The 57,671-nt window shown below is 30.2% G+C and carries 55 protein-coding genes (1 of these 55 running past the window's edge); 29 read left to right on the top strand and 26 right to left on the bottom strand.

All coding sequences use genetic code 11. The features are described from left to right. From porD to LCI24_RS11175, 5 genes are all read left to right on the top strand, one after another. On the top strand, positions 1 to 692 hold the 3' portion of the coding sequence (porD, locus tag LCI24_RS11195; RefSeq protein WP_274640444.1) for a type IX secretion system protein PorD. The gene continues 199 nt to the left of window position 1, outside the view; 692 of the gene's 891 nt are visible here — the last part of the coding sequence; the start codon falls outside the window, past its left edge; the stop codon is at positions 690 to 692. Positions 693 to 821: 129 nt separating this feature from the next. Then, complete coding sequence (recN, locus tag LCI24_RS11190; RefSeq protein WP_274640443.1) at positions 822 to 2,474, top strand: DNA repair protein RecN; 1,653 nt, start codon at positions 822 to 824, stop codon at positions 2,472 to 2,474. 50 nt (positions 2,475 to 2,524) lie between these two features. Then, positions 2,525 to 3,337, top strand: coding sequence for an enoyl-ACP reductase FabI (locus LCI24_RS11185; RefSeq protein ID WP_099216418.1), 813 nt, complete (start codon positions 2,525 to 2,527; stop codon positions 3,335 to 3,337). A 72-nt stretch (positions 3,338 to 3,409) separates the two neighbouring features. Then, a complete protein-coding gene (locus LCI24_RS11180) occupies positions 3,410 to 4,183 on the top strand; it encodes a DUF3050 domain-containing protein (RefSeq protein ID WP_274640442.1) in 774 nt (257 codons plus the stop codon). A 6-nt stretch (positions 4,184 to 4,189) separates the two neighbouring features. Beyond that, entirely contained in the window at positions 4,190 to 5,143 is a 954-nt protein-coding gene (locus tag LCI24_RS11175; RefSeq protein WP_274640441.1) for a glycosyltransferase family 2 protein, read from the top strand. 50 nt (positions 5,144 to 5,193) lie between these two features. On the opposite strand, the gene LCI24_RS11170 is transcribed toward LCI24_RS11175, so the two are convergent. The 3 genes from LCI24_RS11170 to prfB all read right to left on the bottom strand — a co-directional run bounded on the left by LCI24_RS11170 (position 5,194) and on the right by prfB (position 9,595). Then, complete coding sequence (locus LCI24_RS11170; protein WP_274640440.1) at positions 5,194 to 8,022, bottom strand: M16 family metallopeptidase; 2,829 nt, start codon at positions 8,020 to 8,022, stop codon at positions 5,194 to 5,196. 118 nt (positions 8,023 to 8,140) lie between these two features. Beyond that, entirely contained in the window at positions 8,141 to 8,482 is a 342-nt protein-coding gene (gene arsC / locus LCI24_RS11165) for an arsenate reductase (glutaredoxin) (protein ID WP_274640439.1), read from the bottom strand. An 18-nt stretch (positions 8,483 to 8,500) separates the two neighbouring features. Beyond that, positions 8,501 to 9,595, bottom strand: coding sequence for a peptide chain release factor 2 (prfB, locus tag LCI24_RS11160; protein WP_273694608.1), 1,095 nt, complete (start codon positions 9,593 to 9,595; stop codon positions 8,501 to 8,503). Positions 9,596 to 9,631: 36 nt separating this feature from the next. Here prfB and LCI24_RS11155 point away from each other — a divergent pair, with 36 nt between their 5' ends. Continuing rightward, the gene (locus tag LCI24_RS11155) at positions 9,632 to 10,654 is read left to right on the top strand and encodes a threonine aldolase family protein (protein ID WP_274640438.1); all 1,023 of its coding nucleotides are present in this window, start codon (positions 9,632 to 9,634) and stop codon (positions 10,652 to 10,654) included. Here LCI24_RS11155 and LCI24_RS11150 read toward each other — a convergent pair. The 3 genes from LCI24_RS11150 to LCI24_RS11140 all read right to left on the bottom strand — a co-directional run bounded on the left by LCI24_RS11150 (position 10,651) and on the right by LCI24_RS11140 (position 12,336). Further along, entirely contained in the window at positions 10,651 to 11,133 is a 483-nt protein-coding gene (locus LCI24_RS11150) for a hypothetical protein (RefSeq protein WP_274640437.1), read from the bottom strand. The genes LCI24_RS11155 and LCI24_RS11150 overlap by 4 nt on opposite strands. A gap of 81 nt (positions 11,134 to 11,214) precedes the next feature. Further along, positions 11,215 to 11,835: a hypothetical protein gene (locus LCI24_RS11145; RefSeq protein ID WP_274640436.1), complete on the bottom strand. Its 621-nt coding sequence runs from the start codon at positions 11,833 to 11,835 to the stop codon at positions 11,215 to 11,217. Between the two features lie 6 nt (positions 11,836 to 11,841). After that, positions 11,842 to 12,336 (bottom strand): RNA polymerase sigma factor, encoded by a 495-nt coding sequence (locus tag LCI24_RS11140; RefSeq protein ID WP_099216427.1) that lies wholly within the window; start codon positions 12,334 to 12,336, stop codon positions 11,842 to 11,844. Between the two features lie 151 nt (positions 12,337 to 12,487). On the opposite strand from LCI24_RS11140, the gene LCI24_RS11135 reads away from it, so the two are divergent. The 7 genes from LCI24_RS11135 to LCI24_RS11105 are packed head-to-tail and all read left to right on the top strand — an operon-like array spanning position 12,488 to position 16,290. Continuing rightward, positions 12,488 to 12,904: a DUF2141 domain-containing protein gene (locus LCI24_RS11135; protein WP_274640435.1), complete on the top strand. Its 417-nt coding sequence runs from the start codon at positions 12,488 to 12,490 to the stop codon at positions 12,902 to 12,904. Between the two features lie 43 nt (positions 12,905 to 12,947). Next, positions 12,948 to 14,303: a 2TM domain-containing protein gene (locus tag LCI24_RS11130; RefSeq protein WP_274640434.1), complete on the top strand. Its 1,356-nt coding sequence runs from the start codon at positions 12,948 to 12,950 to the stop codon at positions 14,301 to 14,303. 1 nt (position 14,304) lies between these two features. Then, positions 14,305 to 14,601 (top strand): 2TM domain-containing protein, encoded by a 297-nt coding sequence (locus tag LCI24_RS11125; RefSeq protein ID WP_274640433.1) that lies wholly within the window; start codon positions 14,305 to 14,307, stop codon positions 14,599 to 14,601. Then, positions 14,591 to 14,878, top strand: a complete 288-nt coding sequence (locus LCI24_RS11120) for a 2TM domain-containing protein (RefSeq protein WP_274640432.1) — start codon at positions 14,591 to 14,593, stop codon at positions 14,876 to 14,878. The genes LCI24_RS11125 and LCI24_RS11120 overlap by 11 nt, the downstream gene beginning before the upstream one ends. A gap of 1 nt (position 14,879) precedes the next feature. Continuing rightward, complete coding sequence (locus LCI24_RS11115) at positions 14,880 to 15,221, top strand: 2TM domain-containing protein (RefSeq protein ID WP_274640431.1); 342 nt, start codon at positions 14,880 to 14,882, stop codon at positions 15,219 to 15,221. Then, on the top strand, positions 15,205 to 15,513 hold the full coding sequence (locus LCI24_RS11110; protein WP_274640430.1) for a 2TM domain-containing protein: 309 nt from the start codon (positions 15,205 to 15,207) through the stop codon (positions 15,511 to 15,513). Before LCI24_RS11115 ends, LCI24_RS11110 begins: the two co-directional genes overlap by 17 nt. Positions 15,514 to 15,534: 21 nt before the next feature. After that, the gene (locus LCI24_RS11105; RefSeq protein ID WP_274640429.1) at positions 15,535 to 16,290 is read left to right on the top strand and encodes a LytR/AlgR family response regulator transcription factor; all 756 of its coding nucleotides are present in this window, start codon (positions 15,535 to 15,537) and stop codon (positions 16,288 to 16,290) included. Here LCI24_RS11105 and LCI24_RS11100 read toward each other — a convergent pair. Further along, the gene (locus tag LCI24_RS11100; protein ID WP_274640428.1) at positions 16,280 to 16,795 is read right to left on the bottom strand and encodes a flavodoxin family protein; all 516 of its coding nucleotides are present in this window, start codon (positions 16,793 to 16,795) and stop codon (positions 16,280 to 16,282) included. The genes LCI24_RS11105 and LCI24_RS11100 overlap by 11 nt on opposite strands. A gap of 139 nt (positions 16,796 to 16,934) precedes the next feature. Here LCI24_RS11100 and LCI24_RS11095 point away from each other — a divergent pair, with 139 nt between their 5' ends. From LCI24_RS11095 to LCI24_RS11080, 4 genes are all read left to right on the top strand, one after another. Beyond that, positions 16,935 to 17,789 carry a PPK2 family polyphosphate kinase gene (locus tag LCI24_RS11095; RefSeq protein ID WP_274640427.1) on the top strand — a complete coding sequence of 285 codons (855 nt, stop codon included), beginning with the start codon at positions 16,935 to 16,937 and terminating at the stop codon, positions 17,787 to 17,789. 90 nt (positions 17,790 to 17,879) lie between these two features. Further along, positions 17,880 to 18,707, top strand: coding sequence for a 3'-5' exonuclease (locus LCI24_RS11090; RefSeq protein ID WP_274640426.1), 828 nt, complete (start codon positions 17,880 to 17,882; stop codon positions 18,705 to 18,707). 74 nt (positions 18,708 to 18,781) lie between these two features. Continuing rightward, positions 18,782 to 19,267: an ABC transporter ATPase gene (locus LCI24_RS11085; RefSeq protein ID WP_274640425.1), complete on the top strand. Its 486-nt coding sequence runs from the start codon at positions 18,782 to 18,784 to the stop codon at positions 19,265 to 19,267. A gap of 71 nt (positions 19,268 to 19,338) precedes the next feature. Continuing rightward, complete coding sequence (locus tag LCI24_RS11080) at positions 19,339 to 22,263, top strand: serine hydrolase domain-containing protein (protein WP_274640424.1); 2,925 nt, start codon at positions 19,339 to 19,341, stop codon at positions 22,261 to 22,263. Here the strand turns inward: LCI24_RS11080 and LCI24_RS11075 are convergent. From LCI24_RS11075 to LCI24_RS11045, 7 genes are all read right to left on the bottom strand, one after another. Next, positions 22,244 to 23,290, bottom strand: coding sequence for a lysophospholipid acyltransferase family protein (locus LCI24_RS11075; RefSeq protein WP_274640423.1), 1,047 nt, complete (start codon positions 23,288 to 23,290; stop codon positions 22,244 to 22,246). The two genes, LCI24_RS11080 and LCI24_RS11075, sit on opposite strands and share 20 nt — an antisense overlap. A 3-nt stretch (positions 23,291 to 23,293) precedes the next feature. After that, positions 23,294 to 24,205: a bile acid:sodium symporter family protein gene (locus LCI24_RS11070; protein ID WP_274640422.1), complete on the bottom strand. Its 912-nt coding sequence runs from the start codon at positions 24,203 to 24,205 to the stop codon at positions 23,294 to 23,296. After that, the gene (locus LCI24_RS11065; RefSeq protein WP_274640421.1) at positions 24,189 to 24,830 is read right to left on the bottom strand and encodes a DUF4159 domain-containing protein; all 642 of its coding nucleotides are present in this window, start codon (positions 24,828 to 24,830) and stop codon (positions 24,189 to 24,191) included. Before LCI24_RS11065 ends, LCI24_RS11070 begins: the two co-directional genes overlap by 17 nt. 518 nt (positions 24,831 to 25,348) lie before the next feature. Then, entirely contained in the window at positions 25,349 to 26,419 is a 1,071-nt protein-coding gene (locus tag LCI24_RS11060; RefSeq protein ID WP_274640420.1) for a helix-turn-helix domain-containing protein, read from the bottom strand. Positions 26,420 to 26,566: 147 nt separating this feature from the next. Next, on the bottom strand, positions 26,567 to 27,277 hold the full coding sequence (locus LCI24_RS11055; protein ID WP_274640419.1) for a 16S rRNA (uracil(1498)-N(3))-methyltransferase: 711 nt from the start codon (positions 27,275 to 27,277) through the stop codon (positions 26,567 to 26,569). Further along, positions 27,277 to 28,395 (bottom strand): GTP cyclohydrolase, encoded by a 1,119-nt coding sequence (locus LCI24_RS11050; RefSeq protein WP_274640418.1) that lies wholly within the window; start codon positions 28,393 to 28,395, stop codon positions 27,277 to 27,279. Before LCI24_RS11050 ends, LCI24_RS11055 begins: the two co-directional genes overlap by 1 nt. Before the next feature lie 18 nt (positions 28,396 to 28,413). Beyond that, entirely contained in the window at positions 28,414 to 29,757 is a 1,344-nt protein-coding gene (locus tag LCI24_RS11045) for a transporter (RefSeq protein ID WP_274640417.1), read from the bottom strand. Between the two features lie 140 nt (positions 29,758 to 29,897). Between LCI24_RS11045 and LCI24_RS11040 the strand changes: the two genes are divergently transcribed. Both LCI24_RS11040 and LCI24_RS11035 read left to right on the top strand, forming a co-directional pair. Then, positions 29,898 to 30,179: a DUF4834 family protein gene (locus LCI24_RS11040; protein WP_274640416.1), complete on the top strand. Its 282-nt coding sequence runs from the start codon at positions 29,898 to 29,900 to the stop codon at positions 30,177 to 30,179. Between the two features lie 2 nt (positions 30,180 to 30,181). Beyond that, positions 30,182 to 32,575 carry a YfhO family protein gene (locus LCI24_RS11035; protein ID WP_274640415.1) on the top strand — a complete coding sequence of 798 codons (2,394 nt, stop codon included), beginning with the start codon at positions 30,182 to 30,184 and terminating at the stop codon, positions 32,573 to 32,575. Here the strand turns inward: LCI24_RS11035 and LCI24_RS11030 are convergent. Next, the gene (locus tag LCI24_RS11030) at positions 32,572 to 34,293 is read right to left on the bottom strand and encodes a helix-turn-helix domain-containing protein (protein ID WP_274640414.1); all 1,722 of its coding nucleotides are present in this window, start codon (positions 34,291 to 34,293) and stop codon (positions 32,572 to 32,574) included. The genes LCI24_RS11035 and LCI24_RS11030 overlap by 4 nt on opposite strands. Before the next feature lie 651 nt (positions 34,294 to 34,944). Here LCI24_RS11030 and LCI24_RS11025 point away from each other — a divergent pair. The 4 genes from LCI24_RS11025 to LCI24_RS11010 are packed head-to-tail and all read left to right on the top strand — an operon-like array spanning position 34,945 to position 39,988. Next, positions 34,945 to 36,117 carry a glycosyltransferase family 4 protein gene (locus tag LCI24_RS11025; protein ID WP_274640413.1) on the top strand — a complete coding sequence of 391 codons (1,173 nt, stop codon included), beginning with the start codon at positions 34,945 to 34,947 and terminating at the stop codon, positions 36,115 to 36,117. A 1-nt stretch (position 36,118) separates the two neighbouring features. Further along, complete coding sequence (locus LCI24_RS11020; protein WP_274640412.1) at positions 36,119 to 37,399, top strand: glycosyltransferase family 4 protein; 1,281 nt, start codon at positions 36,119 to 36,121, stop codon at positions 37,397 to 37,399. Beyond that, a complete protein-coding gene (gene wecB / locus LCI24_RS11015) occupies positions 37,396 to 38,481 on the top strand; it encodes a non-hydrolyzing UDP-N-acetylglucosamine 2-epimerase (RefSeq protein WP_274640411.1) in 1,086 nt (361 codons plus the stop codon). The genes LCI24_RS11020 and wecB overlap by 4 nt, the downstream gene beginning before the upstream one ends. Position 38,482: 1 nt before the next feature. Then, positions 38,483 to 39,988, top strand: coding sequence for a lipopolysaccharide biosynthesis protein (locus LCI24_RS11010; protein WP_274640410.1), 1,506 nt, complete (start codon positions 38,483 to 38,485; stop codon positions 39,986 to 39,988). Positions 39,989 to 40,119: 131 nt separating this feature from the next. Here the strand turns inward: LCI24_RS11010 and LCI24_RS11005 are convergent, their stop codons facing one another. The 8 genes from LCI24_RS11005 to LCI24_RS10970 form a co-directional block, all read right to left on the bottom strand. Beyond that, complete coding sequence (locus tag LCI24_RS11005; protein WP_274640409.1) at positions 40,120 to 40,698, bottom strand: Crp/Fnr family transcriptional regulator; 579 nt, start codon at positions 40,696 to 40,698, stop codon at positions 40,120 to 40,122. Positions 40,699 to 40,884: 186 nt separating this feature from the next. Further along, on the bottom strand, positions 40,885 to 41,457 hold the full coding sequence (locus tag LCI24_RS11000; RefSeq protein WP_274640408.1) for a Crp/Fnr family transcriptional regulator: 573 nt from the start codon (positions 41,455 to 41,457) through the stop codon (positions 40,885 to 40,887). A gap of 37 nt (positions 41,458 to 41,494) precedes the next feature. After that, positions 41,495 to 42,115: a WbqC family protein gene (locus LCI24_RS10995; RefSeq protein WP_274640407.1), complete on the bottom strand. Its 621-nt coding sequence runs from the start codon at positions 42,113 to 42,115 to the stop codon at positions 41,495 to 41,497. Then, a complete protein-coding gene (gene lepB / locus LCI24_RS10990; protein WP_274640406.1) occupies positions 42,115 to 43,695 on the bottom strand; it encodes a signal peptidase I in 1,581 nt (526 codons plus the stop codon). The genes LCI24_RS10995 and lepB overlap by 1 nt, the downstream gene beginning before the upstream one ends. 78 nt (positions 43,696 to 43,773) lie before the next feature. After that, positions 43,774 to 44,475 carry a 4-hydroxy-tetrahydrodipicolinate reductase gene (gene dapB, locus LCI24_RS10985; protein WP_274640405.1) on the bottom strand — a complete coding sequence of 234 codons (702 nt, stop codon included), beginning with the start codon at positions 44,473 to 44,475 and terminating at the stop codon, positions 43,774 to 43,776. Position 44,476: 1 nt separating this feature from the next. Next, positions 44,477 to 45,055, bottom strand: coding sequence for a DUF5683 domain-containing protein (locus tag LCI24_RS10980; RefSeq protein WP_274640404.1), 579 nt, complete (start codon positions 45,053 to 45,055; stop codon positions 44,477 to 44,479). Next, complete coding sequence (locus LCI24_RS10975) at positions 45,056 to 45,943, bottom strand: ParB/RepB/Spo0J family partition protein (RefSeq protein ID WP_047789667.1); 888 nt, start codon at positions 45,941 to 45,943, stop codon at positions 45,056 to 45,058. A gap of 9 nt (positions 45,944 to 45,952) precedes the next feature. Next, positions 45,953 to 46,717: a ParA family protein gene (locus LCI24_RS10970; protein ID WP_274640403.1), complete on the bottom strand. Its 765-nt coding sequence runs from the start codon at positions 46,715 to 46,717 to the stop codon at positions 45,953 to 45,955. 344 nt (positions 46,718 to 47,061) lie between these two features. Here LCI24_RS10970 and LCI24_RS10965 point away from each other — a divergent pair, with 344 nt between their 5' ends. Beyond that, positions 47,062 to 48,027 carry a hypothetical protein gene (locus LCI24_RS10965; protein ID WP_274640402.1) on the top strand — a complete coding sequence of 322 codons (966 nt, stop codon included), beginning with the start codon at positions 47,062 to 47,064 and terminating at the stop codon, positions 48,025 to 48,027. 85 nt (positions 48,028 to 48,112) lie between these two features. Here LCI24_RS10965 and dnaN read toward each other — a convergent pair whose 3' ends face one another. Further along, positions 48,113 to 49,231 (bottom strand): DNA polymerase III subunit beta, encoded by a 1,119-nt coding sequence (gene dnaN, locus LCI24_RS10960; RefSeq protein ID WP_115900742.1) that lies wholly within the window; start codon positions 49,229 to 49,231, stop codon positions 48,113 to 48,115. 86 nt (positions 49,232 to 49,317) lie between these two features. Further along, positions 49,318 to 50,262 carry a lipid A deacylase LpxR family protein gene (locus LCI24_RS10955; RefSeq protein WP_274640401.1) on the bottom strand — a complete coding sequence of 315 codons (945 nt, stop codon included), beginning with the start codon at positions 50,260 to 50,262 and terminating at the stop codon, positions 49,318 to 49,320. 68 nt (positions 50,263 to 50,330) lie between these two features. Here LCI24_RS10955 and ppk2 (LCI24_RS10950) point away from each other — a divergent pair, with 68 nt between their 5' ends. After that, entirely contained in the window at positions 50,331 to 51,188 is an 858-nt protein-coding gene (ppk2, locus tag LCI24_RS10950) for a polyphosphate kinase 2 (RefSeq protein ID WP_274640400.1), read from the top strand. 2 nt (positions 51,189 to 51,190) lie between these two features. After that, positions 51,191 to 51,970, top strand: a complete 780-nt coding sequence (gene ppk2, locus LCI24_RS10945; protein WP_274640399.1) for a polyphosphate kinase 2 — start codon at positions 51,191 to 51,193, stop codon at positions 51,968 to 51,970. A 3-nt stretch (positions 51,971 to 51,973) separates the two neighbouring features. On the opposite strand, the gene LCI24_RS10940 is transcribed toward ppk2 (LCI24_RS10945), so the two are convergent. Then, positions 51,974 to 52,609, bottom strand: coding sequence for a low molecular weight phosphatase family protein (locus LCI24_RS10940; RefSeq protein WP_273694578.1), 636 nt, complete (start codon positions 52,607 to 52,609; stop codon positions 51,974 to 51,976). An 83-nt stretch (positions 52,610 to 52,692) separates the two neighbouring features. Here LCI24_RS10940 and LCI24_RS10935 point away from each other — a divergent pair, with 83 nt between their 5' ends. The 3 genes from LCI24_RS10935 to LCI24_RS10925 form a co-directional block, all read left to right on the top strand. Further along, on the top strand, positions 52,693 to 53,238 hold the full coding sequence (locus tag LCI24_RS10935) for a Smr/MutS family protein (RefSeq protein WP_273694577.1): 546 nt from the start codon (positions 52,693 to 52,695) through the stop codon (positions 53,236 to 53,238). Positions 53,239 to 53,284: 46 nt separating this feature from the next. Then, positions 53,285 to 54,418 (top strand): cysteine desulfurase family protein, encoded by a 1,134-nt coding sequence (locus tag LCI24_RS10930; protein WP_274640398.1) that lies wholly within the window; start codon positions 53,285 to 53,287, stop codon positions 54,416 to 54,418. A gap of 381 nt (positions 54,419 to 54,799) precedes the next feature. Further along, positions 54,800 to 57,671: hypothetical protein (locus tag LCI24_RS10925; protein ID WP_274640397.1), on the top strand; the 2,872-nt coding region annotated here is incomplete at its 3' end.

Here is a 57,671-nt window from a genome sequence, read left to right as displayed (position 1 = left end):
GTATTAATTGTGCATTTAATATCATTATAAATGAGCAAAACGGGAGTAATTTTTCAGGGACTTTGCAAGTACAGTCAACCAGACCTGTATATAATTCAACCTATGCTACACCTGTTTTAAACATTAATGATACAAACTTTAACTTTCGTTATAATGAGTTTGATCCGTTAATTTACAACCCAACTATTTACGAATCTAATTTAATCTCAACAATTGCTTTTTATGTATATACAATATTAGGAGTTGATGCAGATACTTTTGCTTTAAAAGGAGGAGAGAATTACTTGAAACAAGCAGAAAATATTATGTTGTTAGCACAGTCTAACGGAGAGTCTGGTTGGCAAAATCAAGTAGGGAAACAAAATCGCTTTGCTTTAATAGATAATTTACTGTCTTCTAAATTTAGTGTTTTACGAAGTATCTACTACAATTACCACCGTAACGGTTTCGATAATTTTGCAGACAATAAAAATTCAGCTAAAGAAGCAATTGAAAAAAGTGTTTTAGATTTAGATAAACTACATAATATTACTATTGGTAATTATATGATTCGCGTTTTCTTAGATGCCAAAGGAGATGAAATAGTAAATGTTTTTTCTGATGGAGTTACTTCAAGAAATCAATCACAAATGATTACAGTTTTAAATAAAATTGCTCCAACTTATAAAGATAAGTGGAAAAATCTTCAGTAAAAGTGCTTCGTTATTAAATCGTTAAATACAACGTTTATAAGCTGTTGAAAAATCAATAGACTTCCTTTGTTTTAGCTTGATTTAATTCATTCAAAATCCTTACTTTTATTTTTTACAAAAGAATAGAATTTGCTTACACATTTATCTATACATAATTATGCATTAATCAATCAGTTAACGATTGATTTTACAAAAGGTTTATCTATCATTACTGGTGAAACTGGAGCAGGAAAATCCATTTTATTAGGAGCTTTAGGTTTGGTAATGGGTAATCGTGCCGATTTATCTTCTTTAAAGGATACTGAGAAAAAGTGCATTATTGAAGCACAATTTTCGGTAGAAGGATATACTTTGCAAGAGTTATTTGAAGAGTTAGACCTCGATTATGAAAAAGAATCCATAATTCGAAGAGAAATTTTACCATCTGGTAAATCAAGAGCTTTTGTTAACGATACGCCGGTTACATTATCGGTGTTAAATGCTTTGAAAACAAAGCTTATTGATATTCATTCGCAACATCAAACTATGCAGTTGTCAGATGTATCTTTTCAATTCTCTGTTATTGATGCCTTGGCAAAAAATCAAGCTAAAATAGCATCTTATAAGAGAGGTTTGCGTACGTATAACAAATTACGAAAAGAGCTGAAAGCACTTCAGGAGGAAACTGAAAAATCAAAAGAACAATACGAGTACAACTTACACTTGTTTAATGAGCTTGAAGAAGCGAACTTAAAAGAAGGAGAGCAAGAAGTTTTAGAAGAAAAGTTAGATAAATTAAATAATATTGAAGAAATAAAGTTGAATTTATCAGAAGCTTTAGGTGTTTCTATTAATGAAGAAATAGGTATTCAAACGTTACTAAATTCTTTAGAAGGGAAACTACAAAAAATCAGTTCTTTTTCTAAACAATATGAAGAGTTAGCGAATCGCGTAACGAGTGTGAAAATTGAATTAGATGATGTAGTTACCGAGTTAGAAAGCGCAAATGAAGAGGTAGAGTTTAATCCTAACGAAATTGAAGAGCTCAATGATAGGTTACAATTAATTTATAACCTTCAAAAGAAACATTCAGTATCAACAATAATAGAATTGCAAGAAATTCATGCATCATTATCAGAAAAGGTTGCACAAGTTGAAGATGCTGGAGGAATAGTGGCTCAAAAAGAAGGAGAAATTAAAGATGTAGCTAAAAAGTTAGATGAAGTAGCGAAGATGATTACTACTTCGAGAAATAAAGTAATTCCAAAGTTGAAAAAAGAATTAGAATATCTTTTATCAGAATTAGGAATGCCAAATGCTCGTTTTGCTATAGAATTACTATCTTCAGAAGAATACTTATCAAACGGAAAAGACAACTTACAATTTTTATTCTCAGCAAATAAAGGAGGTAACTTTGGAGAGTTAAAGAAGGTAGCATCAGGAGGGGAATTGTCTCGAATTATGTTATCTATCAAAAAAATACTATCAGAAAACATACAATTGCCTACGATTATTTTTGATGAGATTGATACTGGAGTTTCAGGAGAGGTATCTAATAAAATTGCAAAAATAATGCAAGATATGAGTGCTCATATGCAGGTAATAACCATTACACATTTACCTCAAATAGCTTCAAAAGGAGTGCAGCACTATAAAGTATTTAAAGGAGAAGAGAAAGGAGTAACCACCTCTAATTTAAAGTTATTGTCAGAAGACGAACGTATTAGAGAAATAGCTGAGATGTTAAGTGGAAAAGACGTTTCTGAAAGTGCATTGACCCATGCAAAGGAATTATTAAATTAAGAGTATATTTGCTTTCAGAACAAACAACGATAGACTAAAATATTTTAAATATGTATAATTTATTAAAAGGAAAAAAGGGAATTATTTTTGGAGCATTAGATGAAAATTCTATTGCATGGAAAGTAGCTGAACGTGCTCACGAAGAAGGAGCAGAGTTTGTATTAACCAACGCACCTATTGCAATGCGTATGGGAGGTATTAAAGATTTAGCAGCGAAGACAGGATCTGAAATTATTCCAGCTGACGCAACTTCTATGGATGATTTAAACAACTTGGTTGAAAAGTCTATGGAAATTTTAGGAGGTAAAATAGATTTCGTTTTACACTCAATCGGTATGTCAGTTAATGTACGTAAAGGACGTCATTATACAGATTCTAAATACGATTTTACAACTAAAGGATGGGACGTTTCAGCGGTATCTTTTCATAAAGTAATGAACGTTTTATATAACAAACAAGCCATGAATGAGTGGGGAAGTATTGTTGCATTAACTTATATGGCAGCACAACGTGTATTCCCAGATTACAATGATATGGCTGATAACAAAGCGTATTTAGAAAGTATCGCACGTAGTTTTGGATATTTCTTCGGAAGAGATCATAAAGTACGTGTAAACACAATATCTCAATCACCTACGCCTACAACTGCAGGACAAGGAGTAAAAGGATTTGACGGATTTATTTCATATGCTGAAAAAATGTCTCCATTAGGAAATGCAACAGCATTAGAATGTGCGGATTATACAATCTCATTATTCTCAGATTTAACTAAGAAAGTAACATTACAAAACTTATTCCACGATGGAGGTTTCTCTAACATGGGAGTGAGTGATGCGGTAATGGAAAGGTTTACTGAAGAATAAGATCTTTATATAAATAGAATCAAAGATAAAAAGCAAATCGTTAGATTTGCTTTTTTTATTGATAGTTATCATATGAGCAATATTTTACACATAGAAAAAGAGTTAGCACCGTTAAGGAAGCAACTAAAGGAACATGAACTATATAACTCGTTAGAGCATATTGACGATGTAAAATTATTTATGGAATCGCATGTATTTGCTGTGTGGGATTTCATGTCACTATTAAAAGCGTTACAACGAGAACTTACTTGTGTGAATTTACCTTGGTTACCTGCTGTAAATACCAAAACGGCACGTTTTATCAATGAAATTGTTTTAGGTGAAGAAACTGATATTAATGAATTAGGAGAACCAAAGAGTCATTTTGAAATGTATATTGATGCGATGCGTCAAGCAGGGGCTAGTATCGATGAAATTTCGAGCTTTATTTCAGGTGTTATTGACGGAAAACCAGTTGAGGAAGTAATGCAGAATAGTTCTATTATTGAAGAAGTAAAAGACTTTGTAAACTTTTCTTTTGAAGTAATTAAAACAGGTGAGCCACATATTATAGCATCTAGTTTTACTTTTGGTAGAGAAGATGTAATACCAGATATGTTTTTAGAAATTGTAAAAAACACTGAAGAAAAAGAAGGAAGTTCTTACAGTAAACTTACATATTACTTAAATAGACATATTGAATTAGATGGAGATGAACACGGACCGTTATCGTTACAAATGATAGAGGAGTTGTGTGGTCAAGATCAACAAAAGTGGGATGATGTGTTGTTTTATGCCAAGGAATCTTTACAGAAAAGAATACAGCTTTGGAATGGAATAGCTCAACAAATTAAACAAAGAGCTTAGGTTATAATGGACTTAAAGTTTTCAGTAATAGTACCTGTTTATAATCGACCACAAGAGGTTGATGAGTTGTTAGAAAGCTTAACCAGACAAGGTTTTCAAGATGATTTTGAGGTATTAATTGTTGAAGATGGTTCTGAAAATTCATCTGAAGAAATTGTAAAAAAGTATACTTCACAACTCAATCTAAACTATTTTTATAAAGAGAATAGTGGGGCAGGAGCAAGTCGTAATTATGGAATGCAAAGAGCATCAGGAAACTACTTTATTATTTTAGACTCCGATGTTATTGTTCCCCCTCAATACCTTTCTGAAGTAAAAAAAGCATTAGAAGAGAATTATACAGATGCTTTTGGAGGTCCAGACGCAGCACATCCTAATTTCACTGCTTTACAAAAAGCTATTAATTATTCGATGACTTCGGTGTTAACAACTGGAGGAATTAGAGGAAAGAAAAAATCCGTAGGAAAATTTCAACCCAGAAGCTTTAATTTAGGTTTATCAAGAACTGCTTTTGAAAAAACAAATGGTTTTTCAAAGATGAAAGCTGGTGAAGACATAGATTTAACCTTCCGCCTTTGGGAGAATGGTTTTGAAACACAATTAATAGAAAAGGCTTTTGTGTACCATAAACGTAGAAGTACCGTTAAACAGTTTTTTAAACAAACATTTGCTTTTGGTACTGCAAGACCTGTATTGAATAAAAAGTATCCAGAAACGGCAAAATTAACGTATTGGTTTCCGAGTTTATTTATTATTGGAATTGATATTGCGATTATAGCAGTATTTTTTGGATATTGGCAGTTGTTAGCTTTTTACGGAGTTTACTTTACTTGTGTCTTTTTAGATTCCTTATTTCAAAATAAAAATTTACAGGTAGCATTGTTGAGTATTGTTACAACCATCACTCAGTTTTATGGTTACGGGCTTGGTTTTTTTGAATCTAAGTTTCTAAAAAAATAAAAAGCTCCCAATTTCTTGAGAGCTTTTAAGTAGTTATAATTTATTTAAAATTATTTTTCAGGGTTTAAAACACCTAAAATATATCCGTTAGTTAAATATTTCTTAGCAACCTTTTGAATATCTTTTATAGTTAAAGAATTTACTCTGTCTTCAAAAGAAGCTATGTCTGAGACATCGTTATTTTGATAGTCTACATTTTTAATAGTGTTTAACCAAAAATGATTCTTTTTAAGGTCTTCTTTGTAGTCAGCAATCATTCCCTTTTGAGCTTTCATTAAGTCTTCTTTAGTAGGTCCATTTTTAACAACAGAAGCAACTTCAGCTACAGAAATGTTTTTTAGTTTTTCAACATTTTCAGGAGCGCAAGGGTATGAAATGGTAAAGTTATACCATCCGTAAGGCATTTTAGATATATTACCACGAGTTCTTGAAGAATATACACCACCTTCTTGCTCACGTAACTTTTCAGTTAATTTAATTCCAACAACTTCACCTAATATTTTAAAAGCTAAAGCATCTTTTTTGTTGTATTTAGCTTTTCCTTGATAGGTAATACGAACATTACTTTTAGGGTCTTTACCTTTAGTAACTGTTTTAGAATGAGAACCAGATAAAGGTCTAAAGTCTGACACTTTGTATGTCTCATTAGAATTTTTTCCTGGTAAACCTGCAATATATTTAGTTGCGTACTCAGCAAGTTTCTTTTCGTCAACATTACCAACAAAATAGAAGTTGAAATCACCAGCATCAGCAAAACGCTCTTGATACTTTTTATATGCTAAGTTGTAATCAGCTTTTTCATATTTTTCTGGAGAAGGGAAGCCTGTATAGCGAGGGTCTTTTCCGTAAACAAACTCACTCATTTCTTTTTGGAAGAAGAAATTAGGACTAGCTAATAGATTTCCTAAGAAGCTTTTTTGCTTATTTACATAAGAGTTAAATGCTTTTTCATCTTTATTTAAAGAAGTAAAGTATAAATGTACCATTTGGAATAGCTCTTCTAGATCTTTAGGAGTTGCAGAACCTCTAAAACCTTCACTTAATCCAGAAATATAAGGAGAAACACGAACAATTTTACCTGACATCATTTTAGATAAATCTGTTTTAGAAAAACCATTAATTCCAGCTTCAGAAAGTCCTCTGTTAGCGAAAGAAGTAGCTTTTAATTCTTCATCAGAGTATAAAGAAGTTCCTCCAAAGCTAAAAGCTTCAAATAATACTTCATCATTTTTAAAATCGGTTTTTTTGTAGGTAACTTTTGCTCCGTTACTTAAGGTCATGGTTTTTGTACCTAAATCTTTATTTTCAGTAACGTTTACTATAGATCCAGGTGTTGGTTGTTTTGTGATTAATGAAGCCGCAACAGCTTTGTCTTCATAAGGTTTTAACTCTTTTGTTTTAACATCATTTAAAGCATCAATAACTTGTTGTTCAGTAACAACTTTTTTAGGACCTGTAATAACAACTACACGATTGTCATCATGTAAGTAACTTTCAATAAGTTTATTTACTTCTTCTAATTTTACTGAAGGCAATAGCATTTGATGAGCTTTGTACTCCCATTCAATACTTGGAATAGGTTCTTGCTCTAAGAAGTTGTTTACATATTCACCAACTATTCTTCTAGATTCTCTTTTATCTTTGTCTTTAAATGCTTTTTCCATTCGAGCAGATATGTTCATTTTTGCTCGATCTAATTCACCTTGTTGAAAACCATATCTTTTAACACGCTCACTCTCATCTAATAAAGCTTGTAAACCTTTTAATTGTCCGTCAGCACTTACACCAGCTCTTGATTGGTAAGCTTCTTTACCACGAGCCCAAGTTCCTCCGTGGTAACTAAATCCGTAGACAAAAGGTGGGTTTTCGCTATTACGTAACTCATCTAAACGATTGTTAATCATCTGAGTAAATAAAGATTTTACAATTGAATTTCTGTAATCAGTAATGGTAACATCTGGTGTCGCTTCACCATAATCTTTATACATTAATTGAACACTAGAAAATGGAGCTTCTTTATCAGCTTCAATTGCTATGAAAGTTTCTTTGTGATTTTTTAAAGGAGCAACTTCTCTTTTACGTGGGTTTTTAATAGTAGGTATTTTATTAAAGTGTGACTTGATTTTTTCTTCTAACACATCGACACTAACATCACCTACAGCTACTACAGCCATTAAATCTGGACGATACCAATCTTTGTGAAAACGACGAATACTTTCGTGTTTAAAGTTTTCTAAATTTTCTTTAGTACCAATAGGTAGTCTTTCAGCATATTTAGAACCATGCATTACTTTTGGTAAGTATTTTTCTAACATGCGGCTATCAGCTCCTCTACGAGAACGGTATTCTTCTAGAACAACACCACGCTCTTCATCAATGTCTTTTCCTTCTAACAAAGCACCATGTGCCCAGTCTTCAAGAATTTGAAACCCCTTTTCAAGTTTTTCTTTGTCATCACTAGGAATGGGTAAGATGTATACAGTTTCATCAAAACCAGTATAAGCATTCAAGTGAGCACCAAATTTAACCCCGATAGATTGTAGATAATCTACTAGTTCGTTCTTTTTAAAGTTTTTGGTACCATTAAAGTTCATGTGTTCCATGAAGTGAGCTAATCCTAATTGATCATCATCTTCTAAAATTGAACCTGCATTTACAACTAATCTTAATTCTACTTTGTTAGCTGGTTTTGGGTTTTGTTTGATGTAGTAGGTCATCCCATTAGATAGTTTCCCTATCTTAACCGAAGAATCGGTTGGGATTTTCATAGCACTTACTTTTCCTTTTTTTGGTAGCTTTTGTTGTGTTTCTTTTAAAGCTTGACTATACCCTGTAGATATAAAGAAGGCCAGGGATAGTCCTAATAATGTTTTTTTCATAGTATATGAATTTTAATTTGTAGGCAATTTACGGTGAATTATTAATAAACTAAAAAATTAGTTATTTAAATTGTGTTAAAATAAAAAAGCTCCCAATTTCTTGAGAGCTTCTAAGTAGTTAAATAATTTCTTTGATGTTTTCAGGTGGACGACCAATCACTGCTTTATTACCATTGATAACAATTGGGCGTTCTATTAATTTAGGATTGTCAACCATAGCTTTAATGATTTCAGCATCTGATAGTTCTTTTCCTTTATACTCTTCTTTCCAAATTTTTTCATTTTTACGAACTAAATCAATCGGAGAAATATTTAAAAGATTAATGACTTCTTTTAATTCTTCTTCAGAAGGAATAGTATCTAAATATTTTACGGTTTCAAACTCTTTACCAGAGTTTTCTAAAATTTCTAAACCTTGTCTTGATTTAGAACAACGTGGATTGTGGTATATTTTAATCATTATTAAGAGTTTATAGTGTTAATCTTCTTTTTGTCCCATCATCATTAAATAAGCTTTTAAAAACGGATTGATATTTCCGTCCATTACAGCATCTACATTTCCAGTTTCATGAGCCGTACGAACGTCTTTTACTAACTTATAAGGATGCATTACATAGTTACGAATCTGGCTTCCCCATTCATTTTTCATCTTGTTTGCTTCAATTTCATCACGAGCAGCTAAACGTTTTTGTAATTCAATTTCATACAATTGTGATTTTAACATTTGCATAGCTGTAGCTCTGTTATCGTGTTGTGAACGAGAGTTAGAACACTGAATTTGAATTCCTGTCGGTTTATGTAATAATTGAACTTTAGTTTCAACTTTATTTACATTCTGTCCACCAGCACCACTAGAACGAGCTGTGGTAATTTCAATATCAGCTGGATTTACTTCAATTTCGATTGAATCATCAGCAACAGGGTATACATATACAGAAGCAAAGGAAGTATGACGTTTTGCGTTGCTATCAAAAGGAGAGATACGAACCAAACGATGTACGCCGTTTTCGCCTTTTAACCACCCAAAAGCATAATCACCATCAAACTCTAAAGTAACCGTTTTTATACCAGCAACATCACCTTCTTGATAGTTGAGTGTTTTTATTTTAAAACCTTGCTTTTCTGCCCACATAGTATACATACGGGTAAGCATTTCTGCCCAATCACAACTTTCAGTTCCTCCTGCACCTGCTGTAATTTGTATTGTAGCACTTAAGCTATCACCTTCTTCAGAAAGCATGTTTTTAAATTCAATATCTTCTAAGAAAGTAGCTGTTTTTTCAAATTGTTCTTCTACTTCGCTATCCTCAACATCACCTTCTTTATAAAAGTCATATAGTACAGTTAAATCATCATTCATAGCTAGAACAGCATTGTAATCTTCTACCCATTTCTTTTTAAAACGAAGTGATTTCATTACAGCTTCAGCCTCTTTCGGGTTGTTCCAGAAATCAGGGTTAGCTGTTTTTTCTTCTTCATTTGAAATTTCAATTAACTTCTTGTCAATTTCTAAATATCCTTTTAACTTGCCAATTCGTTCAGCGATATTTTTAAGCTGTTCGTGTGTAATCATAAATGCAAAAATACATTTTATAAATCGTAGTTAGAAATGGAAATAAACTTAATAAGTGATACTGTAACGAAGCCAACTAAAGGAATGTTGGAAGCAATTATGAGTGCTAAGGTAGGAGATGATGTTTTTAAAGCAGATCCAACAGTAAATTTACTGCAAGAAAAAGTAGCTGATATGTTTGGAATGGAAGATGCTTTATTTTTTCCTTCGGGAACCATGGCAAATCAAACTGCGATAAAAATTCATACACAGCCAGGAGATAGAATGTTTTGTGATAAATGGGCGCATGTATATAATTATGAAGGAGGAGGAGCTGCGTTTAATGCGGGGGTAACTTCTTGTTTGATTAATGGAGATAGAGGAATGTTTACAGCTGAACAGTTAGATAGCTTAGTTGGAGGAAGAAATGATATCCATACTCCATATAGTAGATTAGTTTGTGCTGAAAATACTACAAATAAAGGAGGTGGTGCTTGTTGGAATTTTGAAGAATTGAAAAAGATTCAAAAAGTAGCTAAAGCAAATGATTTGGCATATCATTTAGATGGAGCACGTTTATTTAATGCTTTGGTAGCAAAAAATGAAACTCCTAAGCAGTATGGAAAATTATTTGATACGATTTCAATCTGTTTATCAAAAGGATTAGGAGCTCCTGTAGGATCTGTATTAGTGGGTAGTAAAGCTCATATTGAAAAAGCATTACGGGTACGTAAGTTATTTGGTGGAGGAATGCGTCAAGCAGGTTTTTTAGCAGCGGCGGGAATTTATGCTTTAGATAATCAAGTGGAACGTTTAGCTGAGGATCATAAGAAAGCAAAAGAAATAGGGGCTGTTTTAGAAAAATGTTCTTACGTAGTAAAAGTAGAACCTATTGAAACGAATATTGTTATTTTTTATGTTGAAGATTCAATAAATCCAGATGACTTTATGAAAAAGATGGCAGAAAGAGGTGTATTACTAATTTCAATGGGTGAAGGAAAAATCCGTATTGTAACACATTTAGATTATACGAATGATATGCATGAAAAGCTATTAGAAGAATTGAAAGCGTTTTTTTAAAAGAAAACTCTTACTACGGGAGTAAAACCTGAAGCATAAATACTTTTATCTTCCTCATATAGGACATCGTATTGTATTCCCAAGGATACGCTACCTATTCTATATGAAATTCCTAAGTTCAATGCAGGGTAGCTGTACTTCTCAGAGAATGAATTAGATTTTCTGTGAACATACATTTGTTGTAAATCTGAAGAAAGCTCTATTTCTCTAATAGGCCTGTATAGTATAAATATGTTTGGACTAAAAATATTTGATTTAAAAGAGTCTTTTTTATTATAAGAATACCCAATACCCACACCTAGAGAAAAACTATCGTTAAAATCATATACAGCTGCAGGAGATATGGAAAGCGTTGTATTGTTAGAACCAAACCCAAAACCAACACTACCTCCAAAGCGAACATTATTCCAAAAATTATCTTCTTGAGTAAAAGCAATAGTAGAACAAATTAAAAATCCAAAAAGTATTAATTTTCTCATATATAAAAGGTTAACTCAGCTAATATAGGAAATAGTCATCACAAAATGTTAAGAGAAGTTTATAAAATAGTTAGTAAGTTTTTAGTTTAATTCTTCAAGTTTAGCTAACTCTTTATAGTTTTTGTTAAGTTTTCGTAGTAAAATACCATAGAGTAGTTGGTAAAATAACCAATATAGACCTATAATGATAATTATAAGGAAGATAGAAACAATAGTTATAGTTATATAAAAAGTAGCTGTGTGAGCATGCTCTTCTTTTAAAAGAGTTTGTGTTATGGTAATTAGAGCAACGACAAAAACAAAACTTAAATTGATGAAAACATAAGCTTTAACTGTTTTACGAGTTTTTAAAATTTTAGACATTAAAACTTTAGTATTGTCTGAAGTAGAAATGCTTTTGTAATTTTTATAAAAGCGTATTAAGAAATAAATAATTATTAAATAAGAAAGTATTTCAATTTCGAACATGTAATTTCCAATAAAGTTATCTTTCAATGGTCCGTAATCTTCAGGGTTGATTCTAAAAGAACAATTAATAATCGCCACAAAAACGAACTCTAAAATTCCAATAATAAAAATCCATTTTACTATTGATGATGACTTGGAGTGTGCCATTCTATAGATATCAACCCTAGAAACTTTGTTAGTTTCTTCTGATTGATTACCCCAAGCTTTTTTATATTTATCTAAATCTAAATCCATTTATAACTATGGGTTTAATACTTTTTTCAATTTATCTTTTGCTCTATTCATTTTCACACGAGCATTTACCTCACTAATACCTAAAGTTTCAGAGATTTCTTTGTAAGGTTTATCTTCTAGGTATAAAAAAATTAAAGCCTTATCAATATCATTTAATTTACGGATAGCACCATACAGAGCTTTTAACTGTACCTCCTCAGTATCATCATACTCTTCAGCTTTAATTTTAAAAGAATAATCTGTAAAATCTTGTGTTTTTATACTTCTTGTTGATTTTCTATATAAAGAAATAGCAGTATTTAATGCTACTCGATACATCCAAGTGCTAAACTTTGCATCTCCTCTGAACTTACTATAGTTTTTCCATAACTGAATGGTGATTTCTTGAAACAAATCATTATGAGCTTCTTGGTTTGTAGTATAAATCCTACAGACCTTATGCACAATGTTTTGATTGGCTTCGAAATCAGTTAAAAATTTATTTTCTAGTTCTTTTTTCACTAAGTTTAGTAGAGTTGATATGTTATAAGTAGCTCAAAAATACAAATTGTTACAGCTCATCCTAAAAATAATACAACTCAGTTTGTTTTTATTTCAGAAATAAAGTCTTTGATAAATATTTGTGTCATCATTAACCATAAAAAATAACACGATGAAAATCTTAATACACATTTTTGTTATAGCAATTTTGTTTACTATTGAAACAGTGTCAGCTCAAAACAAAACAGTTACAGCAACAGTTGTAAACGTTACTTCTGACAAAGGAAAAGTAAAGTTCGCTTTATACACTAAAGAGAATTTTAGAAAAGAACCATTAGAAGCTAAAGAATCACTAATAAAAGAAGGAAAAAGCACTGTGGTTTTTGAAAAAGTACCTGTTGGTGAGTATGCGATTATTTGTTTTCATGATGCAAACAATAATAATAAAATGGATTTTGAACCTAATGGAATGCCTTTAGAAGATTATGGTGCATCAAATAATAATTTATCACGTTTTGGACCACCTCAATATGAAGCCGCAAAGTTCTTAGTTAAGGATAAAGATGTATCTTTCGATATTAAATTTTAATGAACTAAAGTAAACTTAAGTTTGTGGTAAGTAAAAGAAAGAAATGAGAACAACATTAAAAAAAACACTTAACAACTTAAAAAATGATATTTGGATTTGTACAAAACTTACAATCATTTTTGGTGTTGTTTTTACTTTAATAAATCAGGCATTTACGTTAAAAGAAGCCGGGTCGGTGTTTTTATTTTCTGCAATGTATTCTTTTGTTTTAGGTTTAGGAAATGGAATTATAAATGACTACTTAAGTGAAAAGTGGGATTGGGTTTTACAAACTAATCAAAGAGTATGGGCTGGTATTGTTGCAACAATAAGTTACACGGTAGTAGCTGTATTATTAATCCATTACGTGCAATACTTTGTTATTTTTAATAATAATATAGATAACTTTTTTAAAGGTCAGTTTTTATGGATGCATTTATTTGCAATTATACTTTCATTAGCTATCGCTGTGTTTTTCCATGCGAAAGATTTCATGGTAAACTGGAAGGCATCAGTAAAACAGGAAACCACACAGCATGAAATAGTAGCAAAAACAGAAACAGCAAAGTTTGAAACCTTAAAAAGTCAAATAGATCCACACTTTTTGTTCAATAGTTTAAATGTACTAACCTCTTTAATAAGTGAAAACCCAAAGCAAGCAGAAAAATTTACCACAAAATTATCTAAAGTATATAGGTATGTATTAGAGCAGCGAAATAAAGAATTAGTACCTATACAAGAAGAATTACAATTTGCTAAGACGTATATGGAATTATTACAGATGCGTTTTGAAGAAGCTGTACAATTTAATATTCCAGAAGAAGTAAGTAATCCCGATTTAAAAATAGTTCCGTTATCTCTTCAATTATTACTAGAGAATGCAGTAAAGCACAATGTAGTTTCTTCAACTAAACCTTTAGAAATAAACATTTTTGAAGAAGAAGGCTTCTTAAAAATTCAAAATAATATTAATCCAAAAGAAGCTATAGGAAAAAGCACAAAAGTTGGATTAAGAAATATAGCAGATCGTTACGGTTTAATAACCGATAGAAACGTTCAAATAATTAATAATAACAAAACATTTACAGTGTGTTTACCGCTGTTAATTAATATAAAAGATAGTATCATGGATACAAAAAGTTTAGAAAATAGTAACTACGTAAAAGCAGTAGAAAAGGTAGAAAAACTAAAAGAATTTTATCAAAATTTAGTTTCGTATTGTATAGTTATCCCTTTTTTAATTTTTATAAACCTTAAAACATATTCAAAATTTCAATGGTTTTGGTTTCCAATGATAGGTTGGGGAATAGGCTTGATTTTTCATTACTTAGAAGTAAATAATTATAATTTATTCTTAGGTAAAAACTGGGAAGAACGTAAGATTAAGGAGTTAATGGATGATGATAAAAACTATAAATAAGATGGAAAAAGATTACACAATAGAGCATAAATACGCAAAAGCAAAAAAGAAAGTAGAAAAAATTAAAGGTTTTTATATTCATCTCATTGTAACAGTATTAATTATACCGGTTCTGATTTTTATTAACTTAAAGTTTGTACCCAGTTACCATTGGTTCTATTATCCAATAATAGGAATGTTAATTGGTGTTTTTTTTCACTGGCTAGGAGTTTTCGGTATTGAAAAAATAGGGTTAGGAAAAGATTGGGAAGAACGAAAAATTAAAGAATTTTTAGAAAACAATAACAATGGAAGATAACTATATAGAAGAAAAAAAGTATTTAGAGGCAAAAAAGAAAGTAAAACAAGTAAAAGGATTTTATGCTCATGCTTTAGTAAATATAATTTCAGTGATTATTATTGTTTTAGTGAATTTAAAATTCTCACCTTATTATCACTGGTTTTGGTTTCCAGTTATAGGAATAGTACTAGTTACTTTTATTCATTGGATGCTAGTTTTTGGAGTTAATGTATTAGGTTTTGGAAAAGATTGGGAGGAGAAAAAGATAAACGAATACCTAAATAAAAAGGGTTAGTATGGAAAATGATTATAAAGAAGAACACAAGTATTTATTAGCCAAAAAAAGAGTAGAAAAAATAAAAGGATTTTACTGGCATTTGGCAGCGTATGTAATTGTGAATATATTTATTTCAATCGTAATTATTATGGGGTTGATGAATGAAGATAAATTAACTTTTACAAAATCAATAACCAATTTTGGGGTGTATGCTACTTGGCTTTTTTGGGGGATTGGAGTCTTTTTTCATTGGTTAGGGGTATTTGGAACTAATATATTTTTTAATAAAGATTGGGAACAACGCAAAATACAAGAGTATCTAGATGAGCTAAAAAAGAAAGAAAATGGAAAGTTTAAATAGAGAACAGCAATATATAAGAGCACAAAGAAGAGTAAACAAAATTAAAAAATTTTACAAACATTTAGTGGTTTACATACTAATAAACCTAGTTTTTATAGGAAGAAGAATATATAAAGATATTGTTTATAGAGACGAATCAGTAATGGAGGCCTTTTTAGATATAAACAACTATAATTCGTTCTTTTGGTGGGGAGTTATAGTATTTTTACACGGATTTAATGTTTTTTCGAAAGGAAAACTTTTTTCTAAAAAATGGGAAGAACGAAAGATTAAAGAATACATGAACAAATAATTGCTAAAAATAAACCAAACTATGAATGTTATAATTATAGAAGATGAAAAGCCAGCTGCAAGAAGGTTAAGTAGAATGTTAGCGGAACTAAACATAGAAGTTCAGCAAATGTTACATTCAGTAGAAGAATCGATTAATTGGTTTCAAAATAACACACATCCAGATTTGATTTTTTTAGATATTCAGCTTTCAGACGGATTATCATTTGAAATTTTTGAAGAAGTAACTGTAAAATCGGCGATCATTTTTACCACTGCTTATGACGAATATGCATTAAAAGCATTCAAGTTAAATTCAATAGACTATCTATTAAAACCAATAGATGAAGATGAATTAAAAATATCTGTAGATAAGTTTAAAGAACATCAACCTTTACAAAGCAACATTCAAGTTAATATAAATGACATTCGTAAGTTATTGATTAATCCTGTAGATAGAAAATACAAAAAGCGATTTACAATAAAAGTCGGACAACACTTAAAAATCATCAATACAGAAGATATTGAATGCTTTTATTCAGAAAATAAAGCCACTTATATCCATACAAACTCTAATAGAAGTTATTTGATAGATAATTCTTTAGAATATTGGCAAGAAGAGTTAGATCCAGAGCAGTTTTTTAGAGTAAATAGAACATTTATAGTACATATAAATGCCATAAAAGATATTGTGTCTTATACAAACTCACGCTTACAACTAAAATTAGAATCTTATGAAGACTCAGAAATAATTGTAAGCAGAGAGCGTGTAAAAGATTTTAAATATTTTATTGAGTAAGCACCTTTCTAAGGGTATCAATTTTTAGTTTGGCTTCAACATGTATATCGTTTCCATCTTCAGTAAACCAGGCATGGGCACTACCAAGATAGTTCATGCCTAAATATTTAGCACTTTCAATAAAAGGCATTTCAAAACCATTTCTACGGTCATTAGCACCTGAGTTACTAATCATAGCCATGTTTTTACCTCGTAACTGTCTTCCTAAATCTTTCTTATATTTTAGTAAGTCAGACAATCTGTCAAAAAAAGTTTTTAAAGTAGCACTCATGGTATACCAATAAACAGGAGTAGCAAATACAAGGGTATCGTAGTTGTTAATAATTTCTTCCATAAGGGGAATAAAGTCATCACCAGCATTAGAGAAGTCGTATTCAAACACACCAATATTTTTGGTTTTTAAGTCAACAAAGTCAAAAGATTCATTACTGTTGAGGTAGTTAATCACTTTATTAGTGTTTCCTGTACTTTTAGAGCTAGCTTGTATAATAATTGTTTTATTCATCTGTTGTTTATTTGGAAGTAAAGCTCAAAAAAATAAATAAAGAAATATTTTAGATTTAATTGTAATAATTGATAATAACCAAGAAAAAATCAATTAAAAAACTCTATATTTTTGTACTTTTATACTATATAAAAAGCGAATGAACACAAATACCTATAAATTTTCTAAAAAAAGAGAGTTAAAAGAATTTACTACTAAAGAAGTTGTCGATAATGCTAAGAAAAAGCTAAAAAAATCAAGAAAAAAGATTAGTGATTTACAAGATACTATGTATGCAGAGGGTAAGTATAGTGTTTTATTATGCTTACAAGGAATGGATACAGCGGGAAAAGACAGTTTAATTCGCGAAGTTTTTAAAGATGTAAATGCGCGTGGAGTAGTGGTACATAGTTTTAAAGTACCAACAGATTTGGAGTTGAAGCACGATTTTTTATGGCGTCATTATATAGCATTACCCGCAAAAGGAAAAATAGGTGTTTTTAATCGTACACATTACGAGAATGTTTTGGTAACAAGAGTGCATCCAGAGTATATATTTGCAGAAAATATTCCGACAGTAAAAAGTTTAGATGATTTAACTGATGCTTTTTATCATAGTAGAATGGAACGTATTAATCAGTTTGAAAAACACATATCAGAAAACGGAACTATTGTTTTAAAATTCTTTTTAAATGTATCTAAAGAAGAACAAAAAAATAGGTTACTACGTAGGTTAAATATTGAAGAAAAAAACTGGAAATTTTCTGCTGGTGATCTTGAGGAAAGAAAGTTATGGGATAAATATCAAGAGTGTTATGAAGATATGTTACAAAGAACATCAACAGGTAATGCACCTTGGTATATAATACCAGCTGATGATAAACCAACAGCACGTTACATTGTAGCAAAAACGTTAGAAAAAGAGTTAGAAAAATATAATTTTAAAGAGCCTACACTTCCGCAGAAAGTGTTAGACCAAATAGATGAATTCAAAAAAGAATTAAATAACGAATAAAGAGTTAGAAAGTACAAAGTTGTAAAGTATAGATTGAGGATATACCAACTTTTAAATATTAAAAACTTTCAAACTAGAGAAACAATATACATGAAATTAAACTTAACAAAACCAATCGTATTTTTTGATTTAGAAACAACAGGAGTAAACATAGCTAAAGATAGAGTAGTTGAAATATCTATTTTAAAAGTATTTCCTAATGGTAATAAAGAAAGTAAAACATGGTTGGTGAATCCAGAAATAGAAATACCAAAAGAAGCATCAGAAATTCATGGAATTACTAATGAAAAAGTAGTAACGGAACCAACTTTTAAAGAATTAGCACCGCAAATAAATGAGTTAATTGGCGATGCAGACTTAGCAGGATTTAATTCAAACCGATTTGATATCCCTTTATTAGCAGAAGAATTATTACGAGCAGGAATTGATTTCGATATGAATAACCGTAAAGCTGTAGATGTACAAACTATTTTTCATAAAAAGGAACAACGAACGTTAGGAGCAGGATATCAGTTTTATTGTGGAAAAGAACTAGTAGGAGCACATGGAGCAGAAGCAGATACCAATGCAACTTATGAAATTTTATTAGCACAAGTTGAAAAGTATGAAGATTTAGAAAATTCAATAGAAGCATTAAGTGAGTTTTCAACACATGGAAAAAGAGCTGATTTTGCTGGATTTATCTTATTTGATGATAAAGATCAAGAAATTTTTTCTTTTGGAAAGTATAAAGGAAGAACTGTAGAAGAAGTACTAAAAGAGAACCCAGGATATAATGCTTGGATACAAAATGCCGATTTCCCATTATATACCAAAAAAGTATTACGAGAAATAAAAGAAAGAATGTCAGCACCAAAAGATACCATGACGGATGAAGAAAAGTTACAAGCTTTACAACAGAAATTTAATTTAAGGTAATCTTTAACATTTATTTTTAGTAATTATCTCAGTTGTTCTTTAATTTAGATATTACGAAAACAAACAATACAACAATGTTTACAGAATATAAAAAACTACCTCAAAACTCAAGAGTTTGGGTGTATCAGTCAGATAGAGAGTTTACACAAGAAGAAATAGAATTTATTAGTGCAAAAGCATTACTTTTTATAGATAATTGGACGCGTCATGGTGATGATTTAAAAGGATCTTTTACTATTAAGTACAATCAATTTTTAATATTGGGAGTAGATGAGAATTTTAATAACGTTTCAGGGTGTTCAATAGATGCTTCTGTGCGTTTTATACAAGAATTAGAAAAAGAGCTAGAATTAGATTTAATGGATAAAATGAATATTTCTTTTAAAGACGGAGATAACATTAACATCGTAAAACTTCCAGAGTTCCAAAATTTTGCCAAAGAACAAAAAGTAACAGCAGAAACAGTTGTGTTTAATAATATGGTAAATACTAAAGAAGATTTTGAGAAAAAATGGGAAGTACCAGCAAATGAGAGTTGGCATGCACGATTTTTGGTATAACTATTGATTTTATTTAAAAGGAATTAAAACTTTACACGAACGAGTAAAGTTTGTATAGAAGTATGATATATATGAAGAGAAAAGTATTTACGGTACTAGCGTTTGTTTTTTTACAAATAACTCAAGCCCAACAACAAGATCCTTTGTTGGCAAAAGATTCTATAGCACAAAAAGTTTGGGTAGATAGTATTATGAAGAGCATGTCTGTTGATGAAAAAATAGGACAGTTATTTATGATACAAGCGTATTCAAATAAAGATAAAAAACACGAGGATTTTATTTCAAGCATGGTTACAAAACACCATGTTGGAAATATTATTTTTATGCAAGGAACACCAGATAAGCAAGTAGTTTTAAACAATAAGTATCAAAAATTAGCAAAAGTACCTCTAATGGTAGGTTTTGATGGTGAATGGGGCTTGGATATGCGTTTAAAGAACACGTATCGTTTTCCTTGGAACATGACTTTAGGAGCAGTTAAAGACACGGTTCTACTTCAAGAAGTCGGTAAAAGAATAGGAGAACACTGTAAGAGAGTAGGAATTCATATGAATTTTGCTCCTGTTGTAGATGTAAATACAAATCCGAATAATCCTATTATAGGAAACCGTTCTTTTGGTGAGAGTAAAGAAAATGTGGCAGAAAAAGCTATAGCTTTTACAAAAGGAATGCAAGGAGTAGGCGTGTTAGCTAATGCGAAGCATTTTCCAGGACATGGAGATACTGAAGCAGATTCTCATCACACATTACCAACAGTTAATTTTAGCGAACAACGTTTAGATTCGATAGAGTTATATCCATTCAAAAAAATATTTGAAGCAGGAGTAGGAAGTGTAATGACAGCACACCTAAGCATCCCAGCATTAGAAAATAATCCAAAACTACCATCATCACTATCAAAAAGTGTAGTGACTAATTTGTTACAAAACAGACTAGGTTTTAAAGGATTAGTTATTACCGATGGATTGAATATGAAAGGAGCTGCAAATTACTCAACACCAGCAGAAATTGATTTAGCAGCAATTTTAGCAGGAAATGATGTGTTGTTGATTCCACAAGATGTTCCTGGTTCAATTAGACTGATTAAAAAAGCTCTTTTAGAAGGGAAATTAACAGAGGCGCGCTTAAACCATTCAGTTAAAAAGATTTTAAAGGCTAAATACCTAGTTGGATTGAATAAGTATAAGCCTATTGTAACAGAAAATGTGCTAAAAGATATAAATAGTCCTTATGATGAGGTTTTACATCGTAAGTTGATAAAAAGCTCTATCACAGTTTTAAAAAATGAAGGAGCTATTTTACCAATTAAAAACCTTAAGGATAAAAAAGTAGCTTATGTTTCTTTAGGAAGTGATAATGGATCAGATTTTTATGAAATGCTTAAAAATTATACTAAGGTAGATAAAGTTTCAGATAAGCATTTAAGTGTCTTAAAGAAGAAGTTAGAAAAGTATAATCTTGTTGTTATTGGTTTTCATAAATCAAATAAAAACCCATGGAAAAGTTATAAGTTTTCTAATAAAGACCTTGTGTGGTTACAAGAAATAGCTAGAAGTAATAAAGTAGTGTTAGATGTTTTTGCTAGTCCTTATAGTTTACTTCAAGTATCTTCTTTTACTAATATAGAAGGAGTTGTTATGTCATACCAAAATAGTAAGCTAGCTCAAGAACTTTCAGCGCAAGCTCTTTTTGGAGCTTTCGATTTAAAAGGAAAATTACCAGTATCTATAAAAAATGAGTTTAAAGTTGGGTATGGATTATTGGTAGACGGATTGGATGTGTTACAGTATACTATTCCTGAAGAGGCTGGAGTTTCATCAGAAAAACTTTCAATTATAGACAAAAGAATTGATACCATTTTACAAGAGAAAATGTCTCCAGGAGGACAAATTTTAGTAGCTAAAGATGGTAAAGTAATTTATAATAAAAGCTTTGGTTATCATACTTTAGATAAAAAACGACTTGTTAAAAACTCTGATATTTATGATTTAGCATCTTTAACCAAAATATTAGCATCATTACCTATGATAATGAAGGCTGAAGAAGAAAGGAAAATTAGCTTATTTTCAAATTTAGGGGATGTCTTACCAAGGTATAGTAAATCAAATAAGGATACTTTATTATTAAAAGAGGTATTGTCTCACTATGGACGTTTACGTTCTTGGATTCCATTTTATTTGCATACAAAAGATAGTGTAACTGGAAAAAATTCTACAAAGTTTTATAGAAAAAAGCGTACGCCAAGGTTTAGTATAAAAGTCGCAAGAAACTTATATCTAGCTAAAGAATATAAAGACTCAATATATAAGCAGATAGTAGATTCTGAACAACGAAAAAGGATAGGGTATAAGTACAGTGATTTAGGATATTATATTTTTAAAGAAATTATAGAAAGAAAATACAAAAGACCGTTAAATAAACTCGTTGATGAGCAGTTTTATCAATCTATTGGAGCAGATAGAATGACTTATTTACCTTTAACTAAGTTCACAAAAGACGAAATTGTTCCTACTGAAAGAGATAATTACTACAGACATCAATTAGTCCATGGCTATGTTCATGATATGGGAGCAGCAATGCTTGGAGGTGTTGGTGGACATGCAGGTTTGTTTGCAAATGCAAATGATGTAGCTAAAATTATGCAAATGTTTTTACAAGATGGTTCTTATGGAGGAAAAAAGTACTTAGAGCCAGAAACAGTACATAAATTTAACAAACGTTACTACGAAAATAAAAAAGTACGTAGAGGTTTAGGTTTTGATAAACCACAATTAAATCCTAAGGTTAAAGCTACTTGCGGCTGTGTGTCAGATGTAAGTTTTGGGCATAGTGGTTTTACAGGAACTTATACTTGGGCAGATCCAGCAACAGGTGTTGTATATGTGTTTTTATCAAACAGAATTTATCCCACAATGAGAAATTACGGCTTAGTAAAAAGTAATATACGTACTAAAATTCAACAAGATATTCAAGATGCTATTTTGATGGCGGAGTAGTAGATAGTTTGGTATATAAAAGAATAAGTAAGAAAGAAGTGAAAAAATAGAGTAAAGCTATTTTCCAGCCAAAAAAGATATTAATTATCCAACTTTGGATACAGTAAAACAAAGGGAACAAAATAGCATTTACGCCAAATCTAAAGGTGTCTATAAACTCTATTTCGTCTACTTTTTTACTTAAAAATTTCCAGATTGAATATGGAATCAAACTATTTAAAACAATTAATAAAAATAAAGGAAGAGCGTAGTTTATACTACGCTTTTTTTGTGGAAGTACTTTTTTGTCTTTTATAAGTGTATTTACATAATTAACTTTAGTAAAATCAACCTGAGCATTGTTTAAGGTAGACAAAGTAGTTTCATAACCTTCATCTTGCTTTATATGAACACTTAAATCTTCTAGTTGATTTGAAACAAGTTCCTTTATGTTTTTTACTGATTGATTTATGTTTTGTTTATCGTAATAATTGTTAGCCAAAATAGGAAAACCAAAATATATAGCAGTTTTTGAAGGGTAACTAGATATATTTTGATATGTAATTCCTACAGGAACGATATTAATTTTAGTGTCAGGGAAATTATCTAAAGTTTTAAAAATAATCCTTGTAAAACCTTTACTTAAAGGTCTAACAGTTCTATCTTTATTATGAGTTCCCTCAGGAAAGATTAGTAAGATTTTGTTATTTTTTAATATTAGTTGACATTTATTAAAAATTTCTTCGTTTTTACTAAGCTGTTGCACACCATCTCTAATACGGTATATAGGCATCATTCCAAGTAAGTTAAAAAACTTAGCAATAATAGGGTTATTAAATACTGCAGCGCGTACTAAAAAGTTTGTTCTCCTTTTTATGTGAGTGGCTATGAGTAAAGGATCAATTAAGCCATTTGGATGATTAGCAGTAAAAATTACAGCTTCATTTTTTGGTATACGTTCACTACCAACTACCGTTATTTTTTTTGAATAAAAGAATAAACCAGTTTTTACAAAGAGTTTAAAAAAGTAGTATAAAAGTGTTTTCATTTATTATTTATTTCTTCCCCAGTAAGTAGCTAAGATCATTCCTGAAAAAATATCCCAAACACCCCAGAACGCAGCAAGAAGAGCCATTCCGCCTAAGCCGTCAAAAAAGCTAAAAATAAGAAGTAACCCTAAGCCTCCATTTTGTATTCCAGTTTCCATAGAAATCGTTTTACAATCCTTTTTATTTAACTTAAAAGATTTAGCAGCAGCATAGCCTATAACAAACGCATAAATGTTATGAAATATTACAAGAAATAATACTAAATGTATGTAGTTTTTAAAAACATCAGCATTATCATACAATGCTATTACAATTAATAAGAGGAAAAAGAAAATAGAAAACGGACGTAAAAGTTTATTTATTTTTTTAGCCATTTCGTGATGATAATGATTAACTAGCATTCCTAAAACTATTGGAATTCCTAAAATAAGAAGTACAAGTTTAAAAAGCTCAAAAGGATTTAATGAAACACTTTTTAAAATTTCATTAGTAGGCTCATATAAGCTACCCCATAACTGTAAGTTTAATGGGGTCATTATTAAACAAATAATTGTAGAAAAAGCCGTTAAGCTAACAGATAGTGCAGCGTTACCTTTTGCCATTTTACTAAAAAAGTTAGAAACATTTCCACCTGGGCAAGCAGCAATCATCATCATACCTAAGGCAAAACTGGGATATGGATTAATGATGTTAACAAGAATAAAAGTTAAAAAAGGAAGCAGGATAAATTGTGATAATAATCCAACAAATAATATTTTAGGGCTGTTAATAAGTCTTTTAAAGTCATCTATTTTTATATCTAAGGCAATACCAAACATAATTATTGCTAGAGCAATATTTAGCATCCATAAAGCCTCTGTGTCAAAATTAATTTTAATGTTATCAATTTGTAAAGTGTTAATGTTTAAAAGCATACTCTATTATGTTGGCTCCCATTTGTAGCGCTTTAGTTCTAATTTCTTTTGGGTCGTTATGTACTGCTGTATCTTCCCAACCATCACTTAAATCACTTTCATAATCATAAAAAACAACAAGTCTTCCTTCGTAGAATAAACCAAAACCTTGTGGTGGTTTTTTATCGTGTTCATGAATTTTTGGCAAGCCTTTAGAAAAAGAGAATGTTTGATGGTAAATAGGATGATTGTTAGGAATTTCTTGAAGTTGCAATTCGGGAAAAACTTTTTTTAATTCTCTTCGTATATATTTATCAAGACCATAGTTGTCAGATATGTGCAAGAACCCTCCAGAAATAAGATAGTTTCTTAGTGTTGATACTTCATTGTCTGTAAATAAAATATTACCATGTCCTGTTATAAAGACTATAGGATAGTTAAGGATGGTTTCATCATCAAGTGTAATGCTTTGTATGTCCTTATCAATTTGTGTTTTTGTATTCAGATTAGTAAACCTTATAAGGTTAGGTAATGCGGTAGGGTTTGCATACCAATCACCACCTCCTTTATATTGTATAATAGCTATTTCTTGTGAAAAAATATTGAGGTTTAATAGGAGGAAAAAAAACAGGATGAAGTTTTTCATTAATTAACTTGAATTTAAAAGCAATATAGTAAAACAACAATAAAAAACACCAACAAATGTGTTGGTGTTTTTTCCCCTTAAAAAATAAAATAAGCTTTCTATTCAGAAAATTCCCCAATTTTAAAGAAAGCCTTTTTTATATGTAATAAAAATATAATAAGCTTATCTATCTGTAGTTCAGTTACATCCAAAAAGGTGTTTTAAAACCAACTTTTTATAAAAAGCATGATTGATGATGATTTGTTAATAAGTTGTATTTGGGTTGTAAAAGGTAAAAAACACCAATAATATTATTGGTGTTTTTAAGCTATAGCTTTTCCTTCTTCGCATTGAGAAATAAGTGTTCTCAATAATTTTATTAGAAATCTTAATTATAAATTGAAAACCCCTTCAACTATTTTCAATTACTAATTTTTTAATTTCACTTAGTAAATATACTTTAGAATAAGGAGATAAAGGTTCGAAAACGTCCATTTTGGATGTTTTCGAACTGTCTTTTTATAAAATGAAAGTTAGTTTTAATTTAAAACAGCTAATGATAAGCTTTTAAACTGGACAGGTGTATGTCCCGTATGTTTTTTAAAAACAGTATAGAATGTAGATTTAGAATTGAACCCAGACTCTAGCCCAATAGAAGTTATTGTATAGCTGGTGTAATCGGGATCTAACAAGAGTGTTTTAGCTAAATCTATCCTCATTTCGTTTAAATAATCGGTAAAAGATTTTTTAGCAATATTATTTATAACAAGAGAAAGAGTGCTAGAACTTAACTCTGTGTCTTTTGATAGGTCTTGTAGTGTGTACTTATTTAGTAAATACTTCTTTTTAGATCTAATAAACTTATCTATTTCTATAAATTGTTCCTTTTGTTTTTCGACATGGTTTTTAGAGAAGTTTTTCTCGGTGTTTAAATTAATTGTATCAACGCTAAAATCACCATTTAAATCAAGTAAAAGAGATTCTCTAATTCTTTCACGCTCTTTTAGTACACGAATTTGTTTCAACCCCTGATATCCTAACCAATAAATTAATACAGTAGTATAAACTCTTAAAGGATAATATGAGAATAAGAAACCAGTAAAGTTCATTTTTACTTTAATAAATAAAGCTAAAATCCAAAGAGCATATCCGATAGAAGTTAATATAAAGAATGTATAAATCCATCTAAGATTGTCAAATGATAGAATTTTAGGAAAAAGTTTTTCCTTTTTGTACAAAATGTAAAATGAATAAATAAAAATACCTAACGATGTAATCAAACTAAATATCTCTTCGATAGAAGTATATCTTTCGTAAATAAAATTTAGATATTCTCTAGAAGCTGAATCACTGTAGTAAAGAACAAAACTAATTTGACTGGCGACAAGAATTAAAAATAACGGAATAATTATCTTTAATATTTTGTATGATTTTTCAGCAAGATTTAGATAGTGAATTAAAAACATGTACAAAAAAGGCATTGCTAAAAAGTGCCAAGGAACTTGTACATAGTCTAAAGCAAACTTATGCTGAAACAATTCTTTTTCTAAGGCCCAAGACTGTATGTTGTTTAATGATATAGCTAATATTAAAAGATTTAAGTATATCATACTTTTTTCTCGTCCATTTTTAGAACAAAAAAGTATAATACTAAAAGCGAAACCGTGAACGGCACTAATTAACAAAAAGAGATTAAAAAAATCTGCTGTAGTCAAAATAAAAAACCTTTAAGAGTAGCTAAATATACAAAAAATGAATTACTGGTGTAAATAGGCTATACTCTGTACTACATTTAAACCAGCTGTTTCTGTTCTAAGTCTATTATCTCCTAAAGAAATAGGAGTGAATTTTTTATTTAAAGACTGTTGGATTTCTTCATGAGAAAAATCTCCTTCTGGACCTATAAGAATTGTGTATTTTGATTTAGGAGAAGCAATGTTTTTTAAAAACTTTTTTTCAATACTTTCTTCACAGTGTGCAATGAAAGTTTCTTCTGAAAAATCATTTTTTATAAAGTCAGAAAAATTTACAGGAGGGTTAAGCTTAGGTAGCGTAAACTGTAATGATTGTTTCATAGCAGATTGTATAATCCTCTCTAAACGATCAATTTTTACAACTTTTCTTTCTGAGTTTTTACAAATAATAGGGGTAATTTCATCAATACCTATTTCTGTAGCCTTTTCTAAAAACCATTCTAAACGATCATTATTTTTTGTAGGAGCTATAACTACATGTAAATAATAATCTCTAGTACAGGGTTTTTCTTCATATTTAATGATTTTAGCAATACACTTTTTATCGCTTCCAATAATTATTTCGGCAAAAAAAAGGATTCCTTTACCGTTAGTAATGTGTAATATATCTCCTTCTTTTTTTCGCAATACACGAATGATATGACGACTTTCATCTTTATTGAAAGTAATTTCTTTTGAAGTAGTTAATAAATCTGAATTATAAAAGAGTTGCATTATAAATCGAGTTTGTATGTTCTTCTTCTTTTATGAATTTTAGGGTTAAAATCTTTCCAGATTTGATGAATTGCTTGGTTTTCTTCAAGTTCTGGTGTTCTAATACAGTTTTGAATCCCTCTAGCTAAAAATATAGGATGAAATTGCTCAAAAACAATAGCAGTAACTCCTTTGTTTTGGTATTCGGGGTCAACACCTATTAGATAAAATGTAACATCTTTTGAGTTTTTCCTGGCATTAAGTAAGTGGAAAATTCCAAAAGGAAAAAGTTTTCCTTTTGCTTTTTGTAAGGCTTCAGAAAAAGAAGGCATTACAATAGCAAAGGCTACTAATTTATGATTTTCATCGACAACAAATTTTATATACTCAGGGTTTATAAAGCTTATGTATTTCTTTTTAAAGTAAGCTATTTGAGCATCTGAAATAGGTACATATGTAGATAGTTTTGAATAGGTTTTACTAAACAAATCAAACATCTCATCTACATAAGGCATTATTTTATCGGTTGAAGTAAAATTCAAAGGAGTTAAGTTATACCTTCTTTGAATTATATTGCTTGCTTTTCTATATTTTTTAATATCAACATTACTGAAAGAGAATATACTTTCAATGTATTCTTTTTCTTTTGTAAAGCCTAATTGCTCTAAATGTTTAGCATAGTATGGATGATTGTACCAAGTAATCATAGTGCCGATATAATCAAAACCTTCAATAAGAACCCCTGTTTTATCCAAATTATTAAAACCAACAGGGCCTTCCATATACTCTAGGTTGTTTTCACGACCTATTTCCGCAACTTTATTTAACAAGGCTTTAGATACTTCTATGTCATCAATAACATCAAACCAACCAAAGCGTATCTTTTTTATGTACTGTTTTTCTATTTCGTAAGAATTGATGATTGCTACAACTCTACCAACTGTTTTATTGTTTTTTAAGGCTAAAAAAAAGTGAGCGTTTGCATATTCAAAAACAGGGTTTTTATTTTTGTCAAAACTTTCAATTTCGTCCTTAATAATAGGAGGAACCCAATACTTATTGTCTTTATAAAGAGAAAAAGGAAATTTAACAAATTGTTTCATTCCCTTTTTGGTAGTTATTTCTTTAATTTGAATCATTTTACAAATTTAAGGCTTTTAATTATCCTCCTTTTCTTTTTCCTTCTCTTTCTCTTCTTGTTCTTCTTTTTTTATTTCTTCTTCTAGCTTTTTAATCTCCTTTTCAAGTTTTAAACGTTCTTTTTCTTTACGTTTCGCTTCTTTTTCCTCTTCTTTTTTAATTTGTTTTTCAAGCTTTAAACGTTCTTTTTCTTTGCGTTTAGCCTCTTTTTCTGCTTTCTTTTTAGCTTTTTTAGCGGCTTTTCTTTCTTCTTTAGCAGTCTTTTTCTTTTGTTTTTTGTCTTCTTTAACAATCACATCAACTAAAGATCCTTGACGTTCTCTCTTAGGTTTTTCATTTAAAAGCTCTCCATTATTAGAGTCGGTATCTAAATCTACTTTTCGTTTGTCTTTTTTAGAAAATAATTTACCTACTTTACTAAACATACGACCAAAGAAGTTTCTATCCTCGTCATATTTAACAGGCTTTTCCTTTTCAATTTTGTTTCCGAATTCATCTATTTCAACAAAATCGTCTTTATGCCTATTAAGCCTGTATGATACTCCTAAAGAACTATAAATTCCAATTTCATCTTGTTGTAAATTAGCTCTTAGTGAAGCATTAAACTGTAAGTTTTCACTAAAAAGATAGGCAGCTCCAGCTCCTATGTTAGTTTTTTTCTCGTATTCTTCAAATATACCTTGTATTTCAGCAAAACCAGACCAATAATCATCAAAGTTATAAGTACCTGTTACTATATAAGAAAATTGAGAAAAATCAGTACCAATATAATCATAATGAAGGTTGGTAATAACATTTAGTTTGTCAGAAAACTCATTTTGTAATAAAATACCAACTTTAGGACTAAACCCACCTCTTTCATGGTAATCGGTTAAAAAGCTTCCAATATTTATTCCTGCAGAAACACCAATATGTGGTATCCACCTTTTCCAGTCGAAAGAATGTCTTTTTTTCCAACTTCTTATTTCTTTGCTTTTATCATCATATTTAGGAGCATAAATCATATATTTTGCACCTAAGCTAAATTGACTCAATCCAGTTTTATTATAAGATGATTCAAAAATATTTTTCAAAGCAATTTTATCTCTTTGTAAAGAAGTATTAAAATTAAGTTCTAACTTTTCAGAAATAAAACTAGTTCTAAAAAATAAATTTAAACCTAGTGCTTCAGGGTTACTAAAGGTAGGTGTAGCATTCATTTTTCTATAAAAAACACTTGTTTCAAACTGATAAACTCCCGAGCCAACACTATAAGGGCTTTCAGAAAAACCTGGCCTATTTGAATTTATAACAGGTGTATATTGCGCGTTAGCAGTTAAAATTGAGCAAAAAACAAAAAGGATAAGAAGTTTCTTAATCATATAATAAATCCAAATTTTCAGGTTGTACAAACATACGTAAAAATACAATTACCTATATAATATAAGTTTTGTAAACTCTTAACGCTTCCTTTTGCTTCAAATTGTTATTTTTGATTGATTTTTTTATTTTAAGAAAAAAGATGACATATTTAAATGAAGCTGGACCTGTGAATTTTTTAAAAACCATATTAATTATTCTGTTAGTTTATTATGCTATTAAGTTTTTAGCAAAACTTTTTGGACCATACTTAATAAAAAAAGCAGTAGACAAAGTACAAAAGAAAGCTGAGCAACAGTATAGAAACCAACAACAAGCATCTGATGTTGAAGTTGGAAAAACTGTTATTGATAAAAAGCCAAATAATTCAAAAGAAAGTAATAATTCTGTTGGCGAGTACGTTGACTATGAAGAAATAGACTAACCATGAACTTAAAGAAATTTTTACCGTTTGCAATAGCAATTATTGTTTTTGCAATAGCATCCGTATTGTATTTTAATCCGGTTTTAAACGGAAAACAAATTAAACAAAGTGACATTACCCAGTTTATAGGAATGTCAAAAGATGTAAAAGAATATAGAGCAGAAAGAGGAGAAGAACCTTATTGGTTAGATAATGCTTTTAGCGGAATGCCTGCGTATCAAGTAAGTGCTTATTATCCTAATGATTTTGTGCGTTATATAGATAAAGCAATTCGTTTTTTACCTAGACCAGCAGATTACCTTTTCTTATATTTTTTAAGTTTTTTCTTGCTGTTAACAGCTTTAAAGGTAGATTGGAAGCTAGCTGTTTTAGGTAGCTTGTCCTTTGGGTTTTCTACCTATCTGATAATTATTTTTGGAGCAGGACACAATGCGAAAGCGCATGCTATAGGCTACATGCCAATGGTGATTGCAGGAGTAATTTATATTTTTAGAAAACGATATTTACTCGGATTTATTCTAACGGCTTTGGCAATGGCTTTAGAAATTTATTCAAATCATCCGCAGATGACTTATTATTTAGGGTTTTGTTTGTTGATTTTAGCTATTGTAGAGTTTGTAGAAGCTTTCAAAGCTAAAACGCTACCTATATTTTTTAAACAAGCAGCTATTTTGGTCGCAGCAATGTTAATCGGTATTGGAGCCAATTCTACTAGGTTGTTAGCTATGAAAGAATATGCTGATTATAGTACACGAGGTAAATCGGAATTAACAATTACTCCTGATGGGATGCCTAAAGAAAAATCTTCTGGATTAGATAAGGAGTACATAACAGAGTATAGTTATGGTATTGCTGAAACATTTAATTTAATGATTCCTCGCTTTATGGGTGGAGGAACAGTTGAAGAGTTAGGTGAGAGCTCTAATTTTTATCAAGTTTTAGAACAAAATGCAGGTAGAAGTGTAGCAAAAGATTATTCCAGTCAAGTTTTAACTTATTGGGGAAAACAGCCTATTGTTGAAGCACCAGCTTATATTGGTGTAATTGTTTTTTTCTTATTCTTTTTAGGAATTTTCTTAGTAAAAGGACGACTAAAATATTGGTTGGTTGCAGCTACTATTTTTTCCATTGTATTAAGTTGGGGTAAAAACTTCTCTATAATAACGAACTTTTTTATCGACTATGTTCCTTTGTATAATAAGTTTAGAGCAGTTTCGTCTATTCAAGTAATTGCAGAATTATGTGTTCCGTTGTTAGGAGTTCTAGCATTGAAAGAATTTTTCTCTTCTGAGAATTCTTCCGAAGAAAAAGGAGATGCAGTAAAGAAAGCTTTTTATATTGTAGGAGGTATTTCTTTACTATTCTTACTGTTTGGGTCTAGTTTGTTTGCTTTTGAAGGATTACGTGATGCACAATATCAACAACTTCCAGAATTAATTGATGCTTTAATAGCAGATAGAAAATCAATGTTATTTAACGATAGTTTACGTTCTCTATTATTAGTTTTAGCTGTTTCAGGAATGTTATGGTTTTATTTAAAAGGAAAACTGAAGCAAGTGTCTGTGTTAATTGTATTGGGAGGACTCATAATTTTTGATTTAGTATCAATAGATGCTAATTATGTTAATAAAGAAGATTTTACATCAGCAAGAAGAGTACAAAAACCATTTACAGCAACAAAAGCTGATACAGAAATTTTAAAAGATAAAGGATATTACAGAGTTGTTAATTTTAGTGTAAGTCCTATGCAAGATGGTAGAACTTCATATTTCCATAATTCGATAGGAGGGTACCATGCTGCAAAAATGAAACGTTATCAAGAGTTGTTTGATTATCAAATAGCTAAAAATAATATGGAAGTACTAAATATGTTAAATACCAAGTACTTTATTATCAGTGATGAACAATTTCAAGAAAACCCTAAAGCGAACGGAAACGCATGGTTTGTAAACTCTTTAAAAGAGGTTAATTCAGCTAATGAAGAAATTATAGCATTAGATAGTTTGAATACTAAATCAGAAGCGGTTATTAACTCAAAGGAGTTTAAAGTAGAAGTTGATACATTTCAAAAAGATTCAACAGCTACTATTTCTTTAGTAAAGAAAGACCTTACTGAATTGGTGTATGAGTCAAATACAAATTCAAATCAATTTGCTGTATTTTCGGAAATTTATTATAAAGATGGATGGAATGCTTTTTTTGATGGAAAAAGTGTACCATACTATAGAATAAACTATGTTTTAAGAGGAATGGAGGTTCCTAAAGGAAAACATACTATAACTTTTAAATATGAGCCTAGAGTAATAAAAACAGGAAGTTTATTGTCTTTATTCTGTTATGCTTTATTACTGATAATACCTATTGGTTGGTTTGTAATAAAAAGAAAGAAGAACTAATTCTCAATATTTTTTAAAAAAGCAGAAGGAGTTATACCAATGTGTTTTTTAAATGCTCTTGTAAAAGCAGATGCATTGGTATAGCCTATTTCTTCAGCTATGGCTTGTATAGAATATTTTCTAAAGTTTTTGTCTGTCTTTAACTTTTCTACCACATAGTTAATTTTAAGCTTAGTACAGTATTGTTTAAAAGATTCATCATGATGTTTATTAAAAACAAATGAAATATATGTAGTGTTAGTGTCTAGTTTTTCAGCAATGTAATTAATTGAAAAATCAGGTTTTAAAAAGTCTAAACTTTCAGTTACGTTTTTAAATTCGTGGAGAATTTTATTTTCTAAAGCTTCGTCTATATTGTACTCTTTTCTTTCAGTTTCTGTAGGCTTATTTTTATTCATTATTAAAATAAGCTCTTTTTTCTTTTCTTTCTCTTTATTTAAAAGATAAAAGGTGATAATAATAAAAGTTAATAGTAATACTATAAAAGAAATGATAAGATTTCGTTGCTTTTTAGCTTCTCTTTTTTCTATAGTTTTGTTGAGTTGTTGAGCTTGTTCAAAGTTATTATTGTAAAATAAATTAAAAGTTTTATCCTTAGTGTTTTTTGCGAGGTTATACTGATCTAAAGTAAGTTTAGAATATTTATAAGCGCTATCTAATTTATTTAAGTTGTTATATTCCTTTGAAAGTATATCGTAAATGGTAATAAGTTTACTTGTTTCACATTTTTTATGATTCTTTAAGAGTTTGTTTGAATAATAAATCGCAGAATCAGGTTTTTTTAAGTTGTGAAAGCAGATAGCTTTTTGAAAATATTCTCTATGAAAATATGGGTATCCGTTACTTATATTTTTATAATTGTTAATTAAATCAATGGCTTTGGAAAATTCTTTTCTAGCCATAAAAACTTCAGTTTTTCTAAAATTATAAATAATCTCGGAATCTTCATGAGGAGGATTAAAAAGTTTCGTTATTTCAAAAGCTTTGTCATAATAATACGAAGCAGAATCAAGGTAAGAGTTATTATGTCTATTGTAATTTCTTTTTAAGGAGTTATTTCTATTGATTGAAATGTATGTGTTTCCTAAAGAGTTTAGGATGTCAGCTTTTTGTTGTAAAAAAAAAGTATTGTCATTAAGTTTTTTTAATAGACCTGAATTACTATCTTTATAAGCACTTAATAAAATTTTTTTCGCCTCAATATCCATTTTTAAAGCTTGTTTTATAATAGCTTTTGAGGCCTTAATGTTTATTTTATATCTTAAATATTTATTATGTTTCTTATTAGGATGTTGTTCATTTGTTTTTTGCATTTGGATTAAATACTCATATGCTTGAGTATAATCTTCTTGATTTTTTTTAATCCAAAAGAGCCTATTTAAACCAGATACTTTGGCTTCAAGAAAAACTTGCTTTTCATTTGTAGAATTGTTTAAGTAATAGTTAGTTTTCTCTATTAGTTTTAATGCAGCTTCTTCTGCCTTTTTGTATTTTTTTTGTCTATGGTATATATAGGCTTCTGCAGAAAGGCCTATTACTTTTGATAGTTTATTATTAGATTGCTGTAGCTTTTTAGAATAATAGAATAAACTATCATTATTTAAGTTTTTAAAGTAATAAACTTTATTTCTATGAATAGAGTCTAAATATTTTGTTTGTGAAACAATTTTATTTGAAAAAAAAAGAGTAATAAATATGGTAAGTAAATATTTGGTCATTGTTATAGTAAAGTCAAAAAAGGAAACATATGCTTTTTACAAAAAGCAATTTTCAGTAGCCAAATATAACATTTTTGTTTATGCTTTTTATAAAATACGACATATAATACTTTTTTAATGAGGAGAACAATGGTATGTTTGCTGTAAGTAAAATGTACTAGTAATTAAGTACGGATTGCTATGGAAAATTAGAAAGTTAAAAGCGAGGAAATTATTTCTTCGCTTTTTTGTTTTAATATAGGTTCTATACAAACCTATTTTTATTCTTGTTACTTCAAATGATAAAATAATAATACATTTGTTGGAAGCAACATTTTATTAATTTACTTCTATTGAAGTTATGATTTAACTTAAAATATTTTATACTTTTTAATTTATAACTTAAGGGCGTTTATTATTAATTTGAATATTTGGATTTGGTATTAACCAATAATAAAAATAACAAGTAACAATAATAATATTTTTTAAAATTTAAAGTATATATACTGAAATATTTAAGTTGTTATAAATAGGAACAAACAATAAAATTATTCGCCAGAAGATAATTCTAGAGATGATGATAAATAAAAAAGTAATTAATAATTGGATATATACTAAAAAAACAAAGTATTATATTGATTATACAAATAAGAATAAGAGATGAGGATAGGAATGATTTTAGATAAAACTTTCCCGCCTGATCCTCGTGTAGAGAATGAAGCGATAGAGCTAATAAAATCGGGTCATGAAGTTTTTTTATTCTGTTTAACTTATGATAATGAACTTTTAGAAGAACTTATTAATGGAATAAGTGTAAAGAGATATAAATCAAATAAGTTAGAATATAAATTATCTGCATTAGCTTACACAGTTCCTTTTTATTCTTTAATAATGAAAAAAAAAATAGCAAGTTTTTTGTCTCATAATACTATTGAAGCTGTGCATGTTCATGATATTAGAATTGCTGAAGCTGTTTTTAAAGCAAATAAAAAATATAAATTACCAATTATTTTAGACTTACATGATAACATGCCAGAAGTAATGAAGTTTTATCCTCATATGCAAAAATTTCCTGGTAAATATATTATCTCTCTAAAAAGATGGAAGAAAAAAGAAGAGGAATTTGTAAAACAATCAGATAAAGTGATTACAGTTTCTCAAGAGTTTGTAAATGAGTTAAAAGAAAGAATAAAGTTACCTGAAGATAAAATAGTCCTGGTACCTAATACTATAAGGAGAACATTTTATGAAAAATATACAGCTAATGAAAGAATTAAGAAAAAGTATGAAAATAAGTTTGTGATTTTATATTTAGGAGATACGCATACTAGGAGAGGGTTGCTAACAGCTATAGAAGCTGTTAAAGAAATTAGAAAAGAAATAACAAATCTGAAATTAGTTATAGTAGGAAAAAATACAACAGATACTATTTTAAAAGCAAAAGTAAAAGAATTGAAATTAGAAGAAAATGTTGATTTTGAAGGTTGGAAAGATGTATCACTATTTCCATCATATATTAAGATAAGTGATATATGTATTTCACCCTTACATAGAAATATTCAACATGATGTAGCATATGCTAATAAATTATTTCAATATATGAGCCTAGGAAAACCTTTATTGGTGAGTAATGCAATAGCACAGAAAAATTTAATTAAAAGAGTAGAGGCTGGATTTGTGCACGAAGAAAAAAATGTAGCTGATTTTACAAAGAAAGTTTTAACACTGTACAAAGAAGAACAATTAAGAGAAAGACTAGGGAAGAATGGTGAAACTTTTGTTAGAAATGAATTCACATGGGATAAAACTTCTAAAGAATTAATAAACTTGTACAACAGTTTATAATTTGAAAGTATTAATAATTACATATTATTGGGTGCCTTCTGGAGGTTCTGGTGTACAACGATGGTTGAAGTTTGTAAAATATTTAAGAAATTTTAATATTGAGCCAGTAGTTTTTACTGTTGACGGGGCAACATACCCGATTATAGATGAATCACTAAAAAAAGATGTTCCTAAGAATTTAGAAGTATTTAAAACACCGATATGGGAACCTAATGATTTATTATCTGTTTTTAAGAAAAAAGAAACAAAAACAAGTGCAGGATTTCTAGATCCTAACCCAAGTTTTGTAGGGAAGGTTATGCAGTATATTCGTGCTAACTATTTTATTCCTGATGCACGAAAATTTTGGGTAAAACCTTCAGTAAAAAAGCTAAAAAAATATTTAAAAGAGAATAATATTGATGCTATCATAACTACTGGACCACCTCATAGTTTACATTTAATTGGGTTGCAATTAAAAAAAGAGTTAGGAGTAAAATGGATTGCAGATTTTAGAGACCCCTGGACAGATATTGATTATTTTCATCAATTACCTCTAACTGAAAAATCTAAAATAAAACATTATAAGCTAGAGGAGGAAGTCCTAAAATATGCTGATGCAAGTTTGGTAGTGGGGGAAACAATGAAAATGAATTATCAAAAATTTTCCAAAAACATTCACGTTATAACCAATGGGTTTGATTCTGAATTGAATGATAAAGAAAATGTTGTTCTTGATAAAAAATTTTCAATAACACATATAGGCTTGATGAATGCAGATAGAAACCCTAAGGTTTTGTGGAAAGCTTTATCAGAGTTATGTGTAGAAAATAATGAATTTACAGAAGACTTAGAAATTAAACTTATAGGAAAAGTAGCTAAAGAAGTTGAAAAAACTTTAGAACGATATCAGTTTAAAAATATTACAAAAATTGCTTATGTTCCTCACCAAGAAGTACAGCAACACCAAAGAAAATCACAGGTCTTATTGTTAGCAGTAAATAAAGTGCCAAGTGCTAAAGGGATTATAACAGGTAAAATTTTTGAATATTTGCAAGCAAAACGTCCTATCTTAGCAGTAGGTCCAGAAGATGGTGATTTAGCAAAAATATTGGCTAAAACTAACTCAGGGACTATTGTTGATTTTGATGATGTAGTAAAAATGAAAAAAGAAATTAAACTTTTCTATAATGAATATAAGAAAGGAACTTTAGAAGTTAATTCTGAAAACATAGAGCAATATCATCGAAAAAAGCTAACTGAAAAATTATCTATCATATTAAAACAAGTCGTTAATTCTTGAAAAAAATAGTAACTATATTAGGTGCACGTCCGCAATTTATAAAGGGAGCCGTGTTAAGTAGAGTGGTTCAAAAACACAATGAAGTTGAAGAAGTAATAGTGCATACAGGACAACATTTTGATGCAAACATGAGCGCTGTTTTTTTTGATGAAATGCAAATTCCTACGCCTAAGTATAACTTGAATATTAATGGACTGAATCATGGGGCAATGACGGGGCAAATGCTAGAAAAAATTGAAGAAATTTTACTAACGGAAAAGCCTAATGTAGTTGTTGTATACGGAGATACTAATTCAACTTTAGCTGGAGCTTTAGCAGCAAAAAAACTTCATATCAAAGTAGTGCATATTGAAGCAGGATTACGTTCATTTAATATGCTAATGCCTGAAGAAATTAACCGTATTTTAACTGATAGAATAGGGAATTTACTAAGTTGCCCAACAGATATTGCTGTGTCAAATTTAAGAAATGAAGGCTTTGATAGTTTTGATATTTTGATAGAGAAGCACGGTGATATAATGAAAGATGCTGTAGAGTTTTATAGTCAAGTTTCCGAAGAGAAGTCAACTATTATTAAAGACTTAGGTTTAAAGAAAAAAGAGTTTGTGTTAGCAACAATCCACCGTCAAGAAAATACAGATAGTGAAGGTAAGCTAACTAATATTTTCTCTGCTCTAGAAGAGATTCATAAAACAAAAGAAGTGATATTTCCTTTGCATCCGAGAACAAAAAAGATGTTAGAGAAATACCAATTGCAACCAAACGTTACTTTTATAGAACCTGTAGGTTATTTTTCAATGTTAGAGTTGTTAAAAAACTGTAGCTTGGTTATTACTGATAGTGGAGGATTACAAAAAGAGGCTTTTTTTAATAAGAAGTTTTGTATAATAATAAGGGATGAAACAGAGTGGAAAGAATTAGTAGATAACGGTTATGCAGCTATAACTGGAGCTAGTGCAAAAAAAATAGAAAATTATTTCCAACAGTTTTTAGCGACAACAAAAGATTTTAAAGAGCAGTTGTATGGAGAGAATGTAGGAGAAAAAATATATCAATCAATACTAAAGTTAATAAAAGAATAAATTGGGAATTGTATTTAAACAATCATTCAGAAACACCTTAATAATTTATTTAGGATTTTTAATTGGAGGTATTAATACCCTAGTATTATATACACGATTTTTAGGTGATGAGTATTACGGGTTAGCAACCTATGTGTTTTCTGCTTCAAATTTAATAATGCCTATAACAGCTTTCGGAGTTCATTTTACTATAATAAAGTTTTTTTCAGGGTATACATCGAAGGTAGAAAAAGATAAGTTTTTAAGCACCATAATTTTTTTACCATTATTCATAGCAATTCCAATAGGGTATTTTTGGAATTTCTTTCATGATTGGATTATGAGTTATGTAGTAGAAAGTGGAGCTAATGAGAATTTAATAATTGAAGACTACACAATCTATATTTATATAATAGCTGTTGCATGTGCTTATTTTGAAGTGTTTTACTCTTGGGCAAGGGTACAAATGCAGTCAGTTTTTGGAAATCTTTTAAAAGAATTATACAATAGAGTGGCAGTAATGGTTTTACTTTTAGCTGTGTACTTTAATGTAATAACTAAAGAAGAGTTTTTAATTTATATGTCGGTAGCATATATATTTAGAGTTTTGCTAATGATGACATACGCTTTTCGTTTGTATACACCAAAATTTACATTTAGTTTACCAAGTAACTTTAAAGAAGTATTGAGATATACTTTTTATATTATTTTAGCAGGTAGTGCTGGGGCTATTATTTTAGATATAGATAAAGTAATGATACCAGGCAAAGAAGGTCTTGCTACAGCTGCATATTATACAGTAGCTGTGTTTATAGGATCGTTTATAGAAGCCCCAAGCAGAGCTATGGGACAAATTTTACAGCCATTAACCTCTAAGGCACTTAATGAAAATAATCCTAAAGAAACAGAGAATTTATACAAAAAAAGTTCTATTAACTTATTGTTGATTGGTGGACTGTTTTTTGTCCTAGTGAATTGTAATGTGGAGGAATTATTCAGGCTGATGCCGAATAAAAATTATGGAAAAGAAGGAGTACTAGTAGTATTATTAATCTCGTCTGCAAAGTTATTTTTAATGTCATTAGGTAGTAATGGTGCTATTATAAGCAATTCTAAATTTTATCGTATTACTTTACCTGTAGGTTTAGGAATGGCCTTTTCTGTATATTTTTTAAATATTTACTTTTTTAATGATTTAGAAATGGGAACGAAAGGGTTAGCACTAGCAACGCTTATTACAGTTTTAATATTTAATACATTTAAACTATGGTTTGTAAAAGAAAAGTTTAATATGACGCCTTTTACTAATAAAACATTTTTAATGATTCTTATTGTCTTAATAATATTTTTAGGATTTAATTTTTGGAACTTCTCAGTACCTGAGTTTTACTTTTCAGACTTTCCAATTCACCCCATAATAAACATTATTTTAAAAAGTATACTAATTATTGCAGTTTATGTTTTTGTAGTAGTAAAGTTATCTATTTCAGAACAGATAAATAATTTAGCAAAAAGGTATATAAAATAAAAAGACCTGCACACAAAGGGAACAAGTCTTTTCTTAATAATAAGGGGGAATGAAACATTAAAAAGGGGGAAATGTTTCGCTGACAAATATATATAAAATAAGTAAACAGCCTCTTAATTTATGTTAAAAAATTATTGATTTTTTAGTTTTTTCTTGATTCTACTGAGTTGTACAGGAGAAATGTTTAAATATGAAGCAATGTGTCGTTGTGTAATTAGTTTATCAATATTTGGTATTCTTTTTTTTAAAGCTATATATCTTTCTGTTGAAGTAAGTGTAGAAATATTCAAAAGTAATTCTTCAGCTATTAAATATGCATTTTCTAGTGCTTTTATGTAGAACAAACTAAACTCTTTATGTTTTAATGTTAGCTTTATAAGCTTATTAAAATCTCCCTTATAACCTTTTACGTTTGTTAAGGCTTGATAGTTAACTTCCGAGGGGATTTTTTGCATCATTGCAGAGTTTGCCCCAGAAATATCACCAGAAATAAAAAAAGCCCTAGTGGTTTCTGTTCCTTTTTCATTCAATAAATAAGACCGCATAATTCCTGTTTTGATTATAAAAAAATCATTTGAGTATTCTCCTTCTTTCGTGAGGATTTCTTTGGGTTTTAACTCTGTATACGTAACTATGCCTTGAAAAAGTGAAACTAAATCATCGGGCAAGTCAATGTAGAGATGAATAAAGTTTTTTATATCATCATTCATAATTAACAAGTTATATGATAATAGTGAGGGTAAATTACTAAATTAATAAAAAACTTTTAGTTATTGAAGTAAAAATACAGACCTAACTTTAAGGGGAAATTAGGTCTGAATATGATAAGGAGTATGTAACTTGTTAATTACAAAAACAAATTTAGAACAGTTTTATAGTATAACCATTAACATATGTTAATAAATAAAACTAGATCTAATTCTACTAAGTTGAACTGGTGTAATATTGAGGTAAGAAGCTATATGGTATTGATTAATGAGATTATCAATGTTTGGATAGTTTTCTTGGAGTTTTTTGTACCTCTGAGTAGCATCCAACATCTGTAACTCTAAAATTTTGGATTCTTCCCTAATATATATGTTTTGTAGTATTTTGTAGTGAAAAATAGAAATCTCATGATATTGTAAAGAAAGACTATAAAAATCTTGATAATTACATTCTAAAACTTCACAGTCAGTTAAGCATTCATAAATTAATTCAGAAGGCTCGTTTTTAATTAAAGCACCCAAATTACCTGATGTAATTATGGGAGTGTAAAGAGTTTTTGTGTGTTCTTTTCCTTTGGAGTCTACGTTATATGACCTTATAATTCCTTCTTTTAAGATATATACATTTGTGGGCATCTGACCTAAAGAGACTAGCTCATAATTTTTAGGAAACTTCTTTATAGATAAAATAGCAAATATTTTATTTAAAGCAGCTTCAGATAAAGGATGAAAATTTTGCGAAAACTCTCTAAAAAACTCCATAAGTAAAATAATGAAAGGATGAAATAACTAGAAGGGGTTATTCCAAATCTACATTAATTTTTTCTAAAAAGCTAATAGTATTAGAGCCTTCCATGAAAAGGAGATCTAAAATAGATAAATTAGGTATGAATCCATATTTTTCATCAAACATTTGAACATAGGAATCCATTTCTATTTCAACTCCTTTTTTAGCAATTGCTAAAGACCTGAAATCAGTATTTTCAGGGCTTAATTCGTAACTAGTTGTTTTACTAAATTGTTGATCAATTTGTAGGGCATCTGCAACAAATAAATGAGTATCAATATTTAGGTCTTGTAAAAAGGTGTATTTTTTGCTGAAAATAGTGTGTAAATCATCTTCAAAAAATTCGAAAAAAGGAGAAGAGCGATAGGCAGATTGTAACGACTTAAAATGTTGTTGCTGCCAAGGAAAATCATTTTCCACTAACGTGTCTTTTGTCTTTTTTCTACCGTCTTTTGTTTTGTGTTTAACAGGGATATTTAAGGCAAGTTTACCGTTAGCTCCATAAATATAACAGCGATTACGGTAGGTTTGCTTTTGATAATTGTCTTCTACTTCAAAAGTTATTACGTCTGATTTATAGATTGCAGCATACTGTGAAATAGGAGCAAAGTAAGTAGGGATAAAAAGTGACATTACGCTTTCTTCTTTTTACTTTTTCTAAAACTATATACAGTATAACCTCCAATTAATAATAAAACTAACCAAAGATAAGAAACAGGCTTACCACTACCTCCAACAGTAGTAAACATTCTATCCCAACGAATAGAGTTTAATTTAGCGATAAAATTAGGTGCGTTAGCATCCCAACTTAACCAAATCATTACAGGTTTACCAACTACGTGGTCAAAAGGTACGTATCCCCAATTTCTAGCGTCTAATGAGCGTTGACGATTGTCTCCCATCATCCAGTAGTAATCTTGCTTAAAAGTATATTCTTTTGCCTTCTTACCATTAATGTAAATGTCGTCTCCAAAAATTGTTAAGTTGTTATTCTCATACCTACGAATAATTTGCTCATAAAAAGGTATGGTTTTAGAGTTTAGTTCTACCGTAGCTCCTTTTTTAGGGATATATATAGGCCCAAAATTATCGGTTGACCATGCATATCTTGGATCGTGAGGGAATATAGATTTATCATAAGTTCCTTTTGGAGTTATGTGCTTTTCAATGTTTTTTACAATAGGGTTTTTAGCTATTAAAGCAGCTTCTTCATCAGTTAAATTCAATACATATTTATCTCCTTGCATTCCCCATTCTCTGATGTTGTATCTCTTTACAGAACCTTCACTAAATTTTTCACCGTTAGTGTCCACAATATGTAACCATTGTGGCTTTGCTCTATCAGGTAATACCGTTTTTTCTCCATTAATAAACACATAACCATCACGCACTTCTAAGCTATCACCAGGAGTACCTACAGCACGTTTTACATAGTTAGTACGTTTGTCAATAGGTTTATAAGTGAATTTTCCAGAATTGTCACCCCACATTGTAGCTAAGGAATCTGAAGGCCAGCTAAAAACAACTATATCGTTACGTTTAATTTTTTGAAAACCAGGAATACGCATGTAAGGTAATGACAGTTTATTTAGTAAACCATCTTTATTTTTATCATCAGATAAAAATGATTTTACACCTAATCCAGGAATTGTATCATGTGCCATTGGTGCTGCGATTGTAGTCATAGGAACACGTGCACCATAATGAAATTTACTTACAAACAAGTAATCACCAACCAATAAGGTTTTTTCTAATGATGATGTAGGGATGGTGTAAGGCTGCATAAAATAAGTATGCACTAAAGTAGCAGCAATAATAGCAAAAGCAATAGAACTTACCCATTCACCTAAAGGAGATCTAGGTTTTAAACTTCTGTTTTCTATATGCCCTGCATTTGTAAAGTAGTTGATATAATAGATATATAACCCTAAAGTTAGAATTGCTAAGATGGTGTCAGGTCTTTTATTAAAGCCAAAACTTCTACATGTTTCAATCCAAATAATAGGAAACATTAATAGGTTAACGATAGGAATAAACAATAAAACTACCCACCATTTTGGGCGATTTATTATTTGCATTAGTACTATGGCATTATATACAGGCACAGCTGCTTCCCAAGCTTTTTTACCAGCTCTAGTATATAGTTTCCAAGTACCTAAAAAATGAATAACTTGTATAAGTAAGAAGAATAAAAACCATTCAGTAAATGTCATAATCTATATATTTTGTATTTCCTTACAAGGAATAAATTCAATATTATTTGTGTGCTTTTAGAGTTTTTTGTTACGCTATTAACCTAAGTTTAACACATCTCGCATAGTAAAAATACCTGTTTTACCATTTAACCATTCAGCAGCAATTACTGCACCTAAAGCAAAACCTTGACGATTATGAGCGGTGTGTTTAATATCAATTGTATCTACTTCAGAGTTATAAGTTACAGTATGAGTACCTGGAACATCTGGAGTTCGGATAGCTGTGATAGGAATATTTTCGTCTGATGTTTTTTTATCTAGCTCCCAAGCTTTTTTGTTTGTGTTTTCAATAATACCTTCAGCTAATGTAATTGCGGTACCACTAGGGGCGTCTAGCTTCTTAGTATGATGGATTTCTTCAATAGAAATATTATATTGCTCTAAAGTACTCATCATTTTAGCAAGTTGTTCGTTTAGTTCAAAGAAAACATTAACACCTAAGCTAAAGTTAGAAGCATAAATAAATGCGCCTTTCTTTTCATTACACAAATTAACGATATCTTCGTATTTATCTAACCAACCAGTGGTTCCTGAAATAACAGGAATATTATTGTTAATACAATTACTGATATTGTCGTATGCAGAAGAAGGAATACTAAAGTCTATTGCTACATCAGCTTCTGTAATATCATACACTTCTTTCCCAGAAGCTTTTATAACAATTTCATGACCTCTTTGTAAAGCAATTTTTTCAATTTCTTTACCCATTCTACCATAACCAAGTAAGGCTATTTTCATCTTAAAAAGAATATTTTAGTGTTAAACCAACCTTTGGTGCTTCAATAAATAAAGGATCTGGAGTTATTACTGGTTTTACAGATAAGCTATCATCTGTATCAAATTGTAATAAGTGTGCGTTGACACTAGCTTCAACAATTTGTAAAACGTATAAAAGTACACCAGTTAATAATGATAAATCTCTATTTTTTCGTAAAGTTTTTTGAGCACTTTCTAAACCAGCAGTAGAAATAAGAACAGTTCCATCCTCTCTAGTAAATTCGTCTTTTAACCCTTGTTTACGAAGTTTAAAAGCTGTTCGGTAGCGATCATATTGGTCACTATTATCAATATAAAAATAAGCACTGGCGCCCATTGCTGCCCATACTATTGGAGCTTTCCAGTATTTTCCATTATAAATTTGTCCACCTCCAGGAAAAATAGCCGAATAAAAAGCTGCTTTTGAAGGGGATAAAGGGTTGTATTTGTCGCTAGTTAATTGAAGCTGTTTTGCCCTAACGGCAATAGAATCTTTTTGAGCAAATGTATTTTGAAACAAAAAAAGACTAAAAAAAGCGAATATGATTGTACGTATGTTCAATTACTTTAATAAGTTTTTAATACGATTAAAGTCTTCTTCTGAATGAAAAGGGATAGAAATTTTACCTTTTCCACGATTGTTCACCGTAACGTCAATTTTATGTCCGAAATAGTCGCTAATATCTTTAACACTTTCAGAAATATAATTAGGTAAAGCTTTCTTTTTAGCTGTTTTAGCAACCTTACCAGCTTTTAAGTTTTTTACTAGCTCTTCTGTTTGACGTACCGATAGTTTATCACGAACAATTTTTTCATAAATGTTTAATTGATCAGAATTACTATCAACATTAATTAAAGCACGACCGTGTCCCATTGAAATAAACCCATCACGCATTCCTGTCTGAATAATTGGGTCTAACTTAAGTAAACGCAAATAGTTAGTAACTGTAGAACGTTTTTTACCTACACGAGTACTTAGTTCTTCTTGAGTAAGTTGAATTTCATCAATTAAACGTTGATAAGAAAGAGCAACTTCAATTGGGTCTAAATTTTTACGCTGGATATTTTCAACCAACGCCATTTCTAACATTTCCTGATCGTTAGCTAAACGAATATAAGCAGGAACTGTTTTGTTACCAATAAGTTTAGAAGCTCTAAAACGACGCTCTCCAGAAACTAATTGGAATTTATCACTAGATAGTTTACGTACAGTAATAGGCTGAATAACTCCTAATTCTTTAATAGAACTAGCTAGTTCGCGCAACGCTTCTTCATCAAAATAAGTTCTAGGTTGGTATGGGTTTACGTCTATTGAGTTTATATCAATCTCAATAATATTTCCAACTAACTTATCTGCATTTTTGTCTTCTGCTGAATTTACTTCTGCAGTTTCTTTTAATAATGCTGATAAACCTCTACCTAAAGCTTGTTTTTTTGTTGCTTTTGCCATTTACAGTGATTATACGTTTTTAGTTAAAATTTCGTTCGCCAAATTTAAGTAATTTACGGCACCTTTACTCGTAGCATCGTATGAAATTATACTTTCTCCATAACTTGGTGCCTCACTTAAACGAATGTTTCTATGTACTATTGTTTCAAAAACCATAGAACTGAAGTGTTTACGTACTTCATCTACCACTTGGTTTGACAAGCGTAAACGAGAATCAAACATGGTTAATAATAAACCTTCTATTTCTAGTTCTTGATTATGTATTTTTTGAACACTCTTAATAGTATTTAATAGTTTTCCTAAACCTTCTAAAGCAAAATATTCACATTGAATAGGGATAACAACAGAGTCAGCTGCAACAAGAGAATTTAAGGTAATTAAACCTAAAGATGGAGCGCAATCAATTAAAATAAAATCGTAATCATCTTTAATGTCCTCTAATGCATTTTTTAACATGTACTCGCGTTGTTGCTTGTCTACCAATTCAATTTCAATGGCTACTAAATCAATATGAGCAGGGATTAAGTCAACGTTAGGAGAGTCTGTTTTTAAAACAGTATCCTTAGCAGGAATTGTGTGTTCTAAAACCTGATATGTTCCAATTTCTACACTTTCAACGTCTAAACCTAAACCAGAAGTAGCATTTGCTTGGGGATCAGCATCAATTAATAATACTTTTTTTTCTAAAACACCTAAAGCCGCAGCTAAGTTTACAGATGTAGTAGTTTTACCTACGCCACCTTTTTGATTTGCAATTGCAATAATTCTACCCATTATAATTTATAAAGTTTGAAAGAGGTAAATTTACAATTATTTATCATTTTTGAAAGAGAAAGACGTTAATAAAAATGATTAAGTTCATAATTGCCACTTATCAAAAGAATTAATTCATATTTATTTTTAATAAGCTAAAATTAAAGCCTCTTTTTTTTGGGTTTTTTTCCCTCTTAAAGTATAGTTTTTAACATTCTTTGCATTAAAGGTTCAATCATACTTTTGAAGTGTTCTTTTTTAACTAGTTACAAGAATGGTTATGTAGATTATAGAATCTGCTAAAATTAATCGCGGCAACCGAAAAGCGAACGAGTAGGTAAAACTAAATAAACTTTAATTATTACATGAAAAAAATTATTACAGTAATCATGTTAAGTATCATGATTATATCTTGCAAAGAAGAGGAGGTAAAAGAAAAAACTCAAATAAAAGAAATTGAACTATCTAGAGAAAGTGGTTCTAATATGTTGCGTTTTGCAACTGCTGAAGAATTAAAAGCGTTTATTTCACAGCATCATGAATCTGAAACAGATTTATTAGATGAAGCAAGAAGAATGTCAGAAGAAGGGAAGTATAATCCATTATTATTAGTTTATAACTTAGAGCCAGATGAAGCAGAAAAGTTAGGAATTAATGAAAAAGAGGTTTCCCTAGTAAGTTCTAATGATGACATGTTGTTGCTGTTGCTAAACGAAGACGGTGAAATAGGAATTCAGGATAAAATCTTTAGAATTGATGGAGAATTTGTTTACACATACACTGAAGGAAGTTCAAGTCAAATAAACGAATTTTTAACAGCTTACAAAGAAGGTAAAGTAGAAATAGAAAAAGGAAAAACCATTGAGTATACCAAAGATTTAAGTGTATATATGCACAACAACAAGTTGGAAAGAGATGATGTAAGTGCAAAAGGAGCTACTTCATATGTTTATTTCAATAGTAATTATAGAATGAAAGCTAGACAGTATAATGGTTATTGGGTTTTTTATAGTTCTATAGGAGCTAAGACGAAGGTTCAAAAGCGTAAGAAATTTTTATGGTGGTCAAATTGGAAAACTGTAAAAACAGATAACAGATTAGAGTATGAGTTAAGCTATAAAGTTTATTCAACTTTTGGGTTTCCAACTGTAACGCTTAATGCTTCTGGTCATAAATATTGTTATTGTAATTCAGCTAACAAAGTGTATGACTGGTCGGTAGGTTTTCCTATTGCACCTAATGTTTATGTTCCTCAGGAAGGTCAAACGAAGCACTGGGCACATTGGTATAGTGCAAGTCCAAATACTGTTTCAACTACATTAATTTATTAAAAACAGAAGTTTAAAAATCAAGTTATAAAATAAAAAACCACATTTAATTAATTAAATGTGGTTTTCTTAGTTTATGTATGTGTTTTTACCCGTTTAACATCACAGGCATAACAAGCATAGTTACTAGTTCACCTTCTTCAGTTCCATCAATTGGAGTTAAAATTCCAGCTCTATTTGGTAAACTCATTTCAATTAAAACATCGTTAGAGTTTAAGTTGTTCAACATTTCACTTAAAAAACGAGAGTTGAATCCAATTTGCATGTCATCTCCTTGATAATCACAATTCAATCGTTCGTCAGCTTTATTAGAGTAATCTAAATCTTCCGCAGAAATATTTAACTCGGTACCAGCCATTTTTAAACGAATTTGATGTGTAGTCTTACTAGAGAAAATAGATACACGACGAACAGAGTTTAAGAAAGAAGCTCTATCTACTGTTAATTTATTTGGGTTTTCTTTTGGTATAACTGCTTCGTAATTAGGGTATTTTCCATCAATTAATCGACAGATTAATACTACGTTGTCAAAAGTAAACTTAGCATTGGTATCGTTATACTCAATAGTTACGTTATTTTCTGAACCTCCTAAAATACCCTTTAATAAGTTTAAAGGTTTTTTAGGCATGATAAATTCAGCTGATTTATCAGCAGTAATATCAGTACGGGTATATTTTACTAATTTGTGAGCGTCAGTAGCTACAAAAGTTAATTCTTTTGAATTGAACTGAAAAAATACACCACTCATTACTGGGCGTAAATCATCATTACCAGCAGCGAAAATAGTTTTTGAAATAGCTGTAGCTAAAATGTTTGATGGAATTTCCGTACTACTTGGAGAAGGTAATTCTACAGCTTTAGGGAACTCATCTCCGCTAAAGTAAGCCATGTCATACTTCCCTTGCTCAGAAATAATCTCAATAGTATTATCTCCTTCAACCTTAAATGTAAGAGGTTGTTCAGGAAATGTTTTTAAAGTATCTAATAGCAAACGAGCATTTATAGCAATCGCTCCAGTATCAGTACTTTCAACTTCAATAACTGATGACATGGTTGTCTCAAGGTCGGAAGCTGATATTTTTAATTCGTTTTCAGATAGTTCAAATAAAAAGTTATCTAAAATTGGTAACGTGTTATTGCTATTTATAACCCCACCTAAAACTTGTAGTTGTTTTAATAATTGTGAGCTAGATACGATAAATTTCATTTAGTAATTTTTCTATTTATTAGACTTACAAATATATCTTAATTTGATGATTTTAAAAATTATTTTTTTATGGGTGTGCAATAAGCTTAATTAAACTGATAATTTAACTGTATTGTGCCGTAAAAATTCCCTTTAGGAACACGCAAACTTTTAAGTTTTTTAGTATGATAATTTATAGCATAACCAAAATTAAAACGATTACTTGTAAAACGAATTCCAAACTCTGTTGTAAACTTAAAAGGTTCTACGTCAAATGTAACAGGACTATTGTCATTTAAAAAGCTACCTTCTATAGTGGCGTCATAGGCTACATAATGTATCATTGGTTTTAAGTATAAAAAGACTTCAGCTTTATTCTCGAAGTTCGTGTTTTGATTATTTAGATTTCCGTGAAAAGCAATAGAGTTAATGATACTTTCTAAAGGTATGAAACCAATACGAGTGTATAGACCGGTTGATAAATCAGTATAAACAGTACCTAACCTGGCAGAGTTAGTCCAATTAAGATCAAAAACATTGTCTTTAGTTATTTTTTTTATATAATCAGCCTTTAAGTTAAGAGCAAAAGCATCTTTTATTTGGTACTCCCATCCAGTAGCTTCTCTAAAACCATACATTTTATGAATAACGCCTTGCAGTTCTTTGCTTAAAGAAGATGAACCGATGACACCTATTTGTATGGATGTTTTTAAAATAGATTCATTCTTGAAAAACCTGTTTATACCAAAGCTACCAAATAAATAACCAGCAAAGGGACGATCATGTTCTTCAACGGTTTCTACGATAGCTTTATAAGGGGTGTACATATGATGCCCTAATTGAATTTCATATATTTTTTTATCAAGGTTTTCTACCTGTTGTTTGCTTAGAAAGCGGTATGTTAAAAAAGCTCCATTGGTATAATATCTGTCTTGGTAAGTAGAGGTGTATAAATCATTATCATTTATAAAACTAAACTCTTTAGCGTATTTGCGTTGTGAGAAAGAAGGAAGAGAAAGTAAGATAAATAAAAGTAGTATATTTTTTTTCATAGCTGTAAATATCGTATTATTTTAGCACAACCTTGGTTAAATTATTAAGAAGAATAATTAATAGACTTATGAAAGAAGAACCTGTATTAACAATTGAAGATTTTGAAAATGTTTCAACTAATAAAGAGTTGTTGGCTATAATTAAAGAAAAGGGAATTTCTATAAGTAAGGTTAAGGTTAAGTTAGATTATGAAGAAGAGTTAAGGAAATTACAGATAGAATTGGTAAAACTTCAACGATGGATTGCGAAAAATAAAAAAAGAGTAGCAGTAATTTTTGAAGGAAGAGACGCAGCAGGGAAAGGAGGAAGTATTCGACGTTTTATGGAGCATATGAACCCGCGTTCTACTCGTTTGGTAGCTTTAAATAAACCTACAGAAGTAGAAAAAGGACAATGGTATTTTCAGCGTTATATTAAAGAATTACCAAATCCAGGTGAAATAGTTTTTTTTGATCGTAGCTGGTATAATAGAGCAGTAGTAGAGCCTGTAATGGGGTTTTGTACCGATGATCAGTATCAGAATTTTTTGGTGCAAGTACCAGAGTTTGAACATATGTTATATGAAGATGGGGTGGTGGTTATAAAGTTTTGGCTTTCAATTTCAAAAGATGAGCAATTACGTCGTTTCAATTCTCGAAATAACAACCCATTAAAACGTTGGAAGTTTAGTCCTGTAGATAAAAGAGGGCAAGAATTATGGGATAGATATAGTTACTATAAAAACGAAATGTTTAGTAAAACACATACAGCTTACAGTCCGTGGATAGTAGTAAAAACGAATAATAAAAAAGAAGCAAGAGTTGAGTGTATGCGTCATGTGCTATCTCAATTTGATTACGAAGGAAAAGAAGAAGCTCAAACGATTTTAACACCAGATCCAAATATTGTAATGCGTTATTATCGTTCAGTAAAACATTTAGATTAAGAATGGGAAAGTTAACTCAAAGAGACGTAAATAAACTAAATACAACAAGAGGTTTAAAAGCTTTATTGTCGAAATCTTTTAATTTAGAAAGAGCAATTCGATATGTTGATTATGAAAGAAAACTAAAAAAATTACAAGTTGAAATAATTCGTTTACAGGCTTGGGCAATAAAAGAAAATGAACGAATAATTGTAATTTTTGAAGGAAGAGATGCTGCAGGAAAAGGTGGAGCAATACGTAGAATAACAGAGCGTATTAATCCTCGTCATATGCGAATTGTAGCACTTCCAAAACCAAATGAAGATCAAAAAACTCAGTGGTATTTTCAGCGATATGTAGAGCAGTTTCCTAAAGCAGGAGAAATAGTTTTTTTTGATAGAAGCTGGTATAATCGAGCGGTTGTTGAACCTGTTAATGGTTTTTGTACGCAAGAAGAATATGAGATTTTTATGAATCAGGTAAATGATTTTGAACGTATGATCTTAGAATCAGGTATTCGTTTGGTGAAAATTTACATGTCTATCAACAAAAAGGAACAAGCGAAACGATTTAATGATATAAAGAACAATCCATTAAAACAATGGAAAATGACACCTGTAGATGAAAAAGCTCAAGAGCTTTGGGATGATTATACAGAATACAAAAAGGCCATGTTTTCAAAAACAAACACAGAAATATCTCCTTGGAAAGTTATTCGAGCAAATAGAAAAACAATAGCAAGAATAAATGTGATTAATTACATACTAGAAAGAATACCTTACGATAAAAGTATAGAGGTATAAAAACTAAGATAATTTTTGTTGAATATTTTCAAAAATAAAAAACAACTCACCAGCAATTTGTTTGCTTGTTTCTAGATATGTTTCTTCAGTTAAATCAGTATTGTCTGATGCTTTAGGGTCGTTATAAGGTAAGTGAAAACGCTCAATAGCATCGGGAATATACGGACAGTTTTGGTCAGCATTATCACAAGTAGTTATAGCGACAAAAGGATAACTGTTTTGAGGATGATCATATAGTTTAGAAAAACCTAAGATAGATTTTTTAGTTCCGTTAAAGGAAACCAAATATCTTGGGTTTTGATGAGAAAAATCAACTACACTAAAAGTAAAACCAGTTTTTTGTAAGCATTTCACAGTATTTCTATGGAAAGAAGTAGTTTCTGTTCCGCCAGAATAAGTAAACATATTCTTTAAGTTGAAATATTCAATAGCAAAGAAACTCCATACTTGTGCTAATTGACTTCTACGAGAATTATGAGTACAAATAAAGTTTAAATTTATTTTCTCTCTATCAAGATACTCTTCAAGAATAGTATCAGCTATTTCAAGTAATAAATCTTTTCGCTCTTCAGTAAGGATTAACTCTTTTCTTGCTTCCTCAAAGAAAATTTTTGTATTAATATTCTTAGTGTTTATCATTTATTTGCAGTTCTTTTGCAGAGTGTAATTATTTGCAAAAATACAAGCTAATACCCTTTTAGCTAATTAAATAAAGGTTAAGGATGTGTTTAGAAATCGGTAATAAAGTGGCAGTAATTGATGCTGATATTAGAGGATTTGTAACAAAAATTAAAAATGAAGAGGTTTTTGTTAAAGATGAGGACGGAATGGAGTATTGTTTTCTTAGGAAAGAATTGGTAAAAGTTGAAGTGGATCAAAATGAGTTAAGCAAGTATTCTGACATCAATAATCCAATGCTAAAAGCAAAAATTCAATCCAAAGAAAAGAAGAAAAAAACATCTTTTGTAAAAGATAAAAAAGAAATAGTAATGGAAGTAGATTTACATGCTGAAAAGTTGGTTAAGTCTACAAGAGGAATGGATAATTTTGATATTTTATCAATACAAATCAATACAGCAAAACATAAATTAGAATATTGTATATCTAAAAGAATATCAAAACTAGTTTTAATACATGGAGTAGGAGATGGGGTTTTAAAAACAGAGTTACAATACTTGTTAAATAACTATCCAGTTAAATATTATGATGCTTCTTATCAAAAGTATGGACAAGGAGCTACCGAGGTATATATTTTTCAAAATCAGTAATTTTTTGAAAGCTTAACTATCAGAAAGAAAACCTTATTTTTGCCCTATGAAATCTGTTTACTTAGACAATGCAGCAACAACACCTATGTTGCCTGAAGTTATTGAAGCTGTTCAACAATCAATGTTAACAAATTTTGGTAACCCATCATCTACTCATCAATATGGTAGGAAAGCTAAAGCTGCGGTAGAAACAGCCAGAAAAAATATAGCAAAACATTTTAATGTGTCTTCAAGTGAAATTATTTTTACAGCTGGAGGAACAGAAGCAGACAATCTAATTTTATTTAATGCAGTTTTAAATTTAGGAGTTGAAAGAATTATTACTTCTAAGATAGAGCACCATGCAGTTTTAAATACAGTTAAGTTTTTAGAAAGAGAATACAAAATAACTGTAGATTATGTTAGGGTAAATGAAAACGGAACTGTTTCAATGGAGAGTCTGGGGGACTTACTAAATAAATCAAAGAAAAAAACTTTGGTGAGTTTAATGTATGTAAATAACGAGATAGGTAATTTACTGCCTATAGAAGATGTGGTAGCATTATGTAAAGAACATGAAGCGTATTTTCATTCAGATACAGTACAAGCCATAGGACATTATGATATAGACTTACAAAAAACACCAATAGATTTTATTGCAGCAAGCGCTCATAAATTTCATGGACCTAAAGGAGTAGGATTTGCTTATTTTAAAAAAGGTATAGGAATACTACCAATGTTGCATGGAGGAGAGCAAGAAAAAGGAGCTAGGTCAAGTACAGAAAATGTACACTCCATAGTTGGTATGGAAAAAGCGTTAACTATAGCTTATGAAGATTTAGGAAAAGATAAAGAGTATATTTTAGGGTTAAAAAAGTACTTTGTAGCTAAAGTAAAAGAATTAATACCTGGTATTGAGATTAATGGAGAATCTGTAGAAAAAACAAGTTATACAATATTGAACTTACAATTTCCTATTGAAGATAAAATGTTGTTATTTAATTTAGATTTGTCTGGAGTAGCAGTTTCTGGAGGTAGTGCTTGTCAAAGTGGAAGTAGTAAAGGGTCTCATGTGTTACAGGAGTTTTTAGGTGAAAATGAAGAAAAGAAAACATCTGTACGGTTTTCTTTTAGTAAATTAAACACATTCGATGAAGTTGATTATGTACTTAGTCAGTTAAAAAAAGTACTAAAAAAATAATAAAGTCTTTTTTGTTTGTATTTAAGACGTTTTTTTATTTCTTTGCTAGAGAATATTCTTATTAGAAATTAAGTCTTTATAAAGCGTTTCTAGAGAGTTTTTAAAATAGGTTTTATTTATAGGTTATCACTAGTGTGTTTTTTTTATCTATAATGTGACCTAAATTGTTAATTTTACGTCTAATGTTTTAGTGGAAGTAAAAATAGTTTACTTTTGCACACTGAAAATAATTAGAAGCCCCCCACAAGAAATAAGTTGTAAAAGAGCAACTTAACGTTTTTGTGTGGGGTTTTTTATATCCCACCATATTGTTTATTAAAAAATAAATAGCCTCGAAGAATTTTGGGGTACAACATTGTATATAAAATAAAATGTATTAATATGGGGGAAAGCTACGTTTCTAAAATCAGTACATATAAGAAGGTCTTCTTTTTAGTGTTAACTCTTTTGTTTTCGGTAGAGTTTTATGGACAAGACTGTAGTGTAATTTCAGATTTTACACCAGTTTGTATTGGTACTACTCAGACTTATACAGCAGAAACTTCAGGAGGTTCTGCTAGAGATATTACTCCAGGAAACAATTATGGTTGTTTAAGTTCTACTCCCAATTCTAAATGGTTTTTCTTTCAAGCGAGTACAGGGGGGAGTTTAATAATTAATCAAACAAATTCTAATAACGTAGATGTAGATGGGGCTATATGGGGGCCATTTGACTCGATAAATGATATGTTATCTCAATGTGGTTCTTATTCAACACCACTAGATTGTGATTATGAACCCGAGTCATTTTTTACTTTTTATATACCAACAGTAACTTCTGGTAAATACTATGCTTTTTTAGTTACAAATTATTCTGGAGATCCTACAAATATAACTTTATCAGATGGAGGAAGTACGGCCACAACAAATTGTTCTCAGGACACTGATGGAGATAATATCGCAGATGTATATGATTTAGATGATGATAATGATGGAATTCTAGATATAGATGAACAAAGCTGTACAACTACAAATGTACCAGGAGCAAATGCATCTAGTGCAACTTCATCCACTGGTGTTTCATCTCCGGGTAATGCTATAGGATCTGATAATCAATTAGCATGGATGAATTCGAGTAGTGAAGAACTCATAGTTAACCTAGGGAGTGTTATCCCTGCAGGAGTAACTATCACTATTGAAGCTATGAAATATAGAAGTAGTGGAGGGAATAATGTTCAAATGATAGTAGAAGAGTCATATGATGGAGTAAGCTTTACAAGTTCTACTACATATACATTTAATAACAATAATACAGAGGAATTAAAAAGTTATACTATTAACTCTGATGCTCAGTATTTAAAAATACACGGTGTTAATTTTGGAGGAGGAAGATGGTTAGGTGTAGATAATGTTTCATATAGTAGTTTTAGTTATACCAATTGTGCAGATATAAATACAGATGGTGATGCTTTTGTTGATAGATTAGATGTAGATTCAGATGGAGATGGTTGCCCAGATGCTATTGAAGGAGATGAAAATGTAGAGGTGTCTCAATTAGATGGAAATGATAGAATAAATATTTTTTCAACAGGAGGAATAACAAATTTTGGAGTTCCTAATTTAGTAAACTCAGGAGGGGCAGCAGATATAGGTGGAGATGAAGGACAAGGAGTTGGTTCAAAATTAGTGTTTAGTGCTGATGCAAGTCCAAACTTAATCATTACACCACCACCAACAGTATGTTTTTCAAATACGGTAGATTTAACTGCAAATAATGTAACTGATGGAACTAATGGAAGTAGTACAGCAGGAACATTAACATATTGGACAGATGCTGCCGCTACAAATACTCTAGCAACTCCTGCGGCGGTTGCTACCAGTGGAACTTATTATATAAAACTAACATCAGCTAGTGGTTGTTATGAAATAGAGCCAGTTGTAGTGACAATTCAAGATGAAGTTACCGAAGGAACCATTGCAGGAGATCAAGTAATTTGCAGTGGAGGAAACCCTGTAGCATTTACAAGCGATGTAGATGGTAGTGGAAGTGGTACAATAAGTTACCGATGGGAAATGAGTGAAGATGGAACTAATTGGAGCACTATTTCTGGAGAAACATCATCGATTTATGATCCAACTGCTTTAACAGTTACAACACAGTTTAGGAGGATTACAATATCTACGCAAAATGGAGTAGCATGTGAGAGTTCTCCAACAGCGGTGGTGACAGTAATAGTTGATACAAATGATGCAGATTCAGATGGTATAAATGATGTTTGTGACTTAGATGATGATAACGATGGTATTCTTGATTCTTCGGAAGGAGCCTGTACAACTAATTATTTTGCTGTTTTTGGAGGTGATGGAGGAAGTACTACTAGTTTTTCACAATCAGCAGTTTCTTCAGCGGTATTTGATTTTTATTATGTAGATAACTCTGTAGCGATAGAAATAAATGGCGGAGGATTAAATACAAATAATGTATTACAATTAGAGAATATTGTTAATTCAGGAGAAGTAATTATGGAATTTACTTCAGATAATTCTTTAATGAGTTCACCATGGTTAGCAAATACTAACGGTATACCAAGATTAAAGGTCGAAATTGATTTTTCTGGAAATATTACAGTATATGGTTCTCGATCAACGAGTTCTACATCTTTAGAGTTAATGCAACCCAGAGATGGTTCTTCTTTTAATACTATTTCTTTTTTAGCAGGAATAAATAATTTCAATGTCATAAATCAAGATGGTTCAGGACCAGATAGAATTGGTGGAGCAGTAAAAGTGTATTCATCTTGTGTTGATACGGATAATGATAATATTCCAGATTATTTAGATACCGATTCAGATGATGATGGTTGTTTTGATGCTATAGAAGGAGATGAAAATGTGGGTATATCAGACTTATCAGGTGGTAGAATAACAGGAGGAGTAGATAGTGATGGTGTTCCTAATATAGTTAATTCTGGTGGATCTGCTGATGGAGGTAATAATACACAAGGTCAAGGAGTAGGAACAAGTGCTACAGCAAACACAGACGCTGTACCAACTTTAATAATAACGAATCCAGCATCAGTATGTAGCCCATCAACTGTTGATTTAACGGCTAGCACAGTAACAGATGGAGTTAACGGAAGCAGTTCTGCGGGCACGTTAACATACTGGACAGATTCAGTTGCTACAAATACCCTGACATCTCCTAACGCAGTAGCTACTAGTGGAACTTATTATATAAAGTTAACTTCAGCTAGTGGATGTTATGAAATAGAAC

The organism is Tenacibaculum larymnensis (genome assembly GCF_028829235.1).
GTDB classification, from domain to species: Bacteria; Bacteroidota; Bacteroidia; order Flavobacteriales; family Flavobacteriaceae; genus Polaribacter; species Polaribacter larymnensis.
The sequence above is the reverse complement of the archived record's forward strand: the minus strand, read 5'-3'. Positions and strand labels throughout refer to the sequence as shown.

Bases quoted from the DNA above. Each gene is read 5' to 3' on its own strand.
- LCI24_RS11185 (WP_099216418.1), top strand. From the start codon at position 2,525: ATGTATAATTTATTAAAAGGAAAAAAGGGAATTATTTTTGGAGCATTA.
- LCI24_RS11180 (WP_274640442.1), top strand. From the start codon at position 3,410: ATGAGCAATATTTTACACATAGAAAAAGAGTTAGCACCGTTAAGGAAG.
- LCI24_RS11175 (WP_274640441.1), top strand. From the start codon at position 4,190: ATGGACTTAAAGTTTTCAGTAATAGTACCTGTTTATAATCGACCACAA.
- LCI24_RS11170 (WP_274640440.1), bottom strand. From the start codon at position 8,022: ATGAAAAAAACATTATTAGGACTATCCCTGGCCTTCTTTATATCTACA.
- arsC (WP_274640439.1), bottom strand. From the start codon at position 8,482: ATGATTAAAATATACCACAATCCACGTTGTTCTAAATCAAGACAAGGT.
- prfB (WP_273694608.1), bottom strand. From the start codon at position 9,595: ATGATTACACACGAACAGCTTAAAAATATCGCTGAACGAATTGGCAAG.
- LCI24_RS11155 (WP_274640438.1), top strand. From the start codon at position 9,632: ATGGAAATAAACTTAATAAGTGATACTGTAACGAAGCCAACTAAAGGA.
- LCI24_RS11150 (WP_274640437.1), bottom strand. From the start codon at position 11,133: ATGAGAAAATTAATACTTTTTGGATTTTTAATTTGTTCTACTATTGCT.
- LCI24_RS11145 (WP_274640436.1), bottom strand. From the start codon at position 11,835: ATGGATTTAGATTTAGATAAATATAAAAAAGCTTGGGGTAATCAATCA.
- LCI24_RS11135 (WP_274640435.1), top strand. From the start codon at position 12,488: ATGAAAATCTTAATACACATTTTTGTTATAGCAATTTTGTTTACTATT.
- LCI24_RS11130 (WP_274640434.1), top strand. From the start codon at position 12,948: ATGAGAACAACATTAAAAAAAACACTTAACAACTTAAAAAATGATATT.
- LCI24_RS11125 (WP_274640433.1), top strand. From the start codon at position 14,305: ATGGAAAAAGATTACACAATAGAGCATAAATACGCAAAAGCAAAAAAG.
- LCI24_RS11120 (WP_274640432.1), top strand. From the start codon at position 14,591: ATGGAAGATAACTATATAGAAGAAAAAAAGTATTTAGAGGCAAAAAAG.
- LCI24_RS11115 (WP_274640431.1), top strand. From the start codon at position 14,880: ATGGAAAATGATTATAAAGAAGAACACAAGTATTTATTAGCCAAAAAA.
- LCI24_RS11110 (WP_274640430.1), top strand. From the start codon at position 15,205: ATGGAAAGTTTAAATAGAGAACAGCAATATATAAGAGCACAAAGAAGA.
- LCI24_RS11105 (WP_274640429.1), top strand. From the start codon at position 15,535: ATGAATGTTATAATTATAGAAGATGAAAAGCCAGCTGCAAGAAGGTTA.
- LCI24_RS11100 (WP_274640428.1), bottom strand. From the start codon at position 16,795: ATGAATAAAACAATTATTATACAAGCTAGCTCTAAAAGTACAGGAAAC.
- LCI24_RS11095 (WP_274640427.1), top strand. From the start codon at position 16,935: ATGAACACAAATACCTATAAATTTTCTAAAAAAAGAGAGTTAAAAGAA.
- LCI24_RS11090 (WP_274640426.1), top strand. From the start codon at position 17,880: ATGAAATTAAACTTAACAAAACCAATCGTATTTTTTGATTTAGAAACA.
- LCI24_RS11085 (WP_274640425.1), top strand. From the start codon at position 18,782: ATGTTTACAGAATATAAAAAACTACCTCAAAACTCAAGAGTTTGGGTG.
- LCI24_RS11080 (WP_274640424.1), top strand. From the start codon at position 19,339: ATGAAGAGAAAAGTATTTACGGTACTAGCGTTTGTTTTTTTACAAATA.
- LCI24_RS11075 (WP_274640423.1), bottom strand. From the start codon at position 23,290: ATGAAAACACTTTTATACTACTTTTTTAAACTCTTTGTAAAAACTGGT.
- LCI24_RS11070 (WP_274640422.1), bottom strand. From the start codon at position 24,205: ATGCTTTTAAACATTAACACTTTACAAATTGATAACATTAAAATTAAT.
- LCI24_RS11065 (WP_274640421.1), bottom strand. From the start codon at position 24,830: ATGAAAAACTTCATCCTGTTTTTTTTCCTCCTATTAAACCTCAATATT.
- LCI24_RS11060 (WP_274640420.1), bottom strand. From the start codon at position 26,419: ATGATATACTTAAATCTTTTAATATTAGCTATATCATTAAACAACATA.
- LCI24_RS11055 (WP_274640419.1), bottom strand. From the start codon at position 27,277: ATGCAACTCTTTTATAATTCAGATTTATTAACTACTTCAAAAGAAATT.
- LCI24_RS11050 (WP_274640418.1), bottom strand. From the start codon at position 28,395: ATGATTCAAATTAAAGAAATAACTACCAAAAAGGGAATGAAACAATTT.
- LCI24_RS11045 (WP_274640417.1), bottom strand. From the start codon at position 29,757: ATGATTAAGAAACTTCTTATCCTTTTTGTTTTTTGCTCAATTTTAACT.
- LCI24_RS11040 (WP_274640416.1), top strand. From the start codon at position 29,898: ATGACATATTTAAATGAAGCTGGACCTGTGAATTTTTTAAAAACCATA.
- LCI24_RS11035 (WP_274640415.1), top strand. From the start codon at position 30,182: ATGAACTTAAAGAAATTTTTACCGTTTGCAATAGCAATTATTGTTTTT.
- LCI24_RS11030 (WP_274640414.1), bottom strand. From the start codon at position 34,293: ATGACCAAATATTTACTTACCATATTTATTACTCTTTTTTTTTCAAAT.
- LCI24_RS11025 (WP_274640413.1), top strand. From the start codon at position 34,945: ATGATTTTAGATAAAACTTTCCCGCCTGATCCTCGTGTAGAGAATGAA.
- LCI24_RS11005 (WP_274640409.1), bottom strand. From the start codon at position 40,698: ATGAATGATGATATAAAAAACTTTATTCATCTCTACATTGACTTGCCC.
- LCI24_RS11000 (WP_274640408.1), bottom strand. From the start codon at position 41,457: ATGGAGTTTTTTAGAGAGTTTTCGCAAAATTTTCATCCTTTATCTGAA.
- LCI24_RS10995 (WP_274640407.1), bottom strand. From the start codon at position 42,115: ATGTCACTTTTTATCCCTACTTACTTTGCTCCTATTTCACAGTATGCT.
- lepB (WP_274640406.1), bottom strand. From the start codon at position 43,695: ATGACATTTACTGAATGGTTTTTATTCTTCTTACTTATACAAGTTATT.
- dapB (WP_274640405.1), bottom strand. From the start codon at position 44,475: ATGAAAATAGCCTTACTTGGTTATGGTAGAATGGGTAAAGAAATTGAA.
- LCI24_RS10975 (WP_047789667.1), bottom strand. From the start codon at position 45,943: ATGGCAAAAGCAACAAAAAAACAAGCTTTAGGTAGAGGTTTATCAGCA.
- LCI24_RS10970 (WP_274640403.1), bottom strand. From the start codon at position 46,717: ATGGGTAGAATTATTGCAATTGCAAATCAAAAAGGTGGCGTAGGTAAA.
- LCI24_RS10965 (WP_274640402.1), top strand. From the start codon at position 47,062: ATGAAAAAAATTATTACAGTAATCATGTTAAGTATCATGATTATATCT.
- dnaN (WP_115900742.1), bottom strand. From the start codon at position 49,231: ATGAAATTTATCGTATCTAGCTCACAATTATTAAAACAACTACAAGTT.
- LCI24_RS10955 (WP_274640401.1), bottom strand. From the start codon at position 50,262: ATGAAAAAAAATATACTACTTTTATTTATCTTACTTTCTCTTCCTTCT.
- ppk2 (WP_274640400.1), top strand. From the start codon at position 50,331: ATGAAAGAAGAACCTGTATTAACAATTGAAGATTTTGAAAATGTTTCA.
- ppk2 (WP_274640399.1), top strand. From the start codon at position 51,191: ATGGGAAAGTTAACTCAAAGAGACGTAAATAAACTAAATACAACAAGA.
- LCI24_RS10940 (WP_273694578.1), bottom strand. From the start codon at position 52,609: ATGATAAACACTAAGAATATTAATACAAAAATTTTCTTTGAGGAAGCA.
- LCI24_RS10935 (WP_273694577.1), top strand. From the start codon at position 52,693: ATGTGTTTAGAAATCGGTAATAAAGTGGCAGTAATTGATGCTGATATT.
- LCI24_RS10930 (WP_274640398.1), top strand. From the start codon at position 53,285: ATGAAATCTGTTTACTTAGACAATGCAGCAACAACACCTATGTTGCCT.